This is a genomic window from Cohnella silvisoli (genome assembly GCF_021190915.1).
Taxonomy (GTDB): Bacteria; Bacillota; Bacilli; order Paenibacillales; family Paenibacillaceae; genus Cohnella; species Cohnella silvisoli.
The window spans coordinates 1-57,671 of record NZ_JAIOAP010000024.1 but is presented as its reverse complement, the minus strand read 5'-3'; the positions used below and the strand labels follow the sequence as shown (position 1 = coordinate 57,671).

Here is a 57,671-nt window from a genome sequence, read left to right as displayed (position 1 = left end):
CGTTTACCATTATACTACACCAGATATGGTGTTTCCATAGGACATAAAGCATGGAAATCGAAATCTGACGAAAGAGCGAGAACAACCTCGATTTATAAGGATTATATTCGCTTTTCCGAGTATTGTTTTGAAAGTCCTGCGTTTGCTCATACTAAAGTATGGCACCCTAGTACGATAGTTATATTACCTTGCGAAACTTAATCCCTCTGAATGCAGACGGCCAAGTTATCGCCCAGGAGGAACTTCTGTTGCAAATCCCATTCTCTACTCCCGCTGTCCCCCCCGTTGCGGCTTTACCCGCTATTCATCCGTCACCTGAACCTGCCGCCAAAGCGCAAGATTCCGGTGAAGGGACATTCGCTCCGTTCAGATCGTCATCCGGTTTGTCAGCGGATGCGGCACCGCGCAAGCTTCACCCGTTGGTGGACATGCATGTCGAACGTGGAAATTTCGAAGAATTAGAACGTCGCGTGGAACGTAACGGCCCATGGGACGATTGGGCTATGTACCAGCTAGCCATAGAGTCGGAAGAAGTTTCTCTCGTATCCGATTTTCATGCCTTGCAATGTCTCTCTCTGCTCCCCCACTTCGACCCGCTTCCCCATCAAGTGGACACTGCACGCAAAGTGCTTCACGAGATGCGGGGCCGCGCCATTCTGGCCGACGAGGTCGGACTCGGGAAGACGATCGAAGCCGGCCTTATTCTCAAGGAATACCTCATTCGGGGCTTAGTGAAAAAAGTGCTCATTCTCGTTCCCGCTTCATTAGTGCTTCAATGGGTTCGCGAGCTCAATAGCAAGTTTGACATTCCCGCGGTCGCGCAGCGCAAAGCTTATACCTGGAACAACGATATCGTCGTAGCTTCCATGGACACCGCGAAACGTGACCCTCACCGCGAAATGCTGCTTGATAACGAATTCGATCTGCTTATCGTGGATGAGGCTCACAAGCTTAAGAACAAGAAGACGGGAAATTACCAGTTCATTAATGAGCTTCGCAAAAAATATTGTCTCCTGCTGACCGCTACTCCTGTCCAAAACGATTTGTCGGAGCTCTACAACCTTATTACCCTGCTTAAACCCGGCCAACTCGGAGGAGAAGGCGACTTCGCGGCGAATTTCGTTGCCGACCGTCGTATACCCAAAAACGAATCCATGCTCCACGAAGCCCTAGCCCAGGTCATGATCCGCAATCGCCGCAGCGACGGCGGCGTCGAATTCACGAAGCGTTTCGTGACGAACGTTCCGCTGCGCCTTTCTCCCGACGAAATGGCGCTGTACGACGGGGTTACCGATTACGTTCGTAAACACGCGCATGCGGAAAGCGGCGATATTACGAGTATGCTGTCGCTCGTAACGCTTCAGCGCGAAGTTTGCTCCAGCCGCGATGCCGTTTTCCTCACGCTTATTAATCTGTTCAAGAAGACATCGGAGGATTCACCGCTGCGTGCCCGCATCTGGGAGCTCGTCGAGCTAATCAAGAGCATTAAGGCGAATACGAAAGCGGAGAAAACGATGAAGCTCGTGCAGAGCATGGACGACAAGGTGATCGTATTTACGGAATACCGCGCGACCCAAGAGTATTTGCTTAAATTTTTCAAGGAGCACGGTCTTTCAGCCGTTCCTTACCGGGGCGGAATGAACCGAGGCAAGAAAGATTGGATGATGGATCTTTTCCGAAGACGCGCACAGGTCATGGTCGCGACCGAAGCCGGAGGCGAGGGCATCAACCTGCAATTCTGTCACCATGTCATTAATTTCGACCTCCCCTGGAATCCGATGCGGGTTGAGCAACGGATCGGCAGAGTTCACCGATTAGGCCAGACGGAGGACGTTCAAATCTTCAATTTATGCACACTCGGAACGATCGAAGAACATATCGTACACCTGCTGCACGAGAAAATCAATATGTTCGAACTGGTCATTGGCGAGCTTGACGAGATCATTCAACAATTTGAAAAAGAGGAGTCGCTGGAGCGCAGATTAGCCCAATTGGTGCTCGAATCCACGGATGGCGAGGAATTGCGCAGACGCATCGATGGGCTGGGGGATACGCTTATTGCGACGAAAAATCGGTTGCACCAGGAGAATAAACCATGAATACCAAACAAATCCAGAAGTTCGTCCTTTCCTATTTGGATTCCACAGGCTGCCATTTAATAGAAAAGAGTCCGAATCGGGTTGTCGTAAAGTTATCACCCGCAGCGGATCGAGCATTAACGAATCGCCCCTATTATTGGAGTTTCATCGATCGCACGGATACGGAGCCGGAGACTTTGACTTTCGGATGGTCGTTCGAGAGTCCTTCCATGTCCGATCGGTCCAATGCTTCGCCTGTTTCCTACGTCATGACGGAAGCGGGAAGAATCGTTCAGGAGGATGTTTATTATGGATCAAGACGGCTGCATCAGCTATTCGAAGCCGTCCGTCAGGACGGCAGGAACGTCACGTTGTTCGAAGAGCCTCCGCGCGGCAAAATCGATCCCCTAGGCTCCCAGCCGTACACCGCTTGGCTCGGGGTCAATTTTAAGGTCGCATACGAGTGCGACATGAAGCGCGAAGAGCTCTATGGTTGGGGTATCTCTCTGGCCACCGGCGTCATTGATGATAAGTTTATGGAAAGACTGAAGGACAGGAAGCTCTCTCCACGCCTCCCTTCGAACGTTCATCTGCTAAAAAACGGCATATCCCTACGCAAAGGAATGTCCCAACTCGAATTAACGTTGGAGCGCAAGCTAAAAAATACCGACTTCACCTGGGCGGTGGAAGCGGAGAAGCGGAGACAAGACGAGCTTGACCGGATCAGGCAATATTATAAACCGATGCTTGAGGGGATGGGACATGATAATCAGAAAGAAATGAAGGAAACGCTAACCGCCCGCTTCAAACAAAGAGAAGCGGAAATCGATTGGCAGTACCGTCCCAGAATATCCGTGTCCGTCATAAACTGCGGAATTTTTCACCTCCCCGGCATTCATTAGGTGCCGGAAGGTGTAATAACGAGTTTACTCGGCAAAATTAGAACCTGGCAGGCCAACATGTGCCGACAGGTTCTAACAGCCTTGGCATAGCTTGTCCATTACAATAAAACGGAAATGCGACGTTCCAATGCAACGTTCCACCCCCCATTCCAACCAAATTGCAGGTGAGGCACATGATAACTCGTCCAATAAGCGTACGAATAAGACTAATCGTTCCATTAGCAATACTGCTGATTGTCGTAGCAAGTTCCTTCCCCTTGCAAGCTTTTGCCACGCCAACCTTGAAAGTCCAGCTCCCCTCCAAGCTGGAGCGGCAAGTCGACGAATGGGTCAGCCGGCTGGCGGAACAGAAGCCGTTCGCGGCATGGCAAACCGTCGATCCGCAGATCGAAGCGCTCGGACCGGGTACGCATAGTTGGCTCGTCTTGTTCAGCAAGGAAGGCAAAGACATCGGCTACATGGTCGTGCATGCCGTAACGGACGGCTCGTTCCGGTTAGGCGAATATGGAGTTGGGCCGTATAGTCTCTTCTCCCATCAGCTGCTCAAGCATTCCTTGATCGACAACGGACTGATATCCGAGGATCAAACCCGGCTCTTCACGGCCGTCATGCATTACGTCCATCCCTTCGCCGCAGCTTGGGAAGTGAAAATCGGCGAGGAAACGTATTGGTTGGACGCCAAAACGGCCGAGCTATTACCGGTAGATCATGTAACTTGGAGTAAAAAGTTCCCGGAGTCTAAACAGACATTATATAGGGGCACGAAAGAGGGATCAAGCGTTGATAGTCTTAAGCTTAATGAGCTCTTCGACGCCTACGAAAGGCTTCCTTGGCTCACCAAAGAAGCCCCTTTTCCCGCGAAAGACGCCAAAAAGCTGCAGAGTCGCCTGAACAACAAGCAACATCTGCGCTATGTAACGGAACCGTTCGGCGACGCCATGTTATATGCCGTACCCGTAATCGGATACCAGCGTTGGTCGAACGGTCGTATGGATCTTGCCATCGATATGGAAGGAACACGTTTTATCCCGCTAAGCGTTTTATTGGGCAAAGGCCTATTTTATCGATAATGGGACGAATTCACGGAACGCACCTCGGGGTGTGTTCTGTTCTTTTTGTCCATCCTATTTCCCCACCACATCATAAAACCCATTGGAAGCACTCCGAACCAGCGCGTAAGCCAAGGCTCTCGGCTAAGTTTCTTATGCGGCTTGTTGTCTTGATCGTCAACTTCGGCAGGACTTTCCATGTAACTAACGACCCGCTCCGTCACGTACTTCAAATATTCCGTGCTATCCATCGTTAATCGCCTCCCTGGTTATAGCATGCCCGATTATCGTTCCGTGCAATCATCGGCATGGCAGCGATTAATTTCGAACGCTTTTGCATGAGGTTGGCAAGTTTGTGCCACGATAATAAGCAGAAAAGCTTAGTCAAGGGTCTGAGATCGGAGGAGAAGCCGCATTGTTACGAGTTTTGTTGATTTTATGTTCAGTGCTGTTATTGACGAGTTGGAAGGCTGGAGAGCCTGCTGACATTAAGCGAGCATTGCCGACGGCTGACGTGCTTATTGATGCTGGCCACGGCGGAATCGATGGCGGAACCCATTGGAACGGCGTCCTTGAGAAGGATATCAACCTTGCGATTGCCCGTAAGCTTTATTTATTGCTGCGCAGCAAAGGGCTCAAGGTCATTCTCAACCGCACCGGGGATTATGCGCTTAGCGACGATAACCGTTGGCAAGCCTCGCGTTCGCGGCATCGGCGGGATTTATCGCAAAGACGGGGATTGTCCGATGAAATCGGCGCGTCGCTGTTCGTGAGTATCCATGTTAATTGGGCTCCAAAAACGAAAAATAGAGGTCCGCTCGTTATCCACCAAGATGAAGGCCGCAGCACTTTGCTGGCGGGCTTCATTCAGAATAGCCTTAATTTGCAGCAAGGAAGAAGCCGTCTTCCTCGCGTCGCGAATCAATTTTATTTGCTTAACCGCGTTCAGGTACCCAGCGTTATCGTTGAGACGGCATTCCTGAACGATCCGGGTGATCGGAAGATGCTGACGTCCATTCCCGGACAGAATCGGATAGCCGCCGCTATTGCCAACGGGATTATCGGGTACCGTTGCTTTGCTCCATGAACGGAGCTGGCATGGGAAGAAGCTGAGTTAAAGGCACGAATGTCGCATTGCTCTGCAGCTCCGGTATAACGTTCTTCAGGACGCCGGAGGTATATAGCCCCGGAGGGCCGACATGGCCAATAACGATGCATCGCTCATTATGGATAAGAAATTTCTTCATGACGGCAATTTGCCGCAGAACATGATTGTGCGTGTACACGTCATCCAAGAAGACGTCGTTATGGAGCGTGACGACCCCGATCTCCTCCGCTACTTTGGGTACCACCGTCCGATAGGAAGTACGGCTATCGAGGAAAAATAACCCTTTATCCTTGCACACTTGCAGGACGATTCGCATCACTCGTTTATCCGCCGTTGCTTTGGAACCCATATGATTGTTCATTCCGATTGCGTGGGGCACGTCGGCAATAGCCGCTTCGACGCGTTTACGGATTTCGGCGTCCGGCAGGTCGGTCGTTATCGCCCCAGGTCCGAGCCAGCTGCGCAAGCCCCTAATAGGCTCCATCGGGAGATGGACGATGACGTCATGGCCTTTGCGGTGAGCCGCTTCCGCATCTTGTTTGGTCGTGGGCAGGAAAGGCATAACGGCAACCGTCAGCTTGATCGGAAGCTGCAGCATCTGCTCCGTGCCCTTCATGCCGTTGCCGAAGTCGTCAATGACAACGGCAATTTGCCGGTGAACAGGCTTGTCCGTGTTCATCGGCGCAAAAGACACCGCATAGGCTGGCAATCCACCTAATATTAAACCAACGCTTATGAGCAGCCCTATTTTCCAAAATCTCATGCCGTTTATTGCTTTCATTCGATTTATTCCTCCATCGCCTACTGAGATTCGATTATGCATTCTGCGCTCAGTATTTGTTTGGATGGAAAATTTTATGTATAGGCAATCAAAATTTTCACTATTAATCTACTAATTCCAAAATATATCGTTGTCCCTAACTTGATCTCTAATGTTAAAATGTTGAAAAAGGGGGCACGAAGATGGAGCTGCTGAAGAGGAAAATTATCGAGGAAGGAATCGTTCTGAGCGACCAAGTGTTGAAGGTGGATTCCTTTCTCAATCACCAGATCGACCCTCTGCTTATGCAGGAAATCGGCAGAACGTTCGCTAATCGGTTTCGCGAGAGCGGAATAACGAAGATCGTAACGATCGAATCGTCGGGAATCGCTCCGGCCGTTATGACGGCTCTAGAGCTTGGCGTATCGGTTATTTTCGCCCGCAAGAGAAAGTCCTTAACGCTTCAAGATGACCTCTATACGGAGAAGGTGTACTCGTTCACGAAGAAGGAAGAAAGCGAAGTGTCCATTTCAAGAAAGCTGCTTTCTCCGAGCGATCGGGTACTACTTATCGACGATTTTCTCGCCAACGGGGAAGCGGCCCTCGCCATGGCCAGAATCGTGGAGAATGCCGGCGCCGAGGTTGCCGGTATCGGGATCGTTATCGAGAAAGCATTTCAGAACGGCGGAAGCAAGCTTAGGGAGCTTGGCTATGATATTGAATCGTTGGCTCGCGTAACATCCCTTCAAAGCGGCTCGGCGGTGTTCGCCGATTGAACTTTAGGCATTTAAATCCCCGCTAAGCCTTGTTGGCTGCACGGGGATTTATTATGCCCTGATATTTACCTTATTTTATTTCGTCGCGGTTCCGGCTCCGCATGCCCGCTAATCCGAATAGTCCAAGCAATCCTAACCAGCCCCAGTTAGATGTTCTTCTCGTTGTTGTGTCCAACGCCCGAGTGGTCGTACGAGCCGCATTGTATGGCCGATAAGCGTTCATTCTCGTTCCATCATAAGCGCCGTATGTTCCATACGGGTTATAAGTTCCGTCCGTCCCGTACGGTCTATAAGTTCCGTCCGTTGTCATCCGGTTGAAATTCGAATTATACGTGCCGGGGACAGTGGTGCTGTAAGGCGTCGTGCTGTAAGGCGTTGGAGTATTCAGCGTACTCGTGGTGTGGCCGGGCGTGTGGCTGGCTGTGCTTTCGGCAAAAGCGGGTACCATAAGAACCAAGGATAAACTTGTGCACATCGTCATGCTGGCAAGAAACTTTTTCAAGATAAAACCTCCTCAAAATAATTGATTACCCCTCATAAGGTGTCCTGAGGATTTCAAAATATTCAGCAGAGGATGACCAATTGAGCTATACTTTTACCATATATATCTAAGGAAAACGAGGTGTCCAATGAAGCAACAATCGAAGCCTAAACAAACGAACCCGCTCGTCATATCCGTGATCGGCCTTATGCTCATTCTGTTCGGGATCGCAGACATTCTCTTCGATAAGAAGGTGCTTGGAATTATTCTGCTGGCGGCTGGGTTTATTTTAGGAATAAGCGGCATTCAACGTTATAAGCTTTTAAAGGAACAGTTAGCGATGAAAAAGCAAAAATAACCTCGTCACGCTTAAGTTCAGGCTTGTTTGTGCAAGTGCCTGATTTTCGATGCGCTGGGTAATTGTACTGACCATATACTTATCCCAACATAAGCTGTTTACATGACTATTGTCATAATAAACGCACAGTGGTGATAGACTTGGGTTACCCTGTTGCAGGTACTGGTGTAGGTTGTGGCTACGGCGGTGGAATGGGTGCTGCTGCAATTGCGCTTGTGCTTTTCGTTCTCTTGGTGATCATCTTGCGGGTCGGTTATTAATTAACGATTGGTCAGCATTCAGCCCCGTCATCCTCGTAAGGAATGGCGGGTATTTTTTTGTGCGATAATACAATTTACTTACAATCCTTTCGTGCTCAACCATTTTAATGAATCGGCATATTTCTTCGGGGGCATGCCTTCCATTTTCTTGAACAGCTTGCTGAAGTAGAACAGGTCGCCTTTGCCGACCCGATCGGCGATCTGCTCGATCGTAAGCGAGTTCGAAATATTTAGGCGACAGCGTGGCCCGCGAAGCCAGCGTCGGCAAATCTATTTTCTGCGTATACTTCTGCTGCATGAATTGAATCGCGTCCAACATCAGATCCACATGGGAATGGCCTATCCAGATGCCTTCTTTCGTAGTCAGTTCCTGATGGACAAGTCCGATTAGATGCAGCATGGACGACTTCAGCCATATTTGAGAATCCGTCCTCGATTCCTGAAATTGCTGGCATAACAGCCGGAAAATATCGAAAAACTGATGCACCCGCGCCGGCCTAATCCGTTCAGGAATGTCCATATCGATAAGCTCCGCATCCGGTCTAGCCTTCAGCCAGCTCGTATCCAGTGCCGCCTCTTCCGGCTTCCGCCCTAAATAAACCGAATAGGGGGAAAAATCTACCGCTTCCCCGAGGAATACATAATCGAAATGGACGGCAAAACAAAGCATAGGTTCCCCTTCGGAAACGAACATCTCATTCACTTTGTGCGGGCGTATATATAATAAATCTCCCGGCTCCATCGCATATTCGCGATCTTCGATCCGAAGACGGCCGCTTCCTTTAACAATGTAAATAAATTCGTGATCGTAAATAAATCTTTCGGGTGAATGGGCGCCTTTGGCAATTTCCACTTCATGCACGAAGCGGACGTAGGGTGATATCGTGCGATAATCCACTCGATAAGAAGGTTAACACTTGGAGAGATCATGGAGGAATGGGTGCTTTCAGCTTCCATAAACGATTCGCCGAGTCCGCTCTAGCCTTGACGGGAGCAAACGAAATCCGTTTTTTCCATGATCATGGACTATGGAAAATGCCGGGCGATTCCAAGCCGACGCCTTAGCATCAGGATACTCCGTTCTGGCCGGTTAATGAAACAACTAGAGGAATGATGTCGATCTGGATCGCCTTGGACGACGTCAACGAACAAAACGGCTGTATGGCTTTCGTACCGAAACCCCACAAACTGGGGAAATTAACGAGTATCGATTTAGCGAACCCAACCAACCTATTCGACTATGTCGAAGGCGGGCAATTGGATGACCAGAAGCCGGTTATCGTACCGCTTAAAGCGGGAAGCTGCACCTTTCACAACGGATTAACGTTCCATTATGCCCATGCAAATGTTACCGATTGCCCTCGCAGAACGCTGGCTATCATCTATATGCCTGACGGGATTACGTACAGCGGCGCGGCCCACACGGTTACGGACGGGAATGGCTTGGAGAAGGACCAGCCGATTAAAGGTCCATTGTTCCCGTTGCTTGCCTCTAAAACTAGGTAAAGCATTAAGGCAGAATTCTATCACCTCAGTCGTACAAACAACCATCATCCCTATAGATGATGGTTGTTTGTTTGGCAGTCAGATAAAACCAAACGCGTGGCCTATCAAAGTCGCTCTATAATGCTCCTGCGTCTTGAACTATTTTCAACGCTTCATCATAATCCTCTTCTTCTAGTACGAGAGTCAATAAAATGTCATATCCCGTCACTGTATTTCCTGGGCCGCCTGAACTAAACCCGCTTGCGCTGACACTGGTTGCAGCCAAAATGCTGGCGTCTCGATCTGTAAAATCTCCTCCGAGAGTTAAATAACCTAAACCCGGAAAACCACCGGTCAATGGATTCGCAATATGATCCATCCCACCCCCGGGATACCCGTCGAAGCGGTCAATGGCACTATCCACTAGCCGAAGAGATTTCACTTTCGTTAAAGCCTCTTTTGCTTGCTCAGGACTCTTGAAATAGGCAAGGATACTTCTTTCTGCCACAATAAACACTCCCACCGTTTAGATAATCAACTAGTCCGATCAATTATTTCACGGTGAAAGGTGTTTTATGCATCGTATTGTTACCTGCTTTTCATTATGGGATTAGTCTAGGACCTAACTAGTAACAAGCAAAGTAAGGATTACCTCAACCGAATTATCAACAAAAGATCTTTCGGGCCGAGACTTCATCATCACCGTCAGCCCGATTAACGACAAAACTAGCGTCTGCGCTAGAGCTTTGGCGTTCGTACCGGTTTTAAGCTCACCCGATCGTATGCCTCGCTCGATTGTTTCTTGGAATATTGCCGAAAGATACATTTGATGCTCCCGTGTAAGAATTTCAAATTTCTCATCATGCGGCGCAAGTTCCACCATCGTATTGATGCAGAAGCATCCCCGGTTTGGACTTTCTTTATATTCCTCTGCCACTATTCCTTCAAAATAAGCACGAAAACCTTCTATTACAGATGAATTGTTTTGAAGTCTAGCCCGTACAAAGGAAGCGTGGAATCGCGTATATTTCCGGAGCGCGGCTTCGAACAGTTCTTTTTTATCTCCAAAGGCTGCGTATATGCTTGGTCTCTGAATGCCCATTCTGGACGTCAAATCGCTTAAAGAGGTAGCTTCAAACCCCTTCTCCCAAAATAGTTGCATAGCTGCGTCTAACGCCTTTTCCTCGTCAAACTCCCGTGGTCGTACCATGACAACACCTTCTTTTTGTATCGTTCAGTATAGTATGATTTTATTCTTTTGAAGAGAATGTTGTCAAATATCATAAATATTTTCTTGACGTGTCGAGTTTACACTAGTATATTTACGTAAAATCATTTCATACCGATCAGTAAATTATATCGTTCGGTAAATAAATAATAAAAAGAGATGTGATTATGAAAATGAAGAAGTCTGCACTCCTATTCGCAATGGCTTGCGGGCTTGCTGTCGCCAACATCTATTACGCGCACCCGTTGCTGGATGCTCTGGCGAGCGAGTTCGGTATCGCCCATTCATCCGTTGGCATTGTCATTAGCATAACTCAGATTTGTTATGCGCTGGGACTACTGCTGTTGGTGCCGCTCGGCGATCTTCTGAATCGACGTCGGCTGATCGCCGGTCAAATGCTATTATCCGCGTTCGTTCTGATCGTGGTTGGCACCGCACCTAACAGTACGGTTCTGTTCAACGGCATGGCCGCGGTCGGACTGCTTGCCGTAGTGACGCAGGTGCTCGTTGCGTTCGCTGCGACTTTGGCTGCCCCGTCGGAACGCGGACGCGTAGTCGGATTGGTTACGAGCGGTGTGGTGATCGGTATTTTACTTGCGCGAACCGTTGCTGGCATATTGACCGATTTAGCAGGCTGGCGTTCGGTCTATCTCGTCTCTGCGGCATTAACGCTGATCATGGCTGGCGTGTTGTTCCTGGTGCTGCCGAATGATGAACGTAAACGAGCGTCGCTATCCTATCCACAATTAATTCGTTCGGTACTCGCGTTGTTCGTGCAAGAACGAATACTGCGTGTCCGCGCCGTGCTGGCTCTCTTGATTTTTACCGTGTTCAGCATATTATGGACCTCGCTGGTGCTCCCGCTTAGTGAGCCGCCGCTGTCTCTTTCGCATACCGCCATTGGAGCATTCGGCCTCGCCGGGGTTGCCGGAGCATTAGCGGCAGCTCGAGCAGGTCGTCTCGCCGATCGAGGTTTAGGACAGAGAACCACCGGAGTCGCACTGGCCTTGCTGCTGGTATCATGGTTACCGATCAGCTATACCCAACATTCGCTGTTCGCATTGATCATTGGCGTTATCACCCTTGATCTGGCGGTACAAGCCGTCCATGTTACCAACCAGAGCATGATTTATACCGTACGCCCCGAGGCACGCAGCCGACTTACCGCCGGCTACATGATTTTCTATTCCATCGGCAGCGCCAGCGGATCAATCGCATCGACTAGCATTTACGCTTACGCCGGCTGGAACGGAGTGTGCCTGTTGGGGGCCGCAGTCAGTGCCCTGGCTCTCCTATTCTGGGCATTGACCCGACGCCCACCGGCTGCCGCATAAAAAATGAAGTCGATTAACAGGCGTCCTCGCTCGAGAATGATAGGAATGAATTTGCTGCCGTTGATCATGGAGCTGAGGAGTAGAACGGCAATCAATATATCGATAGCAATCTCTAATTTCATGATTAATCGATGATAGCATTCAATATTAAATCGACAATGAATAAGTTTATGAAACTTATAACGAAAAGAAGGAGCTGTCAGCCTGCTGTCAGCCCCTTCCTTTTATTTAGGATCATCCTCTCATCCCTTGATAGATCCAACCAACAATCCTTTAATGAAATACCTTTGCAGGAAAGGATACACGAAAGCGATGGGCAATATGGTGATGACCGTAATGGCCATCTTGAACGTTTGCGGTGTAATAGCGGTTAATTGTTTCTGGCCCTGTTCCTTCAATTGCTCAAGCGAGTTAAATTGATTCAACGTATTGTACAAAACATATTGCAAAGAATATAAATGCGGTGACATCGTGTTATAGATTTGCGTATCAATGAATGCATTCCATTGGTTCACGCATTCGAACAGGACGACGGCGGCGAATACTGGCTTACAGACGGGAAAAATGACTTGAAAAAAAACTCTCATATCGTTCGCGCCGTCGACTACCGCAGCCTCTTCCATCTCTTTGGGCAAGCCTTCCATATACGTTTTGATGAGCACCATGTTGAACACGGACACCGCACTCGGCAAAATGTAGATGAGGAAGGTTCCTTTTAACTGGAGATAACCCATCAATAAATACATTGGAATAATTCCGCTCGTGAAATAAAGCGTGAACACGAAATACTTGCGAAAGAAGCGAACGCCTCCCAAATCGTTGCGCGTTAGCGCATAAGCGGCCATTGAGGTGAAAAACAGCATGACCGCCGGACCAATGATAGATCGTGCGATAGAGATGCCGGCGCCGGTTAATACCGCGGAATCCCCTAACGCCTTCTTGTAGGAATCAAGCGTAAACCCTGCCGGGAATAGCACGAGCCCCCCCTTCAACATACTCGGATTACTGAGAGAGTAACTTACGATATAGACAAAGGGGAACAGCATAAGAGTTAGGATAGCCAGCATGAAAATCAGATTACCCGCATCAAACAGGCTTCCGCTAATGGAACGTTCTCTCATCTTGTACTCCTATCTGATCAGAAAATCGCTTTTCCGGTCGCTTTTTTCGAAATTTGATTGACGACCATAAGAATAATAAGGCTTATGAAAGTCTTCATGATGCCTACCGCCGTCGCGTAAGGGTAGTTAAGCAGCTGCAGCCCGTATTTATAAATGTAAATATCTAAGACTTCCATCCTCTGCCAGTTTGTCGCATTGGTAAACAAGTAAAATTGCTCGAAATTCGAATTGAGGATCCAACCGCTATTTAAGATCAATAGTACGATAGCGGTTGGCATGAGACCCGGTATCGTAATGTACAAGATCCTCTGAAAGCGGTTAGCTCCATCGATCTGAGCAGCCTCATAATATTCGGAAGAGATTGCCGAGATCGCCGATATAAAGATGACGCTGTTGTATCCCGCATATTTCCATACTCCCAATGCAATCATAAACATCCAAGAGTAGCGGGGATCTCCCAGTAAATTCACCCCTTCCGCTATAACTCCCCATTGAATCAAAGTTTCGTTAATGGCTCCTGCCGATGTGGCAAACATGGCGCTGGAAAGGGAATAAATAATGATCCATGAAACGAAAAACGGGAAGAAAGTAACGGTCTGAATGAGTTTACTGAAATAACGCCACCTTATTTCATTTAACAAGATCGCAAACAGAAATGCCGTTGTCATGTTCGCGATTAAGGAACTTATATTAATGGCCAACGTATTTCGAATCAAATGGACATAATCGTCAGTATCGGTGAAAAATCCGATGAACTGCTGCAATCCGGTCCATTTGGCGGATAATAAGGGAATACCCGGACGGTATTGGACAAAGGCAATGAGCCATCCGGTAAGCGGAACATACCAGAATACGAATACCAGCAAAACAGCCGGCAGCAGCATAGCATAAAGATAACGGTTTCGAACCAGGTTTCTGGACTTAACGCGTTTAACTGGATGTACTCCGGCCTTAATCATAGGAAACTCCTCTTCCTGATGCTTTACTTAAGTTCATTCAATCTCGCTTGCTTTTCTTGGTAAAGCCTGTTGTATTCAGCAACGACCGTCTCCGGTTTCAGCTTCTGATAATCGGCGATTACGGATTGGTACATGGATTCGAACTCTTCATCCGTCTTAGGTTCGATTATTAGCTTAGCCGAGTTCTTCACACGGAAATCCACGATCTTCTGATGCAAGGCTCCGAGATCGGACGTTGTATCGACAGTGATCGTACCTGCTACTCCAGTGTTGGCACTCTCCCCGGTTTTAATAAAATAATCTTTCGAACTCGTCCAGCCCAGCTTGGAATACGCATTACGCATCCCCTCTGTTAGTTGCAGCTCATCTTGGATAGCCGGATTCAATTCCATCGAGTAGGGAACGCCATCCGGCGCATTTGACAATACCGATCCCAAGAAATCAAACATTCCATAACCCTTACTTCTTAGGGCATCGACGTTAGAGAGATTTTTCCTGTAAGCCTCGGTCGGTTGACGCTTACCGTCTACTATTGTATAGTCCTCCCCTTCTACTCCGGATTGGAGAAGAAGTTTGCCCTCTTCAGTGGCCGCCCATGCCAACAATTCCTTAATACGTTCAGGATGCTTCGCATTTTTGGTAATGGCGTAGATAGTGTATGGACGGGTATCTTCAACGCGAATTTGGCGTTTCTCGTTACGTTCCATTTGAGTCTTGCTGCGAACAGGCATGTTGATATATTGATTCTCGGGATGTCCCGCATCTATTAAACCATGGTTGGCTGTAGTTAGCCCCCAGACGACATACCAAGAAGATAACGCTCTGCCGCTGTTAAGCTTTTCTTGGAACTGGTCCATCTTGTCCGTAAAGGAATCCTTGTCCAGAATACCTTCGCGATAGAGACGGTTGAAGAAACCAAGGCCCTCTTTGACATATTCATTCGTCATCATGTCTTCGAATTTCTTATCTACCTGATTCCAAACCACGCCCATGTTTCCTGCCGCAGTCGAGTACCTGCCGCCCTTCTCGTACATAATGCTCGAAATTCCCTGCATCCCCCATGGCTCGGCGAATGGCACAATCATACCAATCGTCTTCTGTCCATTCGTCGTCGGGTTGTCCTTCATGCCTTGCTTTAAGAATTTGATATAATCATCGGTAGATAACAAGTTTGGCCAGCCCTGTTGTTCGAGTACATCGGTCCGTACGCCGATGTCAAGTACTTCTACGTTGTTCTTGAAGTCAACGGGCACGCCGCCCTCCCACTTGTATAGTTTGCCGTCATTAGAAGCCAACCGCCAAAGTGGAATCTGCACGCTGTATCTCTTGGCAAATTCCGGGGCGCTTGCAACGAAATCATCCAATGGCAACAGTGTATTCGCCTGAACGTATTTGTCGAAGGTCGCATTATCCTGAATTCTTATAATTTCCGGATAATCTCCGCCCGCCAACATGAGATTTAGCTTGTCGGCATAATTCCCCGGTGTCTGAACATAGTCAAAAACAATGTTGAATTTCTCTTTAATCATTTTCCCGATCTCGGTCTCGTCGCTTCTCTTGATCTGATTATTTTCTTGAGTAAGGATTTTAATGACATACTCCTCTTTAGCAGCTGCGCTTGACTGACCAGACGGCGATTGACTAGACGGACTCTCACTAGAGTTGCTCTCCTTCGTTGCGTTCGAACTGCAAGCGGTTACAAATAGCAGACAGAAAATGATTACCGAAGACAAAAATTTCTGATAACTAGCTTTCATGTGATGCCCCCCAAGTTATATTTTGTTAACTTTAATAACATATAATGTAGTTAAAGTTATAGTTAACAATTTGATTATAACTTTTCGCAATTTAATGAACATGTTCCAGCTTTAGATGAGATATGTTCATTTTTTAGTATTGTAACCGTTTGCAAAAATGGGGTGGCCGGAAACGATATCATTGATTATCGATTCCGCTCCGTTCCCGACACTGGGTGGCCGTTTGTCCCGTGCTCTTCTTGAATAACTTAGCAAAATGAAAATAATCCGAATATCCGACATGTTCCGCTATTTCCTGAATCGACATCGTCGTTGATTTCAATAGCTCGCTGGCACAAGCCATTCTTTTTTTAGTTAAATACTGCAAAAACGTATTCGAGCTTTCCTTGCGAAATAGTTGGCTGATATAGCTTAAGTTCAAATCAAGCTTCTCGGATATGCTCTGCAAGGAAACCTCCTCCTTGTAATGAGCATCAATGTAGTCGACAATCTTGAGGTAGGTACTATTTCGGGAATACCCGCCGGTCGATGGTGAAGATTGGGTATAATGCCCGGCTAGCAAAGAAGCAACGCTATCGTTCATTCGTTTCACGTTGCCGAATTTGTGTACGAGCTCCTCATAGGTCATCAGCCACTCTTCTTCCAGATGATAAACACTGAACAGAGCGGCATGATAGAAAAATAACGCATTCCGAATGGTAAACCGCTTCTCGTTAATGAGCGCCTCTATTTCCGCAACCACAGCCTTGATGTACTCTCCGTTCTGGGTTCTGCTCAGCTTTAACAGCATTTCTTTCAGCTTGTCAGTATGGCTTTCCGGGCTTACCCCGCCCCAGAACCCATGCTGCCCCGTTATAAAAAAATGATATGCAGCTTCATCAGCAGCCTCGATGGCCTGAATAATGGATGTAACGTCACTTACCCAAGCTCCGATTCCAATCCCCTGAACATCGGGAGGAAAATTTACAGCCAAGCTAGCTTCGAGAGCCGTCGTTTGATTCCCCTCGAAGAAGAGCACCCTCTTGCTTCGCCCCGTTCGCAAGCTCAATTGATTAATGCCGGGCAATAGGTGGAGCTCCCCTTCTCCTATAACGACCACGATCGTCGCGCCGGCCTGCTCATCCCACTCAAATCCCATCTTGCGCAACAACATCCGCAGATGTTCCCGGGAATGAACATCCCCCTCTTGAAGCAGGCTTAGCAGCTCCGTCTGCTGCATCGCTTTCAGATCGCTTTTTCTTTTGCTGAATCGCTCAAGGATGCCTGTCATTTCCATTTCATCGAACGGCTTCAGACAATAATCCAATGCGCCGTATTGGATCGCTTTTTTGGCAAACTCGAATTCCTTATAACCCGATGTAATAACAAACTGGACATCTAGATTTAATTCGTTAATCCTACGCATGAGCTCAATACCGTCCATGCCGGGCATCCGAATATCCGTAAATACGATATCCGGCAACAGACTCTTTATTTTGTCATACCCTTCTAGTCCATTGAACGCCTCGCCAATTATTTCATAGCCCAGCCCATGCCAATCAATCGAGCTTTTCAAGCTTTTGACTATCCACTTTTCATCGTCAATTAGGATCACTTTCAACATCGTCATCCCTCTTTCTTGGGCAGCCTCAATATGACTTCCGTACCCATGCCCGGCATGCTCGTAATAGTTAATCCGTAGTTCGGCCCATAAGCTGTTCTCAAGCGATTATGCACGTTGAGAATGCCCAGATGCTCCCGGCCCTTCTTAGTATCAAAGAAATCCTCCTCGCTCTCCAACTCGTTGCATATGGCAGACAATCTCTCTTGCGTCATTCCAAGGCCATCGTCTTTCACGCGAATGATAACATCTCCGTTTGGCGTCTCTTCCGCGGTGACCCACAATGCTCCCGTCTCTATTCGATTTTCCAATCCGTGCGTGATCGCATTTTCCAATATCGGCTGAAGGATCATCTTGATTACGCGATAGTTCAACAGTTTCTGGGGGATGGAGATAAAAGTTTTAAAGCGGTCATCGAATCTGAACTGTTGTAGCATTAAGTAACTGTTGGCGATCTCCAGTTCCTCGGCAAGCGTCACCTCGTCTTGCCCTTTGATGCTATATCGCAGCATCTTGCCTAAGGCGACGATAATTCCTCTGAGATCATGCGCTCCGACCTCACTGGCCATCCCTTTCATCGATTCGAGAATGTTATACAGAAAATGCGGGTTAACCTGTTGCTTTAAATAGGCAAGCTCGGCTTGTTTTTTAATGAGCCCTAGAGCGATTATGCGTGTTTTCGAAGAAACGACTTCATCCGTTAATTGGTCAATCTCGTCCAACATATCGTTAAATTTGTCGGCCATGACGACGATTTCGTGGTAACCCTTTAATTCAAGCCTGCGCTGCTCGCTAACAATATTTTTGACTTGCTGAATTTGGATAAACTTAATGAAATAACGGATGGGTCCAAGCACGTTCCGATTGGTCACCCAAAGCAACAAACACAGAAATGGGATAAATAATGCGAAAATCCACAAATAAACGGCTCGTGTCTGCTCTAATCCTCTGTACAAGTTCCGCTTCGAATAAATGTTTACGACTTTGCCCTGGAATTCCTCCACATCGGTAGATTGAATAATATAATCGCTGGACGACTCATCCCCATATTGCGAGAGGTCCAACTTCTGTCCGATGATGGACAATTCGTTACTGGCACAAACGACCCCATTACGGTCCAAAACATAGAAATTGCCAAAGCCGTTTTCCAGCATTGTCTCGAATTTGGGAAACAAGGAATCCATGTCCAAGATGACGATTAGGTATCCTAATGGATAAGAGGGGTTAATATTATTGATGTTAGTGCCTACGGTAAAGTAGTATCTCTCCATATTGTTATCTACTACTTTTTTCAGTCCGGAATAAAGCGGTTTGATCGTTGAGTGATCATGCTTCTTCAGGTCCGCAACCGTTTCCATTACAGCCTGTTTCATGCTCCGACCCGACACCAAATTCATATTGTTCCCGTTCTCGCCGAGGATGATCATGTTCTGAACGCCGTTTTTCAACTGGCTGACCATCGCAAGCTGCAGATCCACTCTCTTGAACAACTCTATTTTATCAAGCAGATTATCGACCTTAAGATACTGATGAACATCCGTGTTGAATGAGGAATTAACGATAACCCCGTCCACGTTTTCGATCTGCGATCTTATATACTGCGCAATCTTATCGAGCAGCTCGACGGAGTACTCTTGGTTTTTTTGATAAATCATCTTTTGAGATTGGCTATAGGTAATGCCCATGACTAATGCGATAACCGCGATAAATATAATGAAAATAACCAGGAGTTGATTTCGTAATGGCTGCTTTTTTAGAATAGTCCATCATCTCCCCCTGGCTGCTAGCCCGATTTTAGTTTTTCAAATAAAGATCTATAAACTCCAAATATACTTTTGCCGCCAATTCAAGCTCTCTGATTTCTACATACTCGACATCGCCGTGAGCGCTTCGTTGATCCGGACCATGACATAACGCGGGAGTCTTGAAATCATTCGCGATAATACCCGCATCCGTTACTACCTTCTTCCCGACTAACGGGACTGAAATACCTCTGACGGCCTGAATGGCTTGGACGAGAACGCCGATTGCGGGGTTGCTCTTATCTAGACGGTAGCCGTCACGAACCTTCTCTAGGTTAAGATCGATTTCGACTCCATGCTTATCGGCAATGGGCTTCAAATGCCTCCTGAACTCCTCGTCCACTTCTGCGAAAGTAGTCTGCGGACTATAACGCCTAACGCCGACTATCTCCGCTGTCTTAGGATGCTGATTGTAAAATTGCCCGCTATGGACGGACCCGATAAAATAAGAAGCGTACCCGATATCTTCCACATAGTCGCGCTCCAGCTCTACGTTCAACGATTGCAGTAGCTGAATAATATCCGCTGCGACATGAATGGGATGTGCCGTTTGGGGTGGAGTATACAATTGATGGCTGGTCTCCCCTTCTCTGCTGATCGTAATTTCAAACGTGGCGGAACCGAACTGGGCAATCGTACATTCCGTTGTCGCGCCTTCCATGACAATCGCAACATCCGCAGTCAGCTTCAGCTGCTCTGCCAAAGCGATTAGATCTTCTCCCCGGCCGCCCGGGCTCTCATGCAAGCTGTTCGCGATAATAACGATTTGTCCATGAAGTTTAACCTCGTTTTCTCTGAGCACCCTAAGCACTTCTACAATACAAGCAAGCGAACCTTTCATGTCGCATGCTCCCCTGCCGTAAATCCGCTCCCCTTGGATGGAGGCAGGCTCATGGGCTAGCGTAACGGTGTCCATATGCCCGTTGAAAATAATCGTTTTCCCCGGAAACTCTCCGCCATAGGTCGCGACTAGCGTTGGATTGTTCTCGATCAATTCGAACCGCTCGACCTTGCAACCCACATCTTGAAGAAGTCTTTCATACAGATCTGCGACTTTCCGTGTATCCCCAGTCGGACTCGGTGTGTTTACAAGTTGCAGCGTATCGTTCACAAGTCGTTCCGTCTTTACATGATTCAATAATTCGGATGGCATGATCATTCACTCCAATTCATAATTAGATTGACAAAGCCTAATCGCTGCTTCTATATTAAAATCATAATTTTTATTCAGTATACTAAATTTTGAGACGCGGAGGAGTTCATTTGTCCAGATTAAAGGGTAAAATAGCATTAATAACAGGCGGTGCTCGCGGTATCGGATTAGGCATCGCTGACCGATTTATTCGCGAAGGCGCTCATATCGTCCTATTGGACGTTCGCCAAGAAGAGTTGGCTGCTTCCGTTGAGCAATTGCGGCAGCTAGCGATGGAGATCTCAACCGGCACCCCGTCGAAAGTTGAATCTATCCTCTGCGACTTAGCTGACCCGGCTAATATTGAAGAGGCAGCGGAAACCGCATGGAACGTTCTAGGTGGCATAGACATCGTCATTAACAATGCCGGAATCGCCGTTCGCGAGAAATTCACGGATATTCCCTTCGAGCGTTGGACGAAAATCATGGACATAAACCTTAACGCGATGTTCCTGCTTAGTCAGACGATCAGCAAGAAAATGATTCAAGAAGGCAGGCCTGGCAGCTTCGTGAACATGGCATCCAAGAACGGCTTGGCAGGAAGCGGAATGCTGGCCCATTACAATGCTTCCAAAGGCGGAGTCGTCCTCTTGACCCAGTCGATGGCCGTCGATCTTGCTTCGCATGGCATTCGGGTGAACGCAGTGGCGCCGGGATTCATCGACACGCCGCTTGACCGAGAGCTGAAGGCAAAACAGGAAGAAACGCTAAACATCACGGATCGCACCCCAATGCGCCGCATGGGAACGATTGAAGAGACCGCCAATGCTTTTCTATTCCTCGCTTCCGACGAAGCCTCATATATTACGGGAACGACACTCGTCGTAGACGGCGGTCATCTGGCGGGCGCAGGCGACTTTTAATAAGTAACTACGCCTAATTATAATAGGAGCGCAGGGAAAATCCCTGCGCTTTTTCATTATAACCATTCCGCTATGCAAATCTCTCTATTTTTTACCCTTCAAATCCCTAAGTACCTCTTCAATGCTCTCAAGCGTGTAGTCAATTTCCTTATCCGTGTGGCTGTAGCTGATATGATTCCGTTTCATGTTCATCGGCAGCTTGAAGATGCCCTTCTCCATCAATGCCCGCCGGTAAGCCACATAGAATGTTGCATCGTTGTGCTGGAGATCGCTGTAGTTTTTCGGCTCGAAGCTCATGAAATAAGTCGTGAAAACAGAACCGAATCCGGCAACGTAAGCCTCGATGTCCAAACGGTTAAGGATTTCTCGAAGCCCGCTGCGCATCTTCTCTCCCAATCGGAAAACATGCTCGTGAACGGGTTCGTTTTCCATCAATTCAAGGGTCGCAATGGAGGCCGCCGTACCTACCGCATGTCCGTTATAGGTACCCGCAAACCAGACATCGCCACCCGGCTGCGTGTTGAAACGCTGCATGTACTCCTTCTTGCCTGCAACGGCAGCTATAGGGAAACCATTAGCCATCGCTTTACCCATTGTAGTTAGATCAGGCGTCACGCCAGCCACCTTCTGATAACATCCGATATCGTGACGGAATCCGGTAATGACTTCATCGAAAATCAGCAAAGTTCCATGCTCCGAGCACAGCTTGCGAAGACCTTCAAGAAAGCCCGGCTGCGGCATAATGCAGCCAATGTTATGAGGAATGGGCTCTACAATCAAAGCTGCCACTTCACCGTTATTCGACTTCAAAGTGCGTTCTACATCTTCCAGATCATTAAAAGTACATACAAGCGTATTGTCGATAGCTTCTTCCATCATACCCGCTGATCCCGGATCCCGTTTGCCTATCATGTCCCAGGAGCTAAGCATATTTCTGGCCACGTAATCATGCCAGCCATGGTAACAGCCTTGGAACTTGATCAGCTTGAAGCGTTTCGTCACAGCGCGCGCCAGACGAATCGCATGATAGGTGGCTTCCGAGCCTGAGTTGCAGAACAGCACCTGCTCCGCGGAAGGGACGTGTTTGCATATTTTCTGAGCAAGCTCGATCTCAAGATCGGTTGTTCCCGTTCCGTAAAGGTCGGTGCGGCTCAAAGCCTCGATGACCTTGTTGTTCACGTAAGGATGATTATGGCCGAGAATGTAAGGTCCGAAAGCGCCTTGATAATCAATGTACCGATTGCCATCAGCATCATAGATGTAGGCTCCCTCCGCTTTTTTGAAAACAAGATGAGGCTCTAAATTCCGGATCGACGTATGAACGCCGCCTGGCGTGTATTTCTTCGCTTCTTCATATAATCTGGCGCTTTCTTTGAATTCCATTTTGATTTCCCTCCGCTGATTGTTCAATATATTAATTATTAATCCATATACTGAATATATAAGAGATAGCAGGGCGGTGTCAATCGATTATTTTTGTTGGCTGCACACTAGGATTGAGGAAATTACAGCAATTGTACTGTTATTTTTAATAAAGTATGGGGTGAAGGTATGGAACGGGGGAAAATAACTGGACTTTTACAGTAAGCCTATGAGCCTTCAATCATTTTTTTCTAATCAACTGGAGATTTACAGTTATTCTCTGTCATGCTGTATCATACAGTCGAAATTTCAAAGAAAGGAGCTGCCCCTCTAGTCTTCTCAGACTTTGTGGGACAGCCCAAAGAACGATTCCATACAATAAAGCTTAGCTTCTCCCGACAATCGGAGGTACGAAACGAGCCTCCTCCTTATTGTTCGGACGAAGGAAATCCAGATCGCATCCTTCATCTGCTTGCAGGACATGATCGGCGAACAATTTAAGGAAACCGCGCGGATATCTTTGCGGAAACGGACACAGAGCCTGCTTCCGCTCATCGATAACCTCATCGGATAACCGCAAGTGCAACAGCCCCTGTTCCACGTCCACCTCAATGATGTCCCCGTTCTGGACAATAGCGATGTTCCCGCCCACTGCGGCTTCGGGAGAAGCGTGTAATATAGCTGTCCCGTAACTGGTTCCGCTCATCCTGGCATCGCTGATTCGAACCATGTCGTCAACGCCCTCTTTAAGCAATTTCGTCGGGATCGGAATTTCTCCCCATTCCGGCATGCCTAATGCGGCCGGTCCGCAATTACGCAAAATTAATACGGTCGAGGCATCCACGTCCAAGTCATCACTATCGATCTCTTTCAGCATTTGCTCATAGCTGTCGAAGACGTAAGCCTTTCCTTGGTGCTTCCACAGCTTCTTGGAGCTAGCCGACAGCTTAAGAATTGCGCCGGATGGGGCCAAATTTCCTTTCAACACTTTAATGCCCGATTCCGCTTTGAATGGCTGCTCCAAGGAAGTAATAATATGAGGGCTTTCCGATTTCTGCGTATACACTTCGCTCAGGGGCTTGCCAAGAGCGGTTAAGCACTCCCCATCCAACCTTGGAAGCAATTCGTATATGACCCCGGACAATCCTCCTGCATGAAAATAGTCATCCATCCCGTAAAGGCCGCTCGGTTGAAGGTTTACGATTAAAGGAACGCTTTCCGATAATTCCTGGTATTGCTTAAGGTCAATACGAATACCTAAACGACCCGCTATAGCGGTTAAATGCAATACTGCATTCGTCGATCCCCCAAGCGCGGCGAGCAATTTAATCGCATTGTGGAAGGCAGCTTCCGTCATCAGCTTGGAAGGAGTGAGTCCCTCTTTAACCATTTCCACGATCCGTTTGCCGGTTCGTTCGGCGGCAATTCTTCTTCTTGAATCCGTTGCCGGAATATCGGAAGTTCCCGGCAGCATCATGCCCATCATTTCCGAAACGCTCTTCATCGTAGAAGCAGTGCCCATGACCGGACATCCGCCGAAGGAGCAAGATATGCCCTTCTCCAGCTCCTTCATTTCATCGTCGGAAAGCTCTCCGGCCTTATACATATCCATGTATTTCCACAAATCCGTTCCGTAGTTAACCGGTTTGCCTTTGAAATAAGCAGCAGCTCTGTGCCCAGCCGCAAGCTGCAGCGTCGGAAGATCGCAGCTTGCCGCACCCATTAACTGCGCGGGCGTAGTCTTGTCGCATTCGCAGAGCAGTACAATACCATCCAACGGCAATGAACGTATCATTTCTTCCACGTCCATCGACATCAGATTGCGGTAAGGCAGATCGGAAGGTTTGTTAAAATCCGCAGCCGTTGTGATCGTGTGCATTTCTATCGGATATCCGCCTGCTGCCAGGACGCCCTTCTTGACATATTCAACGAGCTCTTTGTGGGGAGCGTTACAGCTGTTCAGATCGTTCCATGAATTAAATATTCCGATAATGGGCTTCCCTACATACGATTCCGGATCATGTCCGCAGGCACGCATCGCAGAAGCATGCTGGAATCGAGTTTCAAAGGACTGATGATTAAACCATTGTTCGCTCCGTAGATTCATTGGGGCAGCTCCAGTTCTAAATATTGAATTTTTTTTAACGAGTTGAATATGTGCCAAATTTAGCATAGCCCTATTCTATTGTCAATTCTTGTTGCCGTATAAAAAAAAGCAGTCCGTCATCGCGGTCTGCTCGGTCTGAAGCTTATTCGTTTCACCTTCGTTGATAACCCATTTCTCCGGAAACCCGCAATGCCGTTTCTTTAACCTGCTCGCCAATGGCATGAAACTTGATCGCAGGCAAATCCTTGCTCAAGGCGGTAATGCTAATAGACGCGATGACGTGGCCGTTCTCTCCGAAGATCGGTGCCCCAATGCAGCGGATTCCCTCTTCCATCTGCTCGTCTTCAATGGAATATCCATGTTCGCGAATAAAATGGACGTCTTCGATCAACTTGTCTGCCAATTGTCCCCGTTTGGTCTCGTCTACTCCTGGCATCTTGGAGAAAGACTGCGTAATTTCTTCATCGGTCATCCCCGAAGCCAACGCTTTACCCACGCCCGATAGATGCAATGGCAATGCTTGCCCGGCGATTGTCGCGAAACGAACGAATCCGTTTCCTTCGAATTTATCTATGTATACCGCTTGATAGTTAACAAGAATCGCCAAATGTGCGGTAAAGGGCGTTCCCGCGACTAACTTTTCAAGGTGTGGACGAGTAACCTGCTTAATATCGCTTTGCTGATAGTAGTTCATTCCCCAGTACAAAACGCCGTGGCCGAGCACGTATTTTCCGTCATCTTGTTTCTCGATAAGGGAATGACGTTCCAGCGTATTCAATATGACAAACACCGTTGTTTTCGGAATGTTAAGTTCGGAATGAATTTCATTAATGTTCATTTTTCCGTTTTTCGATATGCCGTTCAATATCGTAATTGCCTTTTCGATAGCTGGCACGGAGTAATTTTTTGCCGACTTGACCATTTTCGGAAACCCTCCTCGTATGACAACATACTAGCATACCGGGACAATTTCTCACAATATCGGCATTCATAGACGAACAAAACAAAAAGATTATTTGAAGTAAGACTCCGCAATCAAACCGGCCGTTTCTTCGATCGCTTTCTCCGTAACGTCTATGACCATGCACCCTAACTCCTTATACAGATCTTGGGCAAACTCCAACTCTTCCACGACGCGTTCGAGGGAAGCGTATTTCGCTCCCTTCGGCAATCCGACGGATTTCAGCCGCTCGGTGCGGATTTTAGAGAGCTGTCCTGCATCCATCGTCAGTCCGACCAGCTTGCTTTTATTTTGCTGAAGCAGCTCTCTAGGCGGCTTAATGTCTGGAACGATCGGGTAGTTGCACACCTTGTAGCCTTTGTGGGCCAAGTAAATGCTAAGAGGGGTCTTGGAAGTCCGCGAGACTCCGAGAAGGACGATGTCCGCCTGAGGGATAACGTTCATGTCCTTTCCGTCGTCGCATCTAACCGTAAATTCAATCGCTTCGACACGCCGGTAATATTCTTCGTCCAAGCGATGAAGAAGGCCCGCTTCCCTTTTCGGAGAATCATGGAAAGTATCGATAAACGCCTGCATGACGGGCCCCATAATATCGACCGCGTTAAGCTTGAGCCTGCCTGCTTCCTGCATCATCATCTCTCTCAGTTCGGGAAGAACTAACGTATACGCGACGAAAGCGCCTTGACGAACTGCCTCCTCCATGAGAAAACGTATTTCTTCTTCGTTCTTGATATGGGCATACCGGGTGATGCGCGTATGATGGGCATTGAATTGCCGAATAGTCGCTTTCACTACCGCTTCGGCGGTTTCTCCTACGGAATCGGAGCAAACGAATATGGTACGCTCCTTCTCGTTCAATCCTTCTCCCCCCAATTATTGGCCCAATGCCAGTTCGAGCAGCACCTTGGTCATCGTTGTCTTCGTAATTCTCCCTATCACTTCAATATTAGTCATCTCATCTGACGAGGCGGGTGCCCTTACGACGGGCAAGCTGTCGACCTGATAAGAAATCATTTTGCTAGCCGCTGCCATAATTGACTCTTCCGGCGTAATCGTATGTACGTTCGGATGCCGGGTCATAACTAAACTGACCGGCATCGCCGTGGCCGCGGCATTGCCAAGCGTCACCTTGAGCAAATCCTTCCGGGAAACGATACCGGCAAGATAGCCGTCCGCATCGCAGATGATCAAGCTGCCCACGTTTTCCAGGAAAAGCGTTACGACGGCGTCGCTTACGGTTGCGGTTTCCCGGAGCACGACAGGTGCGGATTGAAACTCTTTTACCTGCATCACGAGGAGTCTCTCCAGTGCGATCTCCTTCTGTCTGGAGGCACGGCCCAACGAATAGCCGACCTTAGGCTTAGCTTCCAGATAGTTCAGCATTACGAGCAACGCTAGATCGGACCGGATAACCGGACGAGTCGTTTTCAACTGTTCTGCGATATACTCGCCCGATATCGGCTGTTGATTGGTCACGATCGTTAATATGTCTTGTTGGCGGGATGTCAGTTCGATGGCAATACCCTCCTTGTCTTGCTTTCATCCCCATATTCTATCAAACCCCGCCCTTGGATAAAATGGGAATAGATTGTTTAGGTGCTGCTTTGTCTCCATACGTAATAGCTGCTTGCGCTGCGGCTATCCTTGCCAATGGGAGGCGGAAGGGAGAACAGCTGACATAGTCCAAACCGGTGCGATGACAGAAGAAGATCGAATCCTTATCCCCGCCGTGTTCTCCGCAAATCCCCGTTTTAATCGCTGGTTTCACGGATTTTCCCGAGGTTACCGCCCATTCGATCAGCAAGCCGACGCCATCCGGATCAAGCACCTGAAAAGGGTTATTCGGCAAAATTTTATGATCCTGGTAATGGGTCAGGAATTTCCCTTCCGCGTCGTCGCGGCTATAGCCGTACGTCATTTGCGTCAAATCGTTCGTGCCGAAGGAGAAGAAGTCCGCGTAAGGAGCAATTTGTCCGGCGGTAAGCGCCGCTCTCGGAACTTCGATCATCGTTCCTACTTGGTAAGGGACTTCCTTGCCATTGCCTTCTTCCAGAATCTGCTTGGCTACCGTATCGATCATCTTGCGAAGCGTTATCAATTCATTTACATGCCCAACCAACGGAACCATAATTTCGAGTTTAACCTCTACCCCGCGATCCAAACAGCGAGATGCCGCCCGAAAAATAGCCTCGACCTGCATTTCGTATATTTCGGGATATACGATTCCCAGTCTGCATCCCCGCTGTCCGAGCATGGGGTTGGTTTCTTCCAGGGAATGTACTTTGCGAATCAAAGCGTGGATCGCCTTTTTCTCCTCTTCTTTTTCTTCGGGAGCCAGCTTTAACTCCTCCAGCTTTTTCTGCAGTTCTTTCTCTTTGGGTAAAAATTCATGCAGAGGCGGATCCAGCAGCCGAATGGTTACCGGTAAACCGTTCATTTCTCCGAACATTCCTTCGAAATCAGCTTGTTGCATCGGCAGCAATTGATCCAACGCCAACGCGCGTTCTTCGATATCTTCAGCAAGAATCATTTGCTGCACAACGGGAAGGCGGGTTGGCGAGAAAAACATATGCTCCGTCCTGCATAAGCCAATGCCTTGGGCACCGAATTGTTTGGCTACTTTCGCGTCGTGAGGATTGTCCGCATTGGCCCTGACCTTAAGCTTGCGAATCGAATCGGCCCATTCCAACAACTCGGATAGCTCTTCCGTTATTTCAGCTTCGCGCAAAGGAATTTCCCCTGGGATTACACGTCCACTTGCGCCGTCTATCGTTACCCAGTCTCCCTCGCGCACGATTCTGGAGCCGACGGTCATTTGCTTTAGCTCTTCATCGATCTTGATGTCTTCACAGCCGCATACGCACGGTTTGCCCATCCCTCGCGCAACAACCGCGGCATGGCTTGTCATCCCTCCACGGCAAGTTACGATCCCTTCGGATACCAACACGCCTTGGATGTCTTCGGGCGTTGTTTCGGGACGAGCAAGGATAACCTTCTTTCCTTCCTGGCTCCATTCCATCGCAACATCCGCATGGAATACGATTTGCCCGGCGGCAGCACCGGGAGATGCCGGCAAGCCGATAGCTAATACTTCCTTAACTTCCATTTCATCGATTCCTCTATGCAGCAACCGATCCAAATGGGAAACTTCGATTCTCTGGAGAGCGTCTTCTTTCGAAATGATACCTTCCTTCACTAGATTCACCGCTATCGTTACGGCCGACTGCGCGTTTCTTTTCCCGTTTCTCGTCTGAAGAATATAGAGCCGGCCTTTTTCCACCGTAAACTCGATATCTTGCATATCCTTATAGTGCTGCTCTAGCCGCTTCGCGACGCGAACCAACTCTTCATACACTTCCGGCATTTCGTTATGAAGCGACGCTACCGGCTGCGGGGTCCTTGCTCCCGCGACCACGTCTTCCCCTTGCGCATTGATCAAGTATTCGCCGAATAATTCCGAAGCCCCGGTCGAAGGGTTTCTCGTAAATACGACCCCCGTTCCGCAGTCCATTCCCATATTCCCGAACACCATGCTCTGAATATTAACCGCAGTTCCTTGGTTGTCGGGAATCCGGTTGATTTTCCGATAGATTTGGGCTCTGGAATTATTCCACGATTGGAAAACGGCCTCTATGGCCAGTCGAAGCTGTTCATGCACGTCTTCGGGGAAGCCGCGTCCCGCATGTGCTTGAATACACCGTTTGAATTCAGGAATGAGCTGTTGCAGCCCCTCGAGCGATACATCCTGATCTTGAGTGACCCCTTCTTTTTGTTTCATTTGATTGAAAATTTTCTCAAAATGATGCCCTGAGATGCCAAGAACCACGTTGCCGAACATCTGCAGCAGTCTGCGGTAGCAATCGTAGGCGAAACGTGCGTGGCCTGTTTGCTGGGATAGTCCTTGAACGGTTTGGTCATTGAGCCCCAGGTTTAAGATCGTGTCCATCATACCCGGCATGGAACTCACCGAGCCGGATCTAACCGAAACAAGCAATGGATTAATTGGGTCACCGAACCGTTGCCCCCTATCAGATTCCAAGCGTTCAAGCGCGGACAACGTCTCCCCCCACAACGAATCGGACAAGCCATTCCCCGTCTTAAAGTAAGATAAGCAAGCTGCGGTCGATAAAGTAAAACCGGGAGGTACCGGAAGCCCCGAACGAGTCATCTCGGCCAAGTGAGCCCCTTTCCCTCCAAGAAGATCTTTCATTTGAGCATTTCCTTCTTGAAAACCAAATACTTGTTTAGAACTCATCTTCATTTCCCCCTTGCAGACCGCTGCTGCATTGTTCATTCTCGCAAACGATATAAAACTTCTTGTAGCCATTAGTCGGGAGCGTGCCAATAATCTGCGAACAGGATTTGCAAATAATGAGCCCCAAATCATTGACGGGATTGTCGTTTGAGCTATTGCAAGTTTCACTATTCATTCTTTATCAGTCCTCCTTGTATTAGGCAATTCTGATACAAGTAAATATAAGCCATTGTTCAGATATTTTCAATAAATATTACTCACAATTGAATAATTAATTTTTATTATGACTCATAATAAGAAATAAGGTAAGGGGATATCTGTCACAATGCAAAAAAACCGCTATCCTATCAAGGAAACGGTTTTATATATTACCTACTATCAAAACCCCACAAGCCCACATCTTTTACCTCTCAAGAAACCTCTTAACTCTATTCCGTGAGCCCCCTGAGTAAAGTGCATACCGATCAATCAATCATTCCACGAGTCCCCTGAACGAAGAGCATACACCGATCAATCCATTCCGCGAGTCCCCTGAGCAAAGTGCATACACCGATTTGAAAATCACCCTGTGCAGTTCACTCAGGGATGACGAAAAAGGGAAATGAAAATCTATTTCGTTCGATTAATTACTAAAATTTCCAAAATTCACTTGAAATAAGAACGCTTGTTCTGATATAATTGAATTATAAAGCATTAGCCCTAGTTGAAGGAAGTGTTCAGTATGATATCCGTTCGGCAGTTTATGGCGCGCTTTCCCGACGAACAAGCTTGCCGGGATTACTTGTTTAATATCCGGTGGCCGCGCGGGTTCATATGTACGAAATGCGGAGAACACAAACATAGTTATATTAAAACTCGTAATTTGTTCGAGTGCGCCATATGTAAGACTCAAACCTCCATCACGTCAGGCACGGCTATGCATCGAACGAAGCTCCCCCTCCGATATTGGCTGCTTACTTTCTACTGGGTTGCTTCGGGGGAACGTATTTCGGCGCGTAAAATTTCCATAATCCTCAAGCTTCAGTACCGAACGGCGCTGAAGCTGCTGCATGCCGTTAGATACGCCATGCATAAAGCTGACACGAACTGGCTATCCGCTTTCTGGCTGCCTGCCAAACCAACCGACCACTCCATAGTTAGGAAAGCCAAACTCGGATTGCTTAAACAAGCGGATCATTTCATCAGGAAATTCTATGGCCATATCTCCGAGAAATATCGGTATCACTACTTCAGCGAATATTGGTTTCGAAGCAATAATGCCTTTAATCCCGATGGAGCTCTGCATAAGTTAATAACAAGTGGATCTATGACCAACTATTCGATAAATGAGTATAGATGGACATGCTCTCATGCCTAGTTGATTACTTTTTATCAAACTTCGCTTAATCCCCAACCTATCGCATACTGCATCGTCTTGTCCAGCCACTCTTCGCTCGCGAAATTCGGTATTTCCTCGATCACTTCCAGCGTCGGCCGCCCTTTAAAACCGGGATGAGGCGCATGAACGACGGTCTTCACCCAGTTAGCAGAGCCAATTCTTCTAAACCGCAAATCATAGACATAGGTGCCTGGAATAAGTTGCTTAGACACGGCTTGAACGGTTTTCACAAATGAGAATGATTGCCTGTAACCTTTCAGTCGTTCCATAGTTCCTTCCATCAGGACAATAGGTTCCTTCGGATCCAACTCCCGCGGGGGGTGGAGCGTCAATTGGTATTCCATTCCCGGTTCGCCGTAAAGAATGAGGAGGATAGGCAAGCCGATAACTGCGACTTTCGGTCCTTCCATGAATACCGGTAGACGAACGGGTTCGAATCGCTCCGCAAGCTCCCACTCTTCCGGCGCTTCGCTCGCTCTTCGATAATGCCACGTTCCCTCCATCGGTAATTCCTCGCCAGAGAGAAGGGATTCCAAACAAATTTTTGCGCTGTCATATGGATTAGTGCAGTTATTATGACCGAACCGATAACCGATTTCATGCCGTACGCGCACGCCGTTCTTGCGGGCCCGATCCACCCATTCGAAAGATAACCAGCTTGATGTGAACGCATCATGCGTCCCGTGAGTCAACCAAACTTTCGTTCCTTTGGCTTTCAGTGCAATCAGAATTCGGTCCGACGCTGGGCTAAGCTCGCTTGCGATCAAGGCAGAATCGCTTGTTCCAAACAGGGTGATCAAGAAAAGATCAATGGCCGTGCGGCCTTCCGGGTCTTTCCAGCCTGGCTGCCAAGCGTCTTTGTAGCCGATATCCTCGCAAATCGCGCGCCAGCAAACCGGACAAGTAGGGTTGACCATCTCCTTCAAAGGATCACCGAAAGCCAGCGGTACGTTGTAACAGATGGCGTAACGAACCGAATACACAGTGCTGTTCGGATTTCCCGCGGCCACCAAACTCGTGATGCCCCCGCGCGATCCGCCGACCGTTACGATTGCCTCGCTGTCTACCGCAAACAGCTCCACCGACGTTCGAAACAAATCATCCAGATTGTCGTAAACCGAACCGTGCATCGTTCGCGTGCCGGACGAGCCACCCCCGTTCCAGATGATGCCGATCGCGCCTTTCCCGGTTTCGAGAAGCGTCTGGCCAAGCGCTTTCAGCAGGGGAGGACCGACGGTAGAAAACACATTTTCATTTTGATCATAAAATCCGCTGAATAAGGCAGGATAACGAGTCTCAGGTGTTCGGGACCAGAAAGGCGGGAGAATATAGCTGACCATGCTGCGGTTTTCTCCCTGTCCCACGATACGTCCATGCACAAGCTGAAAGGCTGGCACACCTTCCAATTGCTCCGGTTTAGCGTCAGGGGACCGAACAATAACCGGATATCCGGTCAGCTTCAGCGTTTCGTCGGACAACTTCAAAACGGCCTCCTCCGTAACGCGAAACAAACTGTACGTCTCGCCGATATAGCGCTCATAACCAGGCGCCCGGTAGGAGTCTCCCCCTTTTTCCCCCGCGAACAAGGCATAAACATCCGTCCGGTAATAATAAGGATTGGACAAATCGCTGTCACGCAGCGGCAATTCAACTTCACGCTCGCCGGTTTCTCCGTTCAGCCGCAGTACGCCGATTCCATCCGTCCCGCCTGGCTGCGGACCGCCTCTTCCGCCATTTAATGCGGCGTTCCAGTTCGTGACAATCGGGAAATCGTTCAGCAGCTTCTCCGTGACGATTGTATAGATGCCGGCTTTCTTCGACGAGAACCGGACGAGCCCATTATCCGAATCAATATGCAGCGTTTCCAAGTAGTCTACCGTTTCATCCGAGTAAAGAGTTGCTTTGACTTTCGCGCCACTTCCTACGAGAGTGCCTATAATCTCCGGGTGCACCTTGATTTCCGAGTACGCCGACGTAGCGTCAAGCACGATAAATTCGCTAATAGGAACATAATTATCAGGTACAAATATAAGATTCTTTAGATTCATATGTTTCCTCGATTTCCATGATCATAGGATTCCATTGTCGACCCTTATAATAACGCTTTATTATGACGTATGACATCCGACAACCCTGCGAAAAAGTTTGTTAGGCTATGGGTTTTGGATGCGATCATACACATCCCGTTGGATGACGTCTGTTGCAGAGCTCAGCTTCCGTTCCAACAGTTCTTGGTATAACCTTTCCCCTTCTCCAACCGAAGTGTTTGAACGCTTCCTTAGCTTCTCCTTTACCTGAAGTACCGTATTGCTGAACACATACTCATAGTAGACGTTCTCATCATACTGCAGCGGTCCGTATATTAATTCCTTTTTCTCTTCCGCTTTATGGCGGAGCTCGTTTTCCTGGATCCAGTCGTTTCGGAAATCCGAATAATCGATTCGCTTAACGACGCCCTCGTCTCTGGCGATGATCTGCTGGACTTTGATCCTAGCTGTTTCATCGAGCGCAGCCGATTTAAGCCATTCGATAGGAGTTTCCTTGCCGAAGGCGGTGGTCCAATATTCAGCAATGTCCTCTGCACCGTATTTGTCGTAAAAATACCGAACAGCTTCGCTGCGTTTCCGCTCCATTATCATCGCAAACTCGCCATATCGAATCGGTTCTCCGTTAACCGAGGCTACGATTTCTAGAACATTCGTCCTATCGGACGATCTCTCGTTTTCCGCTTTGACAGTGCAGCCCGAAGTGAAAGTCATTACGATCAAAAGCATCATTCCGATACGGCGCTTTCTATTCATATATACATCGCCTTTCTATGAAACAGAAGAGCAACGCGAGCGTTGCCCTTCTATTTCAATATCATTCGTTGTCTACTTCGAGATCACAATCTGCCCCAGCTGCGTTCCCCAAGCTGAAGTCGTATCCGAGAACTCCACCTTTAAGTAATTCGTTCCCGTCGGAAGATTCGCGGTAGGCGTGTATTGCGTAAAAGCCCATCCGGCGGCAGTCGCGGCAGGTGTCGTATTTGCGCTCGCGACCAGCGTCCAAGTCGTGCCGTTAGGCGAAGAATAGAACTTCACTTTCGTCAAATTGATATTAAACTCATAAATATTAGCGGCAAATTGCTTCATGTCGGCAAAATAATAAATGACGTATCCCGTCGCCGTCGAACTGCGTTTGAACCGGGATGTATCTCCGTTAAAATAAGACGGATTAGTGGAATCGAACATCATGTTGGCGGAATGGGAGTTCGAAACGCTCCAATCGTTCGCATAATCCGTCAATTGAACCGGAGCGGTGAAGGTGCCTGCTTCATGAAAACCTCTGCTTGGAGCTGCCATACTTGAGACGATGTTCCCGAAGTAATCCTTGCCGCCGTTGCCCGAGATCAGCAGACCGCTGCCGATTGCGGGCGATCCGGTGCCAAGCTTGTAACCGGTCGCCGAGCTCAGCCCCGGTGAACTGGTTCCCGGACTCACGAACAACGGATCGGAAGTCAGCTTGTGAGCATCGGCTGGTTCGCTGGCCGGATGATTCCCATAGAACAAATTGTTATCGATGGTGGCACCGACGCTTGGATAGGCATAAGTACCCGTCCCCACGTTATAGATGATATTGTTCTTAAAACTCCACGTTCCCGGCGTATTCGCGTCGCAGCCATCGCAATAAATCGGGTTTTTGAGCCCAGAGCCGATGTAAATGGTGTTGTTATAGATGTTCGTGCCTTCCGGCACTCCCCAGGAGAACGTAATGACCCCTTTTTCACCGCCATAGGCATCGTTCACGCTCACGTTGTAGCGGATCGTACTCGTGTTCGTGTATGGTCCCATCAATAGAATGAATCCACCTTCGTTATCGTGGCTGTAGTTATACTGGACAATCGCCCCGTAGTGACCGAGGTCGACGTCGAAGCCCTGTCCGTCCGTATCCGTCGTCTGGGTACCATAAGCTTCGTTATATTGCACAATCGTGCCTATTGAACGGGTTGGCCAGATGCCAGCGCTTGCGTTCATGTTAAAGCCCGTGATCATTTTCTGACCCGCACCGTTCGATACGTTGTACTGAATGACCGAATCCTTGAAACCGAAAACAAGAATGCCGTCGCCGTCCGTATAGGAAACGCTGTTATTCTGGACGGTCAAGCCGGTGCTAAGCTGCGATGCAATGACCACAGTTTGATCCCCCGTATGATAACTGGCATCCCAGATGTTAATTCCGTTGCGTCCGACGTGATCTACTATGTTGTTCTCAACGACAACATCGTTGAAGCCGTCGCTTGCCCCGCCGGCAAACATGCTTATGCCGCCATTGGTATGCGGTTCTACCGCGCCGCAGTTGAAACACCCGTTCACGTCATGCACATAGTTATTGACGATTCGGAAGTAGTTAAGCTTCCCGCCTCCGTTTGATTCGATATAAATGCCATGACGGGGCACACCTCCTACGGTTGCCGTACCTGAGTTGTCCAAGCCGGTATTATTCGTCAATTCCAAATTCTGAATGACCCAATACTGTTGGTTCACCAGATACACGGCTGCTCCTGACGCCAGACTGCCACCATTAATAAGCGGACGATTGCCCGTTCCGTAGGAATCGATCGTGATCGGATTGCCGGAGCTGCCTGAGCCGAGCGGATGCAGCTGTCCGTTCCAAGTACCCCCTTTTTTGAACAAAATTTTGTCCCCAGCTTGAAACGTTACCGAGTTCACTTTGGTCAATGTTTTCCATGCTGTGCCCGTGCTTGTGCCGTTCGCGGTATCGCTGCCCGCCGCTGAATCTACGTAATACGTCGTATTCGCCGCATAAGCTTTGCTGCCTGTTAGCGGCAGCAGTAACCCACAAACGAGCAGTATAGCGATCAAAGCCATCGTCCAGTTTCTTCTCATCGGAGTGATCGTTGACATTGCATTTGCCTCCTTCATCATTTGAATTCATTTGAATAACTGCAAATTAACTATGGCCTCCTTTCACAGAATTTCGCTGCTTCAGCACTCTAAATGTAAACGTTTGCATCGTATTTGATTAGGGGTTAAATCTGCGAAATGGTTAAACATTCTGTTCTATTACAGCAAATAAAAAAGAGCCCGTTATTCATTCACGGGTCTCCCTTTAATCCACTCGCTCATAACGATTTTACTTTGGTAAAAGCAGGCGATGAACGCCCTCACTGCCTCCGGGTGCTGTTCCAATATATAAATATCCGTTATGATTTACAGCCGTAGTTACGCCATACAGTGAGCCTTCGGGGTCGTGCCAACTTTCGACAAGCTCACCCTGCGGACTGAGTTCAGCAACAAGCCCATGCTTCGCTGGTGCGCTTGCACCGCTAAGCAACAACTCCGGTACTTTGGCCATAGTACCAGCCAACCAAGGGCTGCGATGCATTTGATCTACAAAAGAAATGCGAGTCGTAAAGATGCCGACCCAGAAATGACCTTGCTCATCACGCGTAATATTGTCTGGAAAGCCGGCGAGATTTTTCGCAAAAATATCGGTTGTCCCCTTCTTTGAACCCTTGAGCCAGTATCGGGTCAGCTGATAATGATACGATTCCGCAACAAGCACGAAATCTTCATCCGCAGACAAGGCAACCCCGTTTGCAAAATAGAGGCCTTCCAAAAGGACAGTCGTTTGTTTGGTCATTGGATCGTACTTCAGCAAACGTCCATGCGGCTTGTTCTCGGCCATTTCCTTGAACGTGACGCGCCCATAGTTCGAAGTGTCAGAAAAATAAATGGAGCCGTCTTGGGCAATATCAAGCTCGTTAGCTAAATAGATCGGCTTGCCGTCCACTTGATCAGCCAATACCTCTATGCTCCCGGATGGGTTTATTGAAAGCAGTCCCCTCTTAACATCAGTAACGATCAAATTGCCATTGGCATCGAATTTAAGCCCATTAGGCGTTCCTTTGGTATCTGCAAACACTTGAGCCTCTTGCGGATTGCCGTCTGCATCGAAACCAACCTTGTAAATTTTCCCATCAGAATCTCCTGTATATAACTTACCTTCCTTATCAAAGGTTATGAATTCCGGGGATTTAGGGGCATCCGTAACAAGTTGAGGTGAGCTGAGTTTGTCGTTCTGTTGCCACGGACCCGGTTCCTTAAATGAGGGGCCCGCCGGCGTGATCCATTTTGTCGGTTCGATAGGTGAAGGTACAAGCAAGAAAATGATCACACCCAAAAGGATCACCGCAAGCAGCGATAATATCACTCTGCGCACTCTACGCGATGAGCGTTTAGGACTATTCACAACTTCATTGAATTTAGCGGAGCTAACTGGTTTATTGGGCATTAGAACGTCTCCTATGTCTTATAAATGAGATTTTATATTTGGACTACGATTTTACCGAAATAATGCTTCCCTTCAGCCAAGAGCGCGAATGCTTCTCCAATTCGGTTCAGCGGGAAAACATGGTCGATGACGGGATGTAAACGATGATGGGCAATCGCTCGATTCATCTTTTCAAAGTGATCTCGGTTGCCGACTTGACTGCCGCGAACGGTTGCGGCTTTTTGCAAGATTCCGGTGACGTCGTATTCCGGGATAGTTAAGCCCGATAAGAACCCGACCATACTTAAGGTCCCTCCAACGCGAAGCGCATTTATGGATTTCCCCATCGTTGCCGCCCCTCCAACATCCAGAACATGATCGACGCCGCTGCCAGTCAGTTCTAACACAGCCTTATCCCAATCGGGAACTTCCGAATAGTTGATCGTTTGCCATGCGCCGAGAGCTTTTGCTCGTTCCAGTTTGGCGTTGCTGCTCGATGTAATAATCGCCCGCGCTCCGGCCATAACAGAGAACTGAAGCCCGAAAATGGATACGCCCCCTGTCCCTTGCAGAAGCACGGTATCGCCCGCTTGCAAACTACCGTATTCCATTAGCATGCTCCATGCGGTTAATGCTGCGATCGGCAAGGTCGAAGCCTCCTCCCATGTGAGGTGATCGGGAATAGAGACGACTCCGTCTTCATGCAGGACGACATACTCGGCCGCGACTCCGTTCAAGGGACCTCCCAAACTATCTCTTAACACCTCTGCCTTCGGACTGCCGGCAATGAATTTCTGTTGCAAATTACACGCTACTCGGTTTCCAACTTGAAACCTTGTCACTCCTTGGCCAACGGCTACAACTTCTCCCGCTCCATCAGATAACGGAATGAAGGGAAATTTGATTTCAATCGGCATTAATCCGTTCAGAATCACTAGATCCCGGTAATTCAGAGAAGCTGCCTTCATGCGAATCAGCACCTCCTGAGGACCCGGCTTTGGTATGTCAAGTTCCGCCAAGGTCAATTCCTCAAATCCGAAGCCATTTATCAGTTGTATCGCTTTCATCGTATTGTCCTCCCTGCAAGATCAGATTGATTACCCGGATTTTTATTATTGCCCGATCCTTTACGCGGACGAAGCATGCTCCCAACAAGTCGAAGACTTTGCTTTCGTGTAATGAATCGCGATAACTGCGCCCCGAAATAATTCTGCACACCTGGAACGACATACAGTTTTCCTTCCTCCAATGCACGAAGCGCAACTTCTACGACTCTTTCCGGAGTATCTTTCTTTCCGACGGATGCTTCTTCCGCTCCTACGACATTAAAGAAACTGGTGTCCGTCGACCCGGGGCAAAGCGCGAAAAATTTCACGCCGCGGTTGCGGTTTTCCCACCACAATGCTTGAGTAAAAGATAAAACAAAAGCTTTCGTCGCCCCATATACGGCCATATAAGGAAGCGGTTGAAATCCGGCGGTTGAAGCAACATTGATAACTGCACCTGAGCTTCTACGCAACATGTCCGGCAAGAACAAGTGGGTCATATCTACAACTGCGGCGACATTGAGCATAACCTCTTCATGTTGACGCTCGCCTGACACTTCTTCAAACAAACCGTGTGTAGCAAAGCCTGCATTGTTGACCAGAAGTTCGATATCCACTTTCAAAAGTTGACATTGCCGATATAACTCGCTAGGTGCACCCTCTTTCGCAAGATCCATAGGGATAACCTCCGCTTTTATGCCATACCTCTTTCTAAGCTCTGATGCCAGACTCTCAAGCTTGCTCTGCGATCGGGCCACGAGTACCAAATAGCTGCCTTGTTTGGCTAGCTGCCTTGCGAATTGCTCTCCAATACCGGAAGAAGCTCCCGTGACGAGCGTCCATTTTCCATGAATTGTCATAGCGTTAATCTCCTTTTCGGTTTCGATGTTTTAATACGGTAACAATGTTACCGATAATTTAAACGAATTCTACGATTTCCTTGGAAAGTAATAATCAACGACTTATTTGGTAACACTGTTTCCTACGAGAATCATTGTAATTCGAATTATCTAGAAAGTCAATATGAAATATGGATTATCATATTTGGGCATCCGACGTCTCATTGACAACAGTCCAACAACTATATAAAATTCCCGGTAAGAGAATAAGAAACTTTGTTTCCTGATGAAAACATGATAACCGAAGGTGATGATTATATGAGCGACCAAGATATCTCCTCTAACTCGAACACGCGAGTATTGAAAACTTACCAAGAAGCTCGTTTGCAAAATACTGAAAATCTCCGCAAGCTCGTTGTTGATGCTGCGGCAACGCTTTTGCAAGAAGAAGGACCGGAAGCCGTTACGGTGCGTAAGGTAGCTCAGAAAATGGATTGCTCGACAAAAATTATTTATAGCTTGTTTGTCAATAAAGAGGGTTTGGCTCAGCAGTTGTATCTGGATGGCTGTAAGATTCTCGCTAACGAATTAGAGGGGACGCAGCAGGCTGCAGATCCAGCACAGCATTTGCTGAATTTAGGCGAAACCTATTGGCAATTTGGGCAGCGTTACTCCAGCTATTATAAGCTGATGTTCGGAGGAGCCTTCGCGGATTTCAAACCGGACGTGGAAAGCATGAATGGTACGTTAACAGCCATGCGACAATTATTAACCGTGATCGGCAATGCGCAAGGGCAAGGACTGATTCCCGGCCAGTATGAAACGGAATCCGTTGTACGTATATTCTGGTCCTCTCTTCACGGCGTTATTCATCTTTACATGGGTGGACACTTGGGAGATGTACAATCGGCCCACGCAGTATATAAGCAAACGTTGTCTTTGATTGTCAGCTCGTTGTTGCCAGATCACAACCCTTAAGGGCAATCCAAATAGAAACTTACTACTCCCTCTGGCGTTCAAAAAAACAGAAAGGCAGGTACTTTATTTCAAGTACCTGCCTCTCGGGAAGTTGCAATGATACACACCTCGTTGATTATTGCACTTTATCCAGATAGTCCTTTTGGAAATCGGAAGCCGCTTTATCCAGCAACGTTTTCGGATCGGCGTTTTTGTTTGTTAATACCGCCTGAATGACGACGTCCAGCGTTTTATACAGTTCTTGTGCATTAACCGGAACTTCCGGACGCAGTCCGGCCGAGCCGTTCGTCATGTAATCGTTGAACATATCCATGTTTATGTTGGTGTATTTGTCGACAATCTTCTGTTCCGCGTTGATCCGATCCTCATTCACCCATACTCGAAGTCCGTGAGGACCGACGATCAACCCTTGCTCATTGGCTGTCTTGGACGATGTTTCAAGTCCGTCAAGCGATTCCTGGGTTGTCTGCGGCGAGAAACCTTTCACTTCCAACCACTTGAAAGCGGAGTCCAATTGCTCGGGCGTCGAATCCGGCGCGAACATATAGAGCCCTCCTCCGAGAAGCGTAACGTTTCCCTTCGGTCCTGCCGGAAGAGCCGATACGGCAAAGTTGTCTTTTGACATTTTCAGATTTTGCACCATCGCGTTGCCCCATTCAGGCATCCCGAAGCTCATGCCGACTTGGTCGGTTCCGAACATTTGGAACAAATCCGTGCCTACATCCACCAAATTGTTAGCCGGGAGAACGTTGTATTTCCATTTCAGATCTTTCACGTATTGAAGAGCGGCAGCGGCTTCAGGCGTATTAAACACCGCTTTCCACTTTCCTTCCACCTGCTGCTCGAATTCGGCTCCGTATGCCCATGCGATATTCATGAACATCCAACCGCCTTGGTTGTTTTTCGTCGGGAAGAAAAAGCCGGGTTTTCCTGTTTTATCTTTAATGATTTGAGCCGTCTGAGCAAGCTCTTCATAGGTCTTCGGAAATTTCGGGACACCCTTCTCGTCCACTAGACCCGCTTGCTTAAATAAATTTACGTTGTACATCAGCCCGATCACATATCCGTCTTTAGGAATCCCAAAGTACTTGCCGTCTTTTTCGACGAGTTTCAATAAATCAGGATTAAGAGCTTTGTCAAAGTCGTTTTTGGTAATCAAGTCTGTAATATCGGCGGCATAATTCGCTTTGATAATTTTGTCCGCTTCCGTGAAGAAGGTTTCGTATACGGTAGGGAGTTCGCCGCTTGCCGCTTTCGGCAGGAAGGAGCTCACATCGTAACCCCACTCGTCTTTCTCGACGTTGATATAGGCATATTTTTCTTTCATCTTCGCTACGAATGCGTCGTACACTTTGACTTGCGCTTCTTCGTTCGGCTTCGGCCAGTTGCTGACCTTAATCGTGACCGGCTTTGATTCAGGCGAAGCTTCGCTTGTCGGACTCGCGCTGCTGCTCTCGCTGCCCTGACTGTTAGTTGCAGCCGGTTGCGTGCTGCTTGCGTTATTTCCATTATTTTTGCTGCACCCTGCGATCACCAAAGCAATAGCACACAACGCGATCAACGCAAGTTGCGCGCTTCTTCTCATCTTCCCATTCATGCACATTTCCCCCAAGCTTTCTTTTGATATCGTAACGTACATTGATTTGTGAAGCGCTTTCTTACTGCCGGCATCTAAATGCTATCACACGAAATACGAGTGTCAGTAGGGTATAATTCTGCGAAACGGTTTAATATGCTGCGATCTTCTTTAACCCTTCACGCCCCCTGCGATAGCATAACCTTGAACAATATACCGTTGGAAAAAGAGGAATAAAAGGACTGGCGGAACAATAGCAAACGTCAGACCGAGAAACTGAATATCCGCGGGCAGCGTCGACCTTAGATTGTAAATCGCGACGATAACCGTCCACTTCGATTGGTCTTTGAGTATCATATAAGGCCAGAAAAAGTCGTTCCATACCCCGTTAATCGTTAAAATCGTAATCGTAATCAGAATCGGAATGCTTAAAGGCAGAACGATGCGCAAGAAGATGCCAATCTTGGATGCACCGTCAATATGGGCCGCTTCAACCAACGAAGCCGGAATCGTATCGAAAAAGTTTTTGAAGATCAGAATCGCGACGGGATTCACGGCTGCCAGAAACCATAACGGCCAATACGTATTCGTAAAATTAATATGCAGCAACGGGAAATCGACAATATTGCTGAACAACGGAACGATGCCGATCGTGTTAGGCAGCAGCACCGTCCATAAAATAAGAAGAAAGAAGAACGCGCTCCCTGTCGGCTTCAACTTGGAGAAAAAGTAACCGGCCAAACCGTTAAAGAAAACAGTAAACGCAACGGTTCCCAGCGTCAAATAGGACGTGTTCGCATAGTACCTCAGAAATCGGAACTCATTCCATGTGTTCCATATTTTATCAAAGTGGAGCGAACGGGGAATTATCGTCGGCGGTATGGCGTAAAACTCCTTGATATCCTTCAAGCTAGATAAAATAACCCAAACGGGAGGCAAAATACAGATTAAAGAAACGCAAACCATTATAGCGAAATACAGCCAATAAAACACTTTTACTTTTGCCGTTTTATATTCGAGATCCCCGATTATGCCTGCAGTTTTGACTTTGCTCATTTGCGAATCCCTACTCCCTGTCCCATTTTTTCTGTATTCTGAAATAATAGATGGTCATTACCATCAATATCACGAACGTTACGACCCCGAGCGCTACCGAATGACCCGCTTCAAAGTAACGAAAGGCATAGAAATAGCTCTGCAGTTGAAGCGTCATGGAAGCATTGTTCGGACCGCCTTCAGTCAGGACGAGAGGTTCGTTAAAAATCTGAAATACGCCGCTGATTTGCAAGATTAGCGTAAGGCCGATCAACGGTGCGATCTGGGGAATCGTAATGTTGCGGAATTTGCGCCAAATATCGGCTCCATCGATCGATGCGGCTTCATACAACTCGCTATTAACCCCCTGTAGGCTTGCCAAATACAAAAGCGTAGTCGCTCCGAAGCTTCTCCACGTTATCGTGAGAACAATCGTCACAATCGTCAAATGGGGGTCTTGCAGCCATTGCAGCGGATGGATTCCTATTTTGCCTATCAACATATTGATGACGCCGTTCTCGCTTGGCTCAAACAGAAAAGCCCATAGCAGCGAGGCAGCGATTCCCGGTATCAGGCTTGGAAAATACACCGAAAAGCGGAACCAAGAATTCCATTGACGCATTTCGTTGATGATTACGGCTACGACTATCGGAATTACGAATCCAATGACTAGAGACCAAATAACGTACATGAAAGTATTAATAAGCGTTTGCTGGAACACCGAATTTTGTATGACGTCAATATAGTTCTGAAAACCGACAAAACCGTCCGCCTTAAACCCTTTCGTCTTGAAAAAGGATAGCCAGATGCCGGACAATAACGGCTGCCAGGAGAAAAAGAAAAAAAATAGCAGCGTGGGAACGATTAATAACCACGATGACCATTCCTTTATCCAATACATAATAAATTTAGCCTTTCTTTTCTTGGGGGCGTACGGTTGCATGCTTATGTTTGCGCTCATGTTTGCTTCCTTCCCTATAACCGAATATACATAATGTTAACGCTTCCTTTACTCCTGCGACATCCTGCAATCCTGCGAAAGAGTAGATTATCCTGCCAGAACCTAAAATGAAAATGACGGGAATGAATCGGCACCTTATAATAGTTAAAGTAATCAAAATATGAATTGGTTATTAAGGGGTCGTCCATCATGTTGAAAGCGCTTATCGTTGACGATGAGTATCTAGTACGCACCGGAATTCGGGAGACCATCGATTGGGCTGAATATGGGGTTGAAATTGTGGGAGAAGCGAGTAATGGCTTGGAAGGACTCGATCTGGCTTTGCTTCATCGTCCGGACGTCATCATGACAGATGTACGCATGCCCTATATGAATGGATTGGAATTTATCGAGAAAATCAGAGAGCATAACCTGCACTGCGGTATCATTGTCCTCAGCGGGTATGACGAATTTCAATATGCCCAAGAGGCCATCCGTCATGGAGCATCCACTTACCTTCTCAAACCGGTAAACATTGAAGAATTGGCTGAGGCGGTCATCAGAGTTGGGCAGCAAATAAACGAAAAAGAAGCGGATCGTATCCAGTTGTTGAAATTTAAGGATGAGGTAGACGCCATTTCCTCGCAATTCTGGCTCGATTTGCTTTTCGGGCGAATTTCCGATCCAGCATTGATTCGGGAAAAATACGAATGGTTAAATATCGCGATGCCGACTGAGGACAAACTAATGGTTGCCGTCATTTCGATCATCCCCGACTCAGTTTCCGTGGCGGATTACACGACGCAAGCGAAATGGTCCGCCGTAGAACAACAAATCCGTCTTACGGTCGACGCAAAATCTTTATCCGCGATTGCTATTGTGCGAAGCGCGCCTACGGAGTGGACGCTGATTTGCCATTCTAACCAAACTTCCTTGGATTTCGTTTCCGCGCTTTATTCTTTTGGTTATGCAGTTATCGCTAATGTAAAAGAAGCTGCCGGCTTCCAAGCGACGGTCGGTTTCCATGAATCGCCTGACCCGTATATGGGTATCCATACCTCGTGCGTCAAGGCGCGAGAAGCGGCTCGGAAATCCATCTCCGGTTTAGGCGGCGTGTTGTTTGAATCGGATGATGAACGTTCAGGTCCGCGTCGCGAAGTGCGGGATGCTCTTGCTTATATCCGATTACATTACTCCGACAACATTACCGCGGACTTAGTTGCAGAAACGGTGCATGTTAGTTCGACCCATCTCATGCATTTGTTCAGGAAAGACCTGAACAAAACTTTCTACGAATGCCTGACGGAATACCGGATCGATGAGGCCAAACGTTTGTTGCGCCATACCTCCTACCGCGTTTATGAAGTCGGTTTAAATGTCGGTTTCGGAGACTCCAAGTATTTCAGCCAAATTTTTCGAAAAATGACCGGAATGTCCCCTAGCGAATATGCCAAATATCATCAATAACCAAGATCACGGCTACAAGTCGTCTTCCATTATGCGGAAACTTAAAATCAGAACCCGGATCGTATTCGTCATCGTCGCCGGACTGACCCTGCACCTTACTCTGATGCTGGGTGTCTTCAACATTTATGCGCATACGTATCTAAAAAACAATTTATACAATCACATCGGCAACATCCAAAAAGAGATCGGGCTCAGCCTCGAGCTGATCGTCGACGATATCCAGATGCTTTCTCTCCGATTGTTGGTCAGCACGGACATTTACCGAACTATCGGCGATTTATCGATTCCCGAAGAGGAGAAAAAAGCGCATATCCGATCCCTCATGGAAGGAATCGTTGCCAAAAACGAGCTCATCGGCGACATCGTGGTCATTACGAACGAAGGGACTCGTTACCGGTACGTCGCAGATACGGAAATCTTCGAAGACCCGGATGACCTGCTGATATCGAATGTTAAACAGTCTATTTTGCCGGTTGTCGGTAAAGTAAAACATGATGCCAGCGGTAAGGCTTATGTCGTCTTTGGCCAGAAATACCGTAATTTCTATACGGGACAAAATATCGGGATCCTGCTCATCTACGTGAAGGAATCGTCCTTATTCAACCTCTATAAACCCGCATTCGAGGGGATTGGGTATTCCTATATCGCTTCGGTAAACAACGAAGTCATCTCCCATCCGGATAAACGGATCGTCGGAAACACGCTTCTCGAATCCGATTCTTTTCACCCCGGCGATACGGCAGGTTATCGGAATGTTTCGTCGGACCGCCTAAACTACGTACTGAGCACCTATCCATTAAGCGACCGACTTAACCGATTCGGCGTCGATTGGAAGCTGATTTCCGTCGTGTCCCGTCCCCATCTATTCGGGGCAATCGATGAAGGTAACCGCAATGCGCTGTTTTTCGCTTTGTTAACGTTTATCGGGCTTCTCGTTCTGTCTTTTTATTTGGCCGCTAAAATTACGGAGCCTGTCTTCAATCTGACTAAGAAGCTAGGTACGATCGGCAAGTCCGGACTAAAGCTAATGATTGACCGAAAAAACCCGAGCGACGAAATAAGCGAGTTGGAAAACAGCTACTACGCGATGATCGACCGAATTAATAATCTCATTAACGAGAACAACGAAGAAAAGGAGAAACAGCGTGTTATGGAGTTGACCGCGCTGCAGTCTCAGATCAACCCGCATTTCTTGTACAATACGCTTGACGCCATTACATGGACGGCCCGTTTGAAGAAACAACCTGAAATCGAAAGAATGATTTCCGCATTGGCAACGTTTTTCAGAATCAGCTTGCATAAAGGAGATAAGCACATTGCCGTCGAGGAGGAAATCAGGCTCGTTCAAAGCTTCGTGACGGTGGAGCTCATGCGCTTTCCCGATAAATTCGACGTGACCTATGACATTCCGGAGCCGCTGCGAAAAATTCGAATTTTGAAGTTGATTCTTCAGCCATTAGTGGAAAATGCAATCAAGCATGGGATGAGCGAGAAACAGGGGAAGGGCTTAATCGAGGTTAAAAGCTGGGAGAACGAAGCCTATCTCTTCTTTGAAATCAAGGACGACGGCGTAGGTTTCAGGAGTAAATCCGATGTTCAAAACACCGGCAAAAACGTATTATTTCAAAGCGGATACGGCCTTAGAAACGTCGATGAACGAATCAAACTCGAATACGGGGCGGAATGCGGTTTGACCATCACGAGCGAACCCGGCAAAGGAACGACAGTTCTCGTTCGGATTCGTTTGAACAACGGTCAAATCTCGTGATGCCTGCGCATTTTTTTGTACAACTCCTTGAGAGGCTCCAGAATGCTGCGCGATAGCCGTTGAATCAGCACGAAAAACAATAGCAAAATAAATAGGCCTACTCCGATTAGCGTGTTTCTCAATAGTCTGAGCTCGCTTTTAATAGGTTCGCCCGAAATGAGAATAGCCATGCGATCATCGGAGTGGTACAGCCGATAGAGAAGAACGATTCCTTTATCCGTTCGGTTTACAGTCATCTCCTGACCGGGCTGCGAATCTAGCAGAGTCGCCCAAATGGGATCGTCCGGCTCTTGCTGCAGCCCGCTCGCGTTCACAATCGAATGATCGTGCGTCAGTATATACGTCGGATGCCGACCGTAAAGTTCGGGATCGTCGGCATGATAAAAGCCGGTCATCTTTTTCAGATCCACGGTCATCAAGAGCAAACCCGCCGACTTCTCCTTCTTGTCCATGATCTTCGCGACATAGAGAAGCCTTCTGCGCGGGTCTGTGTTCGTGTACACAAGCGATCCCGGAGCTTGAATGATCCATTCGGAAGTCAATTCAGAGCTCAGAAATTTGGCGTATTCGGCAACTTCTTTAATCTCGCTAAAAGGACGAATCGCCGAAACGTTGCTGGACGCGTACACGCTTCCGCTGTTTCCGTAGATAACCATGTCCGATATATAAAGGTTAGAAGAAATCATGCCGTCCAATATCGGCGGAATCGTATTGTCGTATTCGCTGCTTGAAAGCGAGGCATGAACGACTGTATTATTCGTGACCAGGCTCGCCACTTCCTCCATCCATTTCATGAACAGCTGAGCGTTTTTATGCTGTTGGCCGGTATATTGGAGGGAGAGCTGGCGCTGCATCTCCGCGCTTCTGTTCTGGATCGTTCGAAATACGAGCACGCTGGACAAAACCACGTACAACAGGATAACTGATAATAGAATGACCTTCATCTTCTTATCAAGCGCTCTGAACAACGTGTACCCCTCTTTTCCAAAGCAACCCTGCTGACGAACACTATTATTTTAACCCAAATGCCCTATAAGTGCTTTCATTTACCGCGAATCGATATTATCATGCTGGACACTTATAAAATAGGCTGTTAACCTGCGAAATGGTTTGCGATTACATCGATGGGGAAGTTTTTTTCTTCCTGATAAATCGTCTGTCAATATATAAAGCAACCAGCACGGATAATAAGCCAATTAACAGCGGTCTACCGAAAGCTTCAAGAGAAAACGACTGGCCTTCAAGATTTAGATGGTCAGCACGATACTCTAGTCGCTTCGCAGCGAATTCAGCGGTTCGAATATCCTCCTGTTTGGATAAATCCTCCAACGGCGCTTCCATAACGAATCTTTTCGGAGAATCGCTATGCAAGAATAGAAGTCTCGTTTCTTTGCCTTGCGCGTTCCAATCATTTACGGCCTCCATGGCTAGAGACTTCGCCTCGGTTCCGGCAACTATCATTTTATCAAGTTTTGGAGCATTCGACATTTGATATCTGGCGAGCAGGTTAAGGTGATGTTTGGTCACTATGGGCCGATCCGAGCTTGAAATCGTAAGCGTCTTTGTCGTTCCGGAAGCGGAATACGTATCGAATACCGAGCCCAACGCGGTTTCCTCTATACCGTTATAAAGCATTACGCCTGCCTTTCTCTTCTCCCAGTGATAGGCAAAATTTAAGATATAAGCCGCATCGCTTGGCTCTATGGAAAAGGGCTCCATCTTCGGATGATGAACAAAATGGTACAAGGGGTAATTCATTTCTTCCGCTGTTTTCACTGTTGCGGCTTCGCCTAATTTCTGCGATAGGACATAGAGAACGGCATCGATCCCGGATGTCACGCCCGCCGAGGAAACGATGTTCCCGTCGGGAACATAACGCTGATCCCTTTTCCAATGAACCTCAGGATATTTCTTTTCTAACCTACTAATATCCCCCCAATGCGTCGCCGCTGATTTCCCGTTCAACAACCCGGTATCGGCTAGCGTTTCCGCTCCATTACAAATACTTAGCAGCGTCGTTTCATTGCCGGAATTTTTAAGTATCCAGTCTCGAACGGGGTGAACTTTCTTGCCTTCCATCATCGGAATGTTGGGGATCACTAGAATGTCCGGGCTTTTACCTAATAATTCGTCCATTTCCGTAAAGGAGTAATGGGGGATCACGTCAAGACCGCCCGTTAATGACTTTACGTTTCGATCCGAGGCAACGGCAAATACATTATAGGCTCCTGTACTGGAGAACATTTCATAAGGAACTAGAAAATCAATGACCTCAGTCGCATTATTCCCAAGAATAACGGCCACTGTCGGTTTATGCGGATCATATTCGGGTGTCTCCACGCCTTGCAAAGATGGAACTGGCTTATCGTAAACCGACATCTCATGTTGCATCGTCCTAGTATATCCGAGAACACCGAATCCCCCCACGAACACAGCGCACACACATAAAAAAACGACTATACGCAAAAGGTACCTCATCTTATTCTCCCCTTCTTCCCTTTTGACTTGCTTTCACAAGCATATTGGAAAGAGTTTATCATTTCCCCAATCATGAGTTGGGTCTGCACCCCAGACTAAAGGGGGGGGGACGATGGGGGACGCAGGCTGGTTGACTCACTTTAAAACAAAAAAAGACCACGAAATCGTCATTCATGGTCTAGTCTCTAATTCAACTGTTTACTGACTCACGCTATTTTTGGCTGCTTTGAAAGCTTGTACATATTGGGAGGCTCGATTAGCAATTAGGCTATAGTCCCCTTTTTTGAGCGCATCGCTCGTGAGATCGGAGCCGATTCCGACGGCCACCGCTCCAGATGATATCCATTCTCCGAGATTATCGAGCATCACACCGCCCGTGGGCATAATATTCGCCTGCGGCAACGGGCCTTTAATCGCTTTGATCATGGAGGGGGAGCTGCTTGGAAACAGCTTGACGATATCGACGCCCAGCTCCAGAGCTTCTTGTATTTCTTTGATCGTCATGACTCCCGGCATAACGGGAACCCGATATCGGTTGCAGAGCGCGATGGTCGCCGGATTAAGGGACGGTCCGACTACGAATTCCGAGCCGCTTAGAATGGCGGAACGTGCCGTTTCCGGGTCCAACACCGTTCCTACACCGATGATAGCGAACTTCTCGGGGTCTTCCGTCGAACTCGAATATTTCGAGACTAACTTCTCAATAGCTCCTAAAGCCGAAGGAACCGTCATAGTCACCTCGATGACTTTGATTCCGCCCGCGATGGCTTGCTCGGCCATTTCAACCACATCATTTGCATCTTTCCCTCGCAATACCGCTACAACACCTTGTTCGACAATACGCTGAATTAAACTCAACTTTTTCATCCTATTTTCCGCCTTCCATGTTATCCGCGTTTAAGTTATCTCTCGATATGGGCCTGGTTGCTTAATATGGCGCTCACTTCATCCCAAGTAGGCAGTCCTTCCCAATCTCCCTCCGTCTGAACGACTAGGGAGCCAATCAAGTTGCCTAGCCGAACGGCTTCCGCAAGCGGATATTGCCGCAGAAGTCCGGATATAAACCCCGAACAAAAACCGTCTCCGGCCCCTACCGTATCGACGATTTGCCGGACTTTATAATACGGAACAGCCGTGACCTGACCTTTCTCGATGGCATAAGTCTCGTCGTTTCCGCCTTTGACGATCGATATGGCGGGCAGCAGACTCAAACGATTAACAATCGTCTCGAAATCTTCCGTCTCGTATAAAAGCTTCAATTCATCGAGTCCAGGCAAAAAATAGTCGACTTCTTCCGCTATCCTCAGAAGCACGCTTCGTGCCTCCTTCAGCTCCCAGAGCTTAAGCCGCAAGTTCGGATCGAAACATACTTTGACTCCGCTAGCTCTAGCAATTCTAATCGCTTCGAACACCGTATCCCGGCAGCTCGTGCTTAATGCCGGAGTTATTCCGGTAATGTGGAGGATCTTGGCTTGAGAGAGATAACTCGTTTCCAACTGTTCCGGCTTCATCCGACTTGCCGCCGAATTCTTCCGATAGTAATAAACGGAAGTTTTTCCGGGCAGTGCTTCGCGCAGCATAAGACCCGTCGGAGCTTCTTCGTTGAACTTAACCCTGGATACGTCTACGCCTTCGCCGCGGATTTTCTTCAATATCATGCGACCCAAAGGATCGTTCCCAAGAATGCCGAACCATCCCGCGCTATGGCCCAGCCTTGAAAGCCCGATTGCAACGTTGCTCTCGGCCCCTCCGAACGATTTCTCCAGGCTAGCGCTATATTCTATACCCTTTGAACCGCTCATTAACAAAGCCATCGTTTCGCCGAATGTTACAACTTCCGGGTTAATCCACGATTGTAGCCTTTCGGATTTATGAGCCATATGGTTTGTTACCCCCGTTCGCTGTCCTTCTTCTTATTCATTCGCCACCATACTTCTTTCATATGTTCGATGAACCGCTTTTCGACTTCCTTTTCGTTTCCCGTCTGCAGCGCTTCTATTAAAGGCATATGACCTTCCGCGATCGTAATTAAGTCGGGGAAATAAAGGATGTTCGTAATGGACAGAAACCGTTTGATTTTAATATGGATCTGATCCCATATTTGCAGGATCGTCTTGTTGCCGGACTTCGTGAAGAAAAATCGGTGAAATTCCATATCCAGATCGATGAGCTGAAACAAATCATTATTTTCGGCCGCTCGCTTCATGCTCTTGTAGATTTCGATTAGATGAGTAAAATCCGATGGCTGCAAATCGGGAATCGATCTCTTGACGGCATCCCATTCGATGAGCTCCCGTAAAGCATAAATTTCTTCGATTTCCTCTTGCTTGATTTCAGCTACGAAAGAACCTTTATTATGGTTGCTTATCAACAGCCCCTCTTGCTTTAGCCGTTCCATCGCTTCTCTGACGGGAGCTTGACTGATCTTAAGGGAATTGGCGATTTCCAAGACCAGCAGGCGAACACCCGGATAAAATTCCCCTTTAACTATCGACTCTCTAAGGGATAAGTAAACCCGTTCGCTGAGTGAATTTCCTCGTTCGTCCAATCGGAATTGAATACATAATCCTCCCTTTATTAGTTATCGATAATATTATCGATAATTCTGTCGATAAGTCGAATTATAGCAAGCGCGTCCTTCTCCCGTCAATTTCATTTTGCCGAGCAGCTTGTTTGAAATAATTGTGTGATTTAACTCCTTCAGAACAAAAGCGGATTATTGATTCATCTGTGCAAATGCACTGACAGTATGCTTATCCATACATAAGCTATGTATGTGATGAGCAATCACAATAACAAAGCGGTGGTGATTTCTGTGAGTGGTTCATGTGCTGGTTACGGTGGAATGCAAGCCGCTGCATTTGTACTCGTTCTTTTCATTCTGTTGGTAATTATCCTTCGGGCTGGAACCGGGATCTACTAAGAAGTATTGCGATCCCTAATTTACTTTTACCCCCATCATGATCCGTCGTTATGATGGGGCTCTTTTTTATTTCTGTGCCATAAGCCAGTTTCAGCGATTCACCTAAGCCTTCTTATATCGCTGTACTTGAAGCGACATAAAATAAAATCCCCACCTAGCCGCGATGGTCAAGTGGGGATTCGTTTGACTTCTCCTTCGCAGGAGAGACCGTTATTCAATCTATCACATTTTGGTAAAAACAGACATCCACAATTATAACCTACCAATTGCCATTTCGTAATGAGTTAAAGAGTTAAAGATTTACTAAAATAAAACTATTCGCCTATTGATCATGCACGGAACGACTTAGCCAAAATGAGACTTTTGATTTAGAATTATGTAAATTGACATGGGAACAATTCCCCTAGGCGAATGATTTATTCTAGGTAAATGCGGATTGTTGACTGATCTGTGCGAATGTACTGACCATATAGTTATCTCTACATAAGCTGATTGGGTGATTAACAATCACAATACACATGTGGTGGTGATTTCTTTGAGTGGATCTTGTGCAGGTTATGGTGGTATGCAAGCAGCTGCTTTTGTTCTTGTACTTTTCATTCTGTTGGTTATTATCCTGCGTGCTGGAACTGGGATTTACTAAGAGCTAATAAGTCACTACTTTACTTTTACCCCATCATGATCCGCCGCATGATGGGGCTTCTTTTTATTTCTATACTACATGCCAGCTTCGGGTTATTCACGCCTAAACCCGAACTCCTTAACAAACCACTTCGGCGCCGGTATGTTTGTTTCGAGATCTATAACCTTCAATGTCAGCGCAGCTATTGCACTCGACTGTTCTTCCACCTTCTTGTCTAACGCCTCGTATGCTGTTCTCTCCTCTTTTGTCAATCGGGACGCCTGCAGCAAAGGAACGAGCAATCAGCTCCTCGGTTGCTTTCCTGACTATCGGATTAAGTCCTTCCAAGCGTTTTGCTGATATTGCTTGGACTTGCGCTAATGTTAGCACCTTGATATCTCCCCTTTCTTCTTACGCCTCTTTGACGTTGTGGATGTAATATTTTATTCTGCAATTGACCGGTTGCGGCGGCGATTAGGAAGGCGTTATCAAAAGACAGCGCATATATACGCCAATCGACGGATGAGTAAATGTCTCATATGTTTTTATCTCGAAAATATAATATAAATGATCGACCCTGTGGATCGGGAAGGAAGGATGGTTATTGAGTGCTTCGGTTCGAGTCATGCGGGAAATCCGGCGATTATCAGATCAGTTGCTACGGCTGCAAACCACGGATGGATCGTGGCGATTTTGTTTTGAGAGCGGTGTGCTGACGGATGCTTACATGATCATCATGCTTCGAACTTTAGAGATCGCCGACGAAACTCTGATTCGTCGATTGCATGAACGGTTGCTTTCAGCACAACAAGCCGACGGCTCTTGGAGAGTTTATAGCGATGAAATTGACGGAAACTTGTCCGCCACCGTAGAAGCTTACTATGCACTGTTATACTCGGGATACATTGATGCAACGGATGACGCTATGCTTCAAGCGAAGCGATACATTCTATCCAAAGGCGGACTAAGAAGCATTAACGGCGTGATTACAAAAGTAATACTCGCCTCCACCGGTCAATACCGATGGCCGGCTTCACTAATGATTCCTCTCGAATTTCTACTGCTCCCTCCTTCTTTCCCCATTAGCTTTTACGATTTTTCCGGGTATGCCAGAGTACATCTTGCCCCTGTACTGCTTTTAGCGGATCGCAAATTTTCGGTAAAGACGAACCGCTCCCCCGATTTGTCCAATTTGATGACAGCCCGATCAAGCAGCCGCCCGGAACCTTCCCATTCGTTTGACCAACGTCAATCTAACCAGAATTTCCAAGCATTGCTTGATGTAATTAAAACGAACTTAGGGAAGCTGCCCGGTTTCTCCGGACAATTGCATAAAGCTGCCAGAAAACGTGCTGAACGGTACATGCTGGAGAGGATCGAACCGGACGGTACGCTATATGGATATGCAACCTGTACGTTTCTAATGGTCTTCGCCTTGCTATCCGCCGGGTATGACAAACGTCATCCGGTCATTAACCGCGCGGTTCATGGCATAACGTCCTTGCTGTGCAGAAAGGATGGCAAAATTTTTCTGCAAAATTCCCTTTCCACCGTATGGGATACAGCCCTGATCAGCTCCGCTTTACAAGAAGCGGGAACGTCCCCCGACAGTCCGATGATTCGACGCGCGTCTTCCTATATCCTCTCCCAGCAACAACTCAAATTCGGAGATTGGAGCATTCGAAATCGTAATCCCGTCCCCGGCGCATGGGGATTTTCGGACTCCAATACCCTTAATCCGGACATAGACGATACGACAGCCGCCTTAAGAGCAATCAAGCGGATGTCTCTTACCTCCCCCGTCTATCGGGATGCCTGGAACCGGGGATTGAATTGGATTCTATCCATGCAAAATAAAGATGGAGGCTGGCCGGCTTTCGAGAGAGATACGGATAAAGCGCATCTTACATGGCTTCCGATGGATGGGGCTAAATCGGCGGCTATCGATCCCTCAACGGCCGATCTTACCGGAAGAACCCTGGAATATTTGGGTAGATTCGCGGGCCTTGGAATTCGCCATTCTTTCATACGCCGCGGCGCGGATTGGCTAATCGAACATCAGGAGAAAGACGGCTCGTGGTATGGACGCTGGGGAATATGCTACATATACGGCACATGGGCCGCATTGACGGGAATGATATCCGTCGGGATTGATCCAGATCATTCTGCATTGCGAAGAGGAACCGAGTGGCTGTTAAGCATCCAAAATAATGATGGGGGTTGGGGAGAATCATGCGGCAGCGATCGGGAGATGAAGTATATCCCGCTCGGAGCGAGCACGCCGTCTCAAACCGCTTGGGCGCTCGATGCCCTTATCGCCGCTCATCGCAAGCCGGTTCCCGAAATCGATAAAGGTATCGGAAGGCTGATAGAAGCTCTGCACGAAGAGGATTGGAAAACCTCCTATCCTACGGGAGCAGGACTTCCGGGAAGCTTTTACGTCCACTACCATAGCTACAGATTTATTTGGCCGCTTCTTACCCTATCCCATTACATCAAGAAATACGGCGGTGATATTATTAGCGCCGTCCATGGTAGTGCTGCCGATAGAACCTGAATCATGAATATAAAGTTACATCCATTATCATCGGCAAAGCTGTAGATGCCCTCCGGCATTGGCACGAGAAATCGTCCAAAGAGGTCACAAGGCTGCGGCACAAGACCTGCGGAGACGTATCAGGTAATCCGGCGCATCCATCGGATCGGAGACAATCATGTCGATGATACAGAGTTTGCTTAACTGCTCCTTCTCCACTGCTATGATCGCATAGTCGAGCTCCCGATTCGTTTTGATAAAAAAGGCGAATAAATAACTGTTTATCAGAGTTGATTTTTGCTGTTCAATTTCAATTTTCTCCATAGTTTCTTTTCAATACTCTAGCATCGTCTATCCAATTCTTATCCTTTCCCTAGTCCTTTCGGACCACTAACCTATATAAACCTGTATATTTTTGTAGATACATAGAACTATTTGGTGAATGATGGTAAAATAGTGAAAAAAAACTGGTGGGGGAATAGAGGTTGAAAAATTTTCAAAGTAAGTTGATAGTGGTCGCAATATCATTAATTTTATGTTTATCTCTGATGGGTTGTACTGAGAGCAAAGAGAAAAAAATTGAAAAACTTAAAGAAGAAGCCACAACATTTATTTCTAGTAATAATTATGATGATGCAATGTTAAAGTATGATGAAATATTGGCTTTAGATGACAGTCCAATCTACGCAGATGAAAAAACTAACATACAAATATTGAAATATAGAAAATCTGCCGATGAAGCATTAAAGAATGGAGAAATAAAAAAGGCCATCGAAACTTACGAAAAGATATTAGTAATTAAAGAGGTAGATGACGTTAAAAGCATTTTGTCAGACATTAAAGAGGAGCAAGAAGCCGCAATTCAAGTTCAAGCGTTTTATGATGAACTTTATAACATCCAAAAAGATCGCCTTAGATCAGGCATAAAGGTTAAACCAACTGATATGGAGTACATAATCAAGGACTTAAGAAGATTAACTGAGGACTTCGAAAGAATTGATGATTCAAAAGATACAGATATTGCTCGACATATAAAGAGTGTTAAAGAAAGTCTTCATTATTCTTTGTATAAAATCCAAGTGGATAGCAAGTTACACGATGATTCAGGTTTAAGTGAGGCATTTGGAGAATTAGATTCTGAAATGAAAATGGTTAATACTCTAGCAGTTGCGAATACTCGCAATTCATTAAATGAAAGCATAGATGGTATAATTGCAATGCCAATTCCTGAGAAATATAAGTAATTTGCTATGAATTAAACCTACCTAAATCAGGTAGGTTTTTCTATGCCGATAAACAATAAAAGGAGCAACAAACAATGACAAACCGTAGCATGTCCAGTAGTCAAATGTTATGATTAAACTATCAAATACTTGGGGGTGTTCGCCTTGCAATGGCAAGAAGTTAGACAGTTGTATCCCGACCGTTTCGTGAAAATGCAAATCTTAAAATCTCATATAGAAAATCAAGTTAGATACGTTGAAAATGTGGCCGTCATCCAAGCCTTTGACGATGAGCAAACCGCAACCCGAGAACTCGTTCGCTCGAAAGATGACGTGCTTGTTTACCACACGGGAAAAGAAAAAATCGAAATCGAAATCAAGCCGCTATTCGGATTCAGAGGAAGCTATGATAAACATCGCGTATAGGGACGGTCTGCTGTTTACTTCATTAGAAATTGAATTTAGAGGCTCCCGGAAGATCATTGACAATATCGTCATAGACACGGGCGCTGCGGAAACGATTTTATCACCCGACGCGGTCGAAGATATTGGCTTGTTTGCCGAGTCTGACGACTTTGTTCATTCCTTCTATGGTGTCGGCGGCAGTCTGCACAATTTTTTCTCCAAGACCGTTGACAGTGTGCTTTTAGGAAAGGCACGTATGAACCTCCCCTACTTACGCTTCGCTAAGAAGTAGGGGTTTCTTACCAGCCATACCGGTACTTTCTGCAAGCAAATAGGTTGGCTACTTGCTTTCGCTGCTGGCAGCGGAAATCTAACGGTAGGGT

The 57,671-nt window shown here is 47.4% G+C and carries 52 protein-coding genes and 1 pseudogene; 18 read left to right on the top strand and 35 right to left on the bottom strand.

Going from position 1 to position 57,671, the window contains the following annotated elements; translation table 11 throughout:
* Positions 1–428 precede the first annotated feature (428 nt).
* The 3 genes from K7P76_RS30600 to K7P76_RS30590 all read left to right on the top strand — a co-directional run bounded on the left by K7P76_RS30600 (position 429) and on the right by K7P76_RS30590 (position 4,050).
* On the top strand, positions 429–2,099 hold the full coding sequence (locus K7P76_RS30600; RefSeq protein ID WP_232189928.1) for a DEAD/DEAH box helicase: 1,671 nt from the start codon (positions 429–431) through the stop codon (positions 2,097–2,099).
* Positions 2,096–2,980: a YqhG family protein gene (locus tag K7P76_RS30595; protein ID WP_232189898.1), complete on the top strand. Its 885-nt coding sequence runs from the start codon at positions 2,096–2,098 to the stop codon at positions 2,978–2,980. The genes K7P76_RS30600 and K7P76_RS30595 overlap by 4 nt, the downstream gene beginning before the upstream one ends.
* Positions 2,981–3,153: 173 nt before the next feature.
* Entirely contained in the window at positions 3,154–4,050 is an 897-nt protein-coding gene (locus tag K7P76_RS30590) for a hypothetical protein (protein ID WP_232189897.1), read from the top strand.
* On the opposite strand, the gene K7P76_RS30585 is transcribed toward K7P76_RS30590, so the two are convergent.
* Positions 4,041–4,280, bottom strand: coding sequence for a YqzE family protein (locus tag K7P76_RS30585; RefSeq protein WP_232189896.1), 240 nt, complete (start codon positions 4,278–4,280; stop codon positions 4,041–4,043). The genes K7P76_RS30590 and K7P76_RS30585 overlap by 10 nt on opposite strands.
* A gap of 164 nt (positions 4,281–4,444) precedes the next feature.
* Here K7P76_RS30585 and K7P76_RS30580 point away from each other — a divergent pair, with 164 nt between their 5' ends.
* A complete protein-coding gene (locus tag K7P76_RS30580; RefSeq protein WP_232189895.1) occupies positions 4,445–5,116 on the top strand; it encodes an N-acetylmuramoyl-L-alanine amidase family protein in 672 nt (223 codons plus the stop codon).
* Here the strand turns inward: K7P76_RS30580 and K7P76_RS30575 are convergent.
* Positions 5,088–5,918 carry a divergent polysaccharide deacetylase family protein gene (locus tag K7P76_RS30575; RefSeq protein ID WP_232189894.1) on the bottom strand — a complete coding sequence of 277 codons (831 nt, stop codon included), beginning with the start codon at positions 5,916–5,918 and terminating at the stop codon, positions 5,088–5,090. The two genes, K7P76_RS30580 and K7P76_RS30575, sit on opposite strands and share 29 nt — an antisense overlap.
* A 182-nt stretch (positions 5,919–6,100) precedes the next feature.
* On the opposite strand from K7P76_RS30575, the gene K7P76_RS30570 reads away from it, so the two are divergent.
* A complete protein-coding gene (locus tag K7P76_RS30570; RefSeq protein ID WP_232189893.1) occupies positions 6,101–6,673 on the top strand; it encodes a xanthine phosphoribosyltransferase in 573 nt (190 codons plus the stop codon).
* A 70-nt stretch (positions 6,674–6,743) separates the two neighbouring features.
* Here the strand turns inward: K7P76_RS30570 and K7P76_RS30565 are convergent, their stop codons facing one another.
* Entirely contained in the window at positions 6,744–7,175 is a 432-nt protein-coding gene (locus K7P76_RS30565) for a WGxxGxxG family protein (protein WP_232189892.1), read from the bottom strand.
* Between the two features lie 127 nt (positions 7,176–7,302).
* On the opposite strand from K7P76_RS30565, the gene K7P76_RS30560 reads away from it, so the two are divergent.
* Positions 7,303–7,512 carry a hypothetical protein gene (locus K7P76_RS30560; protein ID WP_232189891.1) on the top strand — a complete coding sequence of 70 codons (210 nt, stop codon included), beginning with the start codon at positions 7,303–7,305 and terminating at the stop codon, positions 7,510–7,512.
* Positions 7,513–7,749: 237 nt separating this feature from the next.
* Here K7P76_RS30560 and K7P76_RS33845 read toward each other — a convergent pair whose 3' ends face one another.
* Positions 7,750–8,625, bottom strand: a complete 876-nt coding sequence (locus tag K7P76_RS33845; protein ID WP_432643703.1) for an AraC family ligand binding domain-containing protein — start codon at positions 8,623–8,625, stop codon at positions 7,750–7,752.
* 83 nt (positions 8,626–8,708) lie between these two features.
* On the opposite strand from K7P76_RS33845, the gene K7P76_RS33330 reads away from it, so the two are divergent.
* Together K7P76_RS33330 and K7P76_RS30540 are read left to right on the top strand one after the other, a co-directional pair.
* Positions 8,709–8,837 carry a hypothetical protein gene (locus tag K7P76_RS33330; RefSeq protein ID WP_255678920.1) on the top strand — a complete coding sequence of 43 codons (129 nt, stop codon included), beginning with the start codon at positions 8,709–8,711 and terminating at the stop codon, positions 8,835–8,837.
* Between the two features lie 12 nt (positions 8,838–8,849).
* Positions 8,850–9,278, top strand: a pseudogene (locus K7P76_RS30540) (phytanoyl-CoA dioxygenase family protein); the annotation flags it as partial.
* A 115-nt stretch (positions 9,279–9,393) separates the two neighbouring features.
* Here K7P76_RS30540 and K7P76_RS30535 read toward each other — a convergent pair.
* Together K7P76_RS30535 and K7P76_RS30530 are read right to left on the bottom strand one after the other, a co-directional pair.
* Complete coding sequence (locus K7P76_RS30535; RefSeq protein WP_232189888.1) at positions 9,394–9,765, bottom strand: hypothetical protein; 372 nt, start codon at positions 9,763–9,765, stop codon at positions 9,394–9,396.
* 114 nt (positions 9,766–9,879) lie between these two features.
* On the bottom strand, positions 9,880–10,467 hold the full coding sequence (locus K7P76_RS30530; protein WP_232189887.1) for a TetR/AcrR family transcriptional regulator: 588 nt from the start codon (positions 10,465–10,467) through the stop codon (positions 9,880–9,882).
* Positions 10,468–10,658: 191 nt separating this feature from the next.
* Here K7P76_RS30530 and K7P76_RS30525 point away from each other — a divergent pair, with 191 nt between their 5' ends.
* Entirely contained in the window at positions 10,659–11,819 is a 1,161-nt protein-coding gene (locus K7P76_RS30525) for an MFS transporter (protein WP_232189886.1), read from the top strand.
* Positions 11,820–12,061: 242 nt separating this feature from the next.
* Here the strand turns inward: K7P76_RS30525 and K7P76_RS30520 are convergent, their stop codons facing one another.
* The 6 genes from K7P76_RS30520 to K7P76_RS30495 all read right to left on the bottom strand — a co-directional run bounded on the left by K7P76_RS30520 (position 12,062) and on the right by K7P76_RS30495 (position 20,211).
* Positions 12,062–12,940 (bottom strand): carbohydrate ABC transporter permease, encoded by an 879-nt coding sequence (locus tag K7P76_RS30520; protein ID WP_232189885.1) that lies wholly within the window; start codon positions 12,938–12,940, stop codon positions 12,062–12,064.
* A 17-nt stretch (positions 12,941–12,957) separates the two neighbouring features.
* Positions 12,958–13,899, bottom strand: coding sequence for an ABC transporter permease (locus K7P76_RS30515; RefSeq protein WP_232189884.1), 942 nt, complete (start codon positions 13,897–13,899; stop codon positions 12,958–12,960).
* Between the two features lie 23 nt (positions 13,900–13,922).
* Positions 13,923–15,656: an extracellular solute-binding protein gene (locus K7P76_RS30510; RefSeq protein ID WP_232189883.1), complete on the bottom strand. Its 1,734-nt coding sequence runs from the start codon at positions 15,654–15,656 to the stop codon at positions 13,923–13,925.
* Between the two features lie 178 nt (positions 15,657–15,834).
* Entirely contained in the window at positions 15,835–17,259 is a 1,425-nt protein-coding gene (locus K7P76_RS30505; protein WP_232189882.1) for a response regulator transcription factor, read from the bottom strand.
* Positions 17,260–17,261: 2 nt separating this feature from the next.
* A complete protein-coding gene (locus tag K7P76_RS30500) occupies positions 17,262–18,911 on the bottom strand; it encodes a sensor histidine kinase (RefSeq protein WP_232189881.1) in 1,650 nt (549 codons plus the stop codon).
* Between the two features lie 139 nt (positions 18,912–19,050).
* Positions 19,051–20,211, bottom strand: a complete 1,161-nt coding sequence (locus K7P76_RS30495; RefSeq protein ID WP_232189880.1) for a M20 family metallopeptidase — start codon at positions 20,209–20,211, stop codon at positions 19,051–19,053.
* A gap of 110 nt (positions 20,212–20,321) precedes the next feature.
* Here K7P76_RS30495 and K7P76_RS30490 point away from each other — a divergent pair, with 110 nt between their 5' ends.
* Entirely contained in the window at positions 20,322–21,113 is a 792-nt protein-coding gene (locus K7P76_RS30490) for an SDR family NAD(P)-dependent oxidoreductase (RefSeq protein ID WP_232189879.1), read from the top strand.
* An 84-nt stretch (positions 21,114–21,197) separates the two neighbouring features.
* Here K7P76_RS30490 and K7P76_RS30485 read toward each other — a convergent pair whose 3' ends face one another.
* The 7 genes from K7P76_RS30485 to K7P76_RS30455 all read right to left on the bottom strand — a co-directional run bounded on the left by K7P76_RS30485 (position 21,198) and on the right by K7P76_RS30455 (position 29,973).
* Entirely contained in the window at positions 21,198–22,496 is a 1,299-nt protein-coding gene (locus K7P76_RS30485) for an aspartate aminotransferase family protein (RefSeq protein ID WP_232189878.1), read from the bottom strand.
* A gap of 364 nt (positions 22,497–22,860) precedes the next feature.
* Positions 22,861–24,582: a dihydroxy-acid dehydratase gene (locus tag K7P76_RS30480; RefSeq protein ID WP_232189877.1), complete on the bottom strand. Its 1,722-nt coding sequence runs from the start codon at positions 24,580–24,582 to the stop codon at positions 22,861–22,863.
* Positions 24,583–24,733: 151 nt separating this feature from the next.
* Positions 24,734–25,504 (bottom strand): IclR family transcriptional regulator, encoded by a 771-nt coding sequence (locus tag K7P76_RS30475; protein ID WP_232189876.1) that lies wholly within the window; start codon positions 25,502–25,504, stop codon positions 24,734–24,736.
* 90 nt (positions 25,505–25,594) lie between these two features.
* Complete coding sequence (locus K7P76_RS30470; RefSeq protein ID WP_232189875.1) at positions 25,595–26,401, bottom strand: pyruvate, water dikinase regulatory protein; 807 nt, start codon at positions 26,399–26,401, stop codon at positions 25,595–25,597.
* A 15-nt stretch (positions 26,402–26,416) separates the two neighbouring features.
* Positions 26,417–27,031, bottom strand: a complete 615-nt coding sequence (locus K7P76_RS30465; RefSeq protein WP_309244809.1) for a helix-turn-helix transcriptional regulator — start codon at positions 27,029–27,031, stop codon at positions 26,417–26,419.
* A gap of 67 nt (positions 27,032–27,098) precedes the next feature.
* Positions 27,099–29,798 carry a pyruvate, phosphate dikinase gene (gene ppdK / locus K7P76_RS30460; RefSeq protein ID WP_232189873.1) on the bottom strand — a complete coding sequence of 900 codons (2,700 nt, stop codon included), beginning with the start codon at positions 29,796–29,798 and terminating at the stop codon, positions 27,099–27,101.
* Positions 29,788–29,973 carry a GapA-binding peptide SR1P gene (locus tag K7P76_RS30455; RefSeq protein ID WP_232189872.1) on the bottom strand — a complete coding sequence of 62 codons (186 nt, stop codon included), beginning with the start codon at positions 29,971–29,973 and terminating at the stop codon, positions 29,788–29,790. Before K7P76_RS30455 ends, ppdK begins: the two co-directional genes overlap by 11 nt.
* Before the next feature lie 546 nt (positions 29,974–30,519).
* Between K7P76_RS30455 and K7P76_RS30450 the strand changes: the two genes are divergently transcribed.
* Entirely contained in the window at positions 30,520–31,155 is a 636-nt protein-coding gene (locus tag K7P76_RS30450; RefSeq protein ID WP_232189871.1) for a transposase, read from the top strand.
* Positions 31,156–31,169: 14 nt separating this feature from the next.
* Here the strand turns inward: K7P76_RS30450 and K7P76_RS30445 are convergent, their stop codons facing one another.
* The 6 genes from K7P76_RS30445 to K7P76_RS30420 form a co-directional block, all read right to left on the bottom strand.
* Complete coding sequence (locus K7P76_RS30445; protein WP_232189870.1) at positions 31,170–33,224, bottom strand: hypothetical protein; 2,055 nt, start codon at positions 33,222–33,224, stop codon at positions 31,170–31,172.
* A 105-nt stretch (positions 33,225–33,329) separates the two neighbouring features.
* Positions 33,330–33,977: a hypothetical protein gene (locus K7P76_RS30440; RefSeq protein ID WP_232189869.1), complete on the bottom strand. Its 648-nt coding sequence runs from the start codon at positions 33,975–33,977 to the stop codon at positions 33,330–33,332.
* Between the two features lie 72 nt (positions 33,978–34,049).
* Complete coding sequence (locus K7P76_RS30435; RefSeq protein WP_232189868.1) at positions 34,050–36,083, bottom strand: right-handed parallel beta-helix repeat-containing protein; 2,034 nt, start codon at positions 36,081–36,083, stop codon at positions 34,050–34,052.
* Positions 36,084–36,312: 229 nt separating this feature from the next.
* Positions 36,313–37,473 (bottom strand): SMP-30/gluconolactonase/LRE family protein, encoded by a 1,161-nt coding sequence (locus tag K7P76_RS30430; RefSeq protein ID WP_232189867.1) that lies wholly within the window; start codon positions 37,471–37,473, stop codon positions 36,313–36,315.
* 32 nt (positions 37,474–37,505) lie between these two features.
* Positions 37,506–38,519, bottom strand: coding sequence for a zinc-dependent alcohol dehydrogenase family protein (locus K7P76_RS30425; RefSeq protein WP_232189866.1), 1,014 nt, complete (start codon positions 38,517–38,519; stop codon positions 37,506–37,508).
* Complete coding sequence (locus K7P76_RS30420) at positions 38,516–39,358, bottom strand: SDR family NAD(P)-dependent oxidoreductase (RefSeq protein WP_232189865.1); 843 nt, start codon at positions 39,356–39,358, stop codon at positions 38,516–38,518. Before K7P76_RS30420 ends, K7P76_RS30425 begins: the two co-directional genes overlap by 4 nt.
* A gap of 297 nt (positions 39,359–39,655) precedes the next feature.
* Here K7P76_RS30420 and K7P76_RS30415 point away from each other — a divergent pair, with 297 nt between their 5' ends.
* Positions 39,656–40,315, top strand: a complete 660-nt coding sequence (locus K7P76_RS30415; RefSeq protein ID WP_373692546.1) for a TetR/AcrR family transcriptional regulator — start codon at positions 39,656–39,658, stop codon at positions 40,313–40,315.
* Between the two features lie 115 nt (positions 40,316–40,430).
* Here the strand turns inward: K7P76_RS30415 and K7P76_RS30410 are convergent, their stop codons facing one another.
* From K7P76_RS30410 to K7P76_RS30400, 3 genes are all read right to left on the bottom strand, one after another.
* Positions 40,431–41,912, bottom strand: a complete 1,482-nt coding sequence (locus K7P76_RS30410; protein ID WP_232189863.1) for an ABC transporter substrate-binding protein — start codon at positions 41,910–41,912, stop codon at positions 40,431–40,433.
* A gap of 150 nt (positions 41,913–42,062) precedes the next feature.
* The gene (locus tag K7P76_RS30405) at positions 42,063–42,947 is read right to left on the bottom strand and encodes a carbohydrate ABC transporter permease (protein WP_232189862.1); all 885 of its coding nucleotides are present in this window, start codon (positions 42,945–42,947) and stop codon (positions 42,063–42,065) included.
* A gap of 10 nt (positions 42,948–42,957) precedes the next feature.
* Complete coding sequence (locus K7P76_RS30400) at positions 42,958–43,887, bottom strand: carbohydrate ABC transporter permease (RefSeq protein ID WP_232189861.1); 930 nt, start codon at positions 43,885–43,887, stop codon at positions 42,958–42,960.
* Positions 43,888–44,076: 189 nt separating this feature from the next.
* On the opposite strand from K7P76_RS30400, the gene K7P76_RS30395 reads away from it, so the two are divergent.
* Positions 44,077–45,333: a response regulator transcription factor gene (locus K7P76_RS30395; protein ID WP_232189860.1), complete on the top strand. Its 1,257-nt coding sequence runs from the start codon at positions 44,077–44,079 to the stop codon at positions 45,331–45,333.
* The gene (locus tag K7P76_RS30390; RefSeq protein WP_232189859.1) at positions 45,314–47,101 is read left to right on the top strand and encodes a sensor histidine kinase; all 1,788 of its coding nucleotides are present in this window, start codon (positions 45,314–45,316) and stop codon (positions 47,099–47,101) included. Before K7P76_RS30395 ends, K7P76_RS30390 begins: the two co-directional genes overlap by 20 nt.
* Here K7P76_RS30390 and K7P76_RS30385 read toward each other — a convergent pair.
* From K7P76_RS30385 to K7P76_RS30355, 6 genes are all read right to left on the bottom strand, one after another.
* Positions 47,089–48,069 (bottom strand): cache domain-containing protein, encoded by a 981-nt coding sequence (locus tag K7P76_RS30385; RefSeq protein WP_232189858.1) that lies wholly within the window; start codon positions 48,067–48,069, stop codon positions 47,089–47,091. The two genes, K7P76_RS30390 and K7P76_RS30385, sit on opposite strands and share 13 nt — an antisense overlap.
* A 148-nt stretch (positions 48,070–48,217) precedes the next feature.
* On the bottom strand, positions 48,218–49,579 hold the full coding sequence (locus K7P76_RS30380; protein WP_232189857.1) for a DJ-1/PfpI family protein: 1,362 nt from the start codon (positions 49,577–49,579) through the stop codon (positions 48,218–48,220).
* 198 nt (positions 49,580–49,777) lie between these two features.
* Positions 49,778–50,446, bottom strand: coding sequence for a bifunctional 2-keto-4-hydroxyglutarate aldolase/2-keto-3-deoxy-6-phosphogluconate aldolase (locus K7P76_RS30375; protein WP_232189856.1), 669 nt, complete (start codon positions 50,444–50,446; stop codon positions 49,778–49,780).
* 35 nt (positions 50,447–50,481) lie between these two features.
* A complete protein-coding gene (locus K7P76_RS30370; RefSeq protein ID WP_232189855.1) occupies positions 50,482–51,459 on the bottom strand; it encodes a sugar kinase in 978 nt (325 codons plus the stop codon).
* Positions 51,460–51,467: 8 nt separating this feature from the next.
* Positions 51,468–52,127, bottom strand: coding sequence for a GntR family transcriptional regulator (locus tag K7P76_RS30365; protein ID WP_232189854.1), 660 nt, complete (start codon positions 52,125–52,127; stop codon positions 51,468–51,470).
* Between the two features lie 1,110 nt (positions 52,128–53,237).
* The gene (locus K7P76_RS30355) at positions 53,238–53,396 is read right to left on the bottom strand and encodes a hypothetical protein (protein WP_232189853.1); all 159 of its coding nucleotides are present in this window, start codon (positions 53,394–53,396) and stop codon (positions 53,238–53,240) included.
* Positions 53,397–53,749: 353 nt separating this feature from the next.
* On the opposite strand from K7P76_RS30355, the gene shc reads away from it, so the two are divergent.
* Positions 53,750–55,681: a squalene--hopene cyclase gene (gene shc / locus K7P76_RS30350; protein ID WP_232189925.1), complete on the top strand. Its 1,932-nt coding sequence runs from the start codon at positions 53,750–53,752 to the stop codon at positions 55,679–55,681.
* Between the two features lie 84 nt (positions 55,682–55,765).
* Here shc and K7P76_RS30345 read toward each other — a convergent pair whose 3' ends face one another.
* A complete protein-coding gene (locus tag K7P76_RS30345; protein WP_232189852.1) occupies positions 55,766–55,984 on the bottom strand; it encodes a hypothetical protein in 219 nt (72 codons plus the stop codon).
* Positions 55,985–56,145: 161 nt separating this feature from the next.
* Here K7P76_RS30345 and K7P76_RS30340 point away from each other — a divergent pair, with 161 nt between their 5' ends.
* From K7P76_RS30340 to K7P76_RS30330, 3 genes are all read left to right on the top strand, one after another.
* Positions 56,146–56,904, top strand: a complete 759-nt coding sequence (locus tag K7P76_RS30340; protein ID WP_232189851.1) for a hypothetical protein — start codon at positions 56,146–56,148, stop codon at positions 56,902–56,904.
* A 144-nt stretch (positions 56,905–57,048) separates the two neighbouring features.
* The gene (locus K7P76_RS30335) at positions 57,049–57,309 is read left to right on the top strand and encodes a hypothetical protein (RefSeq protein ID WP_232189850.1); all 261 of its coding nucleotides are present in this window, start codon (positions 57,049–57,051) and stop codon (positions 57,307–57,309) included.
* The gene (locus K7P76_RS30330; protein WP_232189849.1) at positions 57,290–57,580 is read left to right on the top strand and encodes an aspartyl protease family protein; all 291 of its coding nucleotides are present in this window, start codon (positions 57,290–57,292) and stop codon (positions 57,578–57,580) included. The genes K7P76_RS30335 and K7P76_RS30330 overlap by 20 nt, the downstream gene beginning before the upstream one ends.
* Positions 57,581–57,671: the final 91 nt, after the last annotated feature.

Coding starts and splice junctions, on each gene's coding strand:
- K7P76_RS30600 (WP_232189928.1), top strand. CDS start 429: ATGCATGTCGAACGTGGAAATTTCGAAGAATTAGAACGTCGCGTGGAA.
- K7P76_RS30595 (WP_232189898.1), top strand. CDS start 2,096: ATGAATACCAAACAAATCCAGAAGTTCGTCCTTTCCTATTTGGATTCC.
- K7P76_RS30590 (WP_232189897.1), top strand. CDS start 3,154: ATGATAACTCGTCCAATAAGCGTACGAATAAGACTAATCGTTCCATTA.
- K7P76_RS30585 (WP_232189896.1), bottom strand. CDS start 4,280: ATGGATAGCACGGAATATTTGAAGTACGTGACGGAGCGGGTCGTTAGT.
- K7P76_RS30575 (WP_232189894.1), bottom strand. CDS start 5,918: ATGAAAGCAATAAACGGCATGAGATTTTGGAAAATAGGGCTGCTCATA.
- K7P76_RS30570 (WP_232189893.1), top strand. CDS start 6,101: ATGGAGCTGCTGAAGAGGAAAATTATCGAGGAAGGAATCGTTCTGAGC.
- K7P76_RS30560 (WP_232189891.1), top strand. CDS start 7,303: ATGAAGCAACAATCGAAGCCTAAACAAACGAACCCGCTCGTCATATCC.
- K7P76_RS33330 (WP_255678920.1), top strand. CDS start 8,709: ATGGGTGCTTTCAGCTTCCATAAACGATTCGCCGAGTCCGCTCTAGCC.
- K7P76_RS30530 (WP_232189887.1), bottom strand. CDS start 10,467: ATGGTACGACCACGGGAGTTTGACGAGGAAAAGGCGTTAGACGCAGCT.
- K7P76_RS30525 (WP_232189886.1), top strand. CDS start 10,659: ATGAAGAAGTCTGCACTCCTATTCGCAATGGCTTGCGGGCTTGCTGTC.
- K7P76_RS30520 (WP_232189885.1), bottom strand. CDS start 12,940: ATGAGAGAACGTTCCATTAGCGGAAGCCTGTTTGATGCGGGTAATCTG.
- K7P76_RS30515 (WP_232189884.1), bottom strand. CDS start 13,899: ATGATTAAGGCCGGAGTACATCCAGTTAAACGCGTTAAGTCCAGAAAC.
- K7P76_RS30510 (WP_232189883.1), bottom strand. CDS start 15,656: ATGAAAGCTAGTTATCAGAAATTTTTGTCTTCGGTAATCATTTTCTGT.
- K7P76_RS30505 (WP_232189882.1), bottom strand. CDS start 17,259: ATGTTGAAAGTGATCCTAATTGACGATGAAAAGTGGATAGTCAAAAGC.
- K7P76_RS30500 (WP_232189881.1), bottom strand. CDS start 18,911: ATGATTTATCAAAAAAACCAAGAGTACTCCGTCGAGCTGCTCGATAAG.
- K7P76_RS30495 (WP_232189880.1), bottom strand. CDS start 20,211: ATGCCATCCGAATTATTGAATCATGTAAAGACGGAACGACTTGTGAAC.
- K7P76_RS30485 (WP_232189878.1), bottom strand. CDS start 22,496: ATGGAATTCAAAGAAAGCGCCAGATTATATGAAGAAGCGAAGAAATAC.
- K7P76_RS30480 (WP_232189877.1), bottom strand. CDS start 24,582: ATGAATCTACGGAGCGAACAATGGTTTAATCATCAGTCCTTTGAAACT.
- K7P76_RS30475 (WP_232189876.1), bottom strand. CDS start 25,504: ATGGTCAAGTCGGCAAAAAATTACTCCGTGCCAGCTATCGAAAAGGCA.
- ppdK (WP_232189873.1), bottom strand. CDS start 29,798: ATGAGTTCTAAACAAGTATTTGGTTTTCAAGAAGGAAATGCTCAAATG.
- K7P76_RS30455 (WP_232189872.1), bottom strand. CDS start 29,973: ATGAATAGTGAAACTTGCAATAGCTCAAACGACAATCCCGTCAATGAT.
- K7P76_RS30450 (WP_232189871.1), top strand. CDS start 30,520: ATGATATCCGTTCGGCAGTTTATGGCGCGCTTTCCCGACGAACAAGCT.
- K7P76_RS30445 (WP_232189870.1), bottom strand. CDS start 33,224: ATGAATCTAAAGAATCTTATATTTGTACCTGATAATTATGTTCCTATT.
- K7P76_RS30440 (WP_232189869.1), bottom strand. CDS start 33,977: ATGAATAGAAAGCGCCGTATCGGAATGATGCTTTTGATCGTAATGACT.
- K7P76_RS30435 (WP_232189868.1), bottom strand. CDS start 36,083: ATGTCAACGATCACTCCGATGAGAAGAAACTGGACGATGGCTTTGATC.
- K7P76_RS30430 (WP_232189867.1), bottom strand. CDS start 37,473: ATGCCCAATAAACCAGTTAGCTCCGCTAAATTCAATGAAGTTGTGAAT.
- K7P76_RS30425 (WP_232189866.1), bottom strand. CDS start 38,519: ATGAAAGCGATACAACTGATAAATGGCTTCGGATTTGAGGAATTGACC.
- K7P76_RS30420 (WP_232189865.1), bottom strand. CDS start 39,358: ATGACAATTCATGGAAAATGGACGCTCGTCACGGGAGCTTCTTCCGGT.
- K7P76_RS30415 (WP_373692546.1), top strand. CDS start 39,656: ATGAGCGACCAAGATATCTCCTCTAACTCGAACACGCGAGTATTGAAA.
- K7P76_RS30410 (WP_232189863.1), bottom strand. CDS start 41,912: ATGAATGGGAAGATGAGAAGAAGCGCGCAACTTGCGTTGATCGCGTTG.
- K7P76_RS30405 (WP_232189862.1), bottom strand. CDS start 42,947: ATGAGCAAAGTCAAAACTGCAGGCATAATCGGGGATCTCGAATATAAA.
- K7P76_RS30400 (WP_232189861.1), bottom strand. CDS start 43,887: ATGAGCGCAAACATAAGCATGCAACCGTACGCCCCCAAGAAAAGAAAG.
- K7P76_RS30395 (WP_232189860.1), top strand. CDS start 44,077: ATGTTGAAAGCGCTTATCGTTGACGATGAGTATCTAGTACGCACCGGA.
- K7P76_RS30390 (WP_232189859.1), top strand. CDS start 45,314: ATGCCAAATATCATCAATAACCAAGATCACGGCTACAAGTCGTCTTCC.
- K7P76_RS30380 (WP_232189857.1), bottom strand. CDS start 49,579: ATGAGGTACCTTTTGCGTATAGTCGTTTTTTTATGTGTGTGCGCTGTG.
- K7P76_RS30375 (WP_232189856.1), bottom strand. CDS start 50,446: ATGAAAAAGTTGAGTTTAATTCAGCGTATTGTCGAACAAGGTGTTGTA.
- K7P76_RS30370 (WP_232189855.1), bottom strand. CDS start 51,459: ATGGCTCATAAATCCGAAAGGCTACAATCGTGGATTAACCCGGAAGTT.
- shc (WP_232189925.1), top strand. CDS start 53,750: ATGCGGGAAATCCGGCGATTATCAGATCAGTTGCTACGGCTGCAAACC.
- K7P76_RS30345 (WP_232189852.1), bottom strand. CDS start 55,984: ATGGAGAAAATTGAAATTGAACAGCAAAAATCAACTCTGATAAACAGT.
- K7P76_RS30330 (WP_232189849.1), top strand. CDS start 57,290: ATGATAAACATCGCGTATAGGGACGGTCTGCTGTTTACTTCATTAGAA.